Below are 57,313 nucleotides of genomic sequence, written 5' to 3'. Positions count from 1 at the left end.
GAGAAGAACTGGCAAAAAATTAGGGGTTGTAGTCAAAATCGATCAGCTTCCTTTTTTATGATTTATTTGGATAACGAAAATTTTAGATTGTAAAATTCAAAAACTAAACTTTTAAAACAGCAATCTGTGTCCTTCAGTATATCAGTTATTATAATTATTACCAATTTATATCATTTATACCATTAATAATATACTTATTCTTTTCTGTTATTTAAAGGTAAAATATACTTTTCAGATATAGGGTAGAGAGTCAAACTAACTATTAAATTTATAAATTTTTTAAAAAGTGCTAGAAGTCTAAAAAAATAAGTTGTATTCAATTTCCTAATTAAAGTATTTGAAATATAGAGTTGGGTGGAAATATAGTTTACATATTAAAATTTCATAGAAGTATTTGGTTCATATACACAATAAGAGAAAACTAAAATGAAATGAAACCCGCACTCAAATAAAAACTCTCGTTCATAAAAAAACGAATATATTGATGGGTTAAAATAATAAAGAAAAATGACGGCTGGCAAATTAGCCGGATAGGAACTGTACAGGCAAAAGTTGCCGCTTGTATATTTAACATTGCTTTTAGCTGATTTTTTCTAGTATTCTTCATTTGAACGCTGCTTACTTGCAGTTATGTTGCATTCAGCAAGTTGCTAAGTATAAAAAAGAAGGTGAATTTATATGGAAAAAAGAATTTTGTTCGCAGTTATTTTATTTTTTGTCCTAGGATCAGCTGCGGTTAGTGGCAGTGATTCAATTAGTCAAACGGCTAAATCAATATTCCATGGGATCGGCATGCTAACTCTAGGTATAATCGGAATTGTCAGTCTGTACAACATTGCCAAAAAAAGAGGGAAAAGAAAATATGTAGTTCATATTAGCTTTTGTTCAGAATCTGAATGTAATTTATTGGTCAATAAGTTACATTCAATGCTTTAATTTTCGAAGTTTATTTCAGACTTCAAAAGATAGAAATAGTCTATATATCCAAAATTATTAAGCAGATGAGATAGCAACTGGAGGCAGTTGTTATTTTTTGTTCACTTTTTTTTCATACAAACGTTATAGAGGTAAGGAGGACGGTGAATGAGCGATTCCATAATCGACCAAAAACTATATGAATGTTTACAAAAAGTAAAAATTTACTTAATGAAGATAGGAGCTTCTAATGAAGATGCAGAAGATATCGTTCAGGAAACTGCCTACAAATTTATTCTCTATATGGACTCGATTGGTCCGCATTATGCGGAAAGTTGGCTCTACCGGGTCGCAGTCAATGGCTATTACGATCTGTATCGGAAAGGCTGCAGACGACAAGAGATTCTGCTGAAGTTTAATTTTCACAAGCTAAGTGAAGAAGATACTCCGGAAGTAGTGTTAATGCAAAACGAAATGAAAAAAAATGTGGAGAATGTCTTGAAAAAGTTAAAACCGAAGCAACAGCAGCTATTATTGATGAAATATAGTATGGGGATGGCTATTCGAGAAATCGGGGCACTTATAGAGATGAAAGAGCAATCGGTGAAAACCAATTTGTACCGGGCGCGTAAAGATTTTATTCGAGAATACAGGAGGCAAGGTCATGAGTGAAAAAAATGAGCTTTTTAAACCGGATAACGAGTTTTCGAAGTTAGTGAAGAAAGCCAGAAGGAAATCGCTTTTACGAAGCATTGTCATCTCTATTAGCGTGACTGTTTTGTTCTTTGGGGTGCTGCTTTGGTTTGGCACCTACAGAATGGATCAGCAAGTTGCAGAAACAATTGCGAACGATGGCAGTTGGCAATTTATTAAAGGGGCAAATGTGGAGAGTAATGGTTCTATGATTACGAATACACCTTTCTCAAAAACCGTCACAACGGAACAAAATAAAGAAATCGCAGGGGTGGTAATTCCTTGGGGACAGAAGGTGAGAACCTTGTCGATCTTTGGCACTTCTCCTGCGGCACAGGCTTCAACTCTTTCAAGTTCAACAAATACGAGGGACGGCAGAAACACGCTTTATTTCCAAGGTGAGCGTGTTGTTGAATTTTTTTACCCAATCGGAACCTACTCATCACTACCTGATGATCGCTACATATTGGATGAGATTCCAGAGCATCAAGTTGTAGAAATGGCGTTTTCATTTGACCAGTCCTATTCCATAAATGAAGTGCGAAAAAAATTCTCGGACCAATTGGCCTGGTACTGGGTTGATGCGACTTCTACAAGCGAGAAGGTGGAGGCGAAAAAACCCATTAACGGAAATGATGCCTATGGTTTTATTTCCAAAATTGAAGAAATAAATGAAGATGCTGCGGAACGCTTCATTCAGCAGATTGAATGGCTGCAGAAAGAGGGAGGTCAACAACAGGAAGCTCAACGCCTTTACGATGTGCTGAGCGACTCTGGAAAAACAGAATTATCACCGGAAAATTTAAAAATAACGGGAGCGGTCGTCACGGGAACCGCAGAGGAACTGAAGAAGTTCAATGATGAATCGATGATTCGTGCAGCTGTATTAGGTGCTACAGCTAATCGGTATTAGGAAGAACGGAGAAGCCAGACTCTTATTACTTTATCCATTTTCTTTAGAAAGATAGTGAAAACAACCTTTTTGTAAAATTTCGATTCAGCTTAAATGTAACTTATTGTGAATTAAGTTACATTCGGCACTCAAATAAAACAAAAGAAAAATAGTTGCAAATCGCTTTTTTAAGTTTTTGTTTTGATTGTGAGTCTATTAAATTATTTTCCGGTTTTAATTACTAGGACTGTTCCATCAATCTGTCCTGGCAGTGACTCCATTACGGCGCCTCTCCAGTAAATCTTCACTTTATCACCAATCTGGAACTCGGTGCCGATCTGCCTATTTATTAGCGGGATTCGGTAAATCGTTCCTGGACTCCCATTATCCGTACTCCCTTCATCCAGAAAGCGAGAAATGTCAGCTTGCTCTTGCACTGCCTCAATGATTTCGACTTTTGTCTTTCCTTCGGTTTCATCTGGTTCGAGTTCTACTACCCAGATATTTTTTGTGTGTAAATTTCCATTCGGATTCAATTCCATTTCTTGATAGACATAACCTGTTGTTGATCGCAGACTTATAAACCAGATGATGAACACAAGAAAAATAAGCAGTAGAATAGCGGAAATTCCCTTTAATGGTTTCTTCATTGGTTGCCTCCCTTATATTTCTGTTAAATATTAGTATTATCTTCCTGTTTGAATGTAATCTAAATTATATTACTTTCAAATTCAAATAATAAAGAAAATATAAGGTTGAAATTTGTAAGTACCTTGTGAACTTTAATGGGAACAACTTCTTTATTTGTATTCAATTCCTTCATCTCTGAAAGACTGCTATTTATATTATGTTTCTTATAACAGTCATTCCTTAAAGTAGAAAAGTTACCAAGCTACGAGCCTGTATGTAAAGTTACTGATTTTTACCATCCTTTAAAATTGAAATCCCATTCTCTCCTGCTTATCACTGAATCCTAAATTCTACTTCCGGTAGTTTGTAATTCCCATGGATAGTTTGCAATGTTTTAAGCTTTATTTTTTATTTACGATCTCAACGTTCTACTTTTACAACAAGGATGACATAATATTGAGTTATTGGAAGGAAATGAATGTAACTTAAGTGCAGTTAAGTTACAATCAGCCAGTAATTACAAAAAGATCTTCTCTGTAAATACTTAGGATTAATCGAAGCAAAAGTCTTAAATAAATTATTCAATCACTTCAAAAGGAATCGCCATGCCACCATAGAGCGCTCGGTATTTGCCAGGTGTCAGTTCAGCATCCAGTTCGCTGACAGTGGTGTACATTAATGCTGTTTCTCCAGGAGAAATACCAAGAGCATCAGCTGTAAACGTATCATTCTTAAAAGGAACATTGTACCAGCTACCGGCAAAAAATCTGTCGATCGGGAATTTTCCGCCGCCGGCTCCCGTGTATTCTGTTTCTCTGTTATTATGTATCACAATGCCAATCTTTTCAGCAGAAGTTATGTATACTTCCTGTTCCATTGTGAGCTCCATACCATCCAAAGTACGAGGAAGCTCCTGGTTAGGCGCCCGATTCATCACGTGTAAAAACAAGACAAGTAAGAACAAGGAAACAAGCATATAAGAAATTACTCTAATTCTTTTCATTTGAATCCTCCTACCTTAGAATATCTGGAGATGTTTAATGGTACTCACAAAGAAAGTGAGTTCGATTTAAATCTGCTCTAAAACATAACTTGTTCAAACTTTACTGAAATAGATAAACAGTCTTTTGTATTAGTACGTTAAGGCTATTTAAATGTTTCAGAATCAATTAAGTACGTCTATTCCTATCGATTTCCTGTTTTTTAGCTCAAAAAAAGATGGGATTTAAATGTGATTTAATGGTAATTAAATTATATTCATTATTTGTCGTCTGGGACGGCTATATTTACGAAATAAGCGATGAGTACCCCGATAATGTAGATAACGAAATTGGTGAGGTAACTAGGTATTCCGGTGAAGAAGAAACGTACAGTGGAAACTTTTCAAATGAATACAAAAAAGGAACTAAGTATTTCTCAATTGAAGGAATTAATACGAGTGAAGCAATTGCGATCGAGGAGGACGATGGGAAATATAGAAAAGCTATAAGAGACGGGAAATATGGTGAGTTGACGGACTAACAAAGTGAATTAGTTTAGGAAGAAAAATTTTCTTTCTATACAATATCAGCAGTAAACAGTAGAAAACAACAGTCGAAGAAAAGGTCTTGGATTCGCATTAGAGATGTACATAAAGTGAGAAGAAATCTAAGTCTATGATCAGTTTGCATATGATTATTTATAAGAAGAAAAGCCGTGTTAGGATCTAGCTTCCCATCTTTTTTGCTTGTGCAATTGTAGTTTTACAGAGAGTAGTTTATGATGGTTAAAACAAATGAATTAGATTATTTTACAGTTAATTTTGATTTTTGATTCCAATTAAAATTGAGCGATTGATTATTTTAAAGGTGAATGAGGATGAATCAAAAAGATAATTACTATATTGAATGTTTTAATCTAATTGTAGATTCGATATCCAAAGTTTCTAATCTGAATCCACAATTAGAAACAGGAAACTTGTATTCTAAAAAAGAGTTAGCGATTTATAAAGAACAATTAACGATTGCTGCTGAAAGAGCTGAGGGTATCGTAAGAGAGCTAGAGGAACTTTCGGTATCAAAAATTATAACAACGGAACATAGTCAATTAATTGATGGCATAGATACTTTTATTAGAGGAGTAAACTTAACGAAAGAAAGTATGGATATTGAGAATCAGTCTATCGATGTACTATCTTATATCCATGGGAAAATTATTATTAAAAAAGGGATTAAAGAAACTAAAGTTGTCAGTAAAAGTATTGAAGAATAACTGAATAAATCAGCCAAATAATCATATAAAGGGAAGCCGGAGTAACTTCACAAAAATCTTGGTGGCATTTTCCTTGCAGCAAAGCAATCATAGCTGGTTGGACAAGATCTGATTGACAGGTGCTTTTTTCTACGAGAGCGATTTTGTCGGGGAAGTAAAATTTTAGGAAAGATACATGCACACATACCAAAAGGTTCTGGTTTAATTACTGGAACTTTTTTTATGCTTTTCTATTTCTATATGAAGAGGCAGGAAGGATCGAAAACTTTATTATACTTCGGACACATTGTGCTCATAAAGTTGTTTAAATATCAGATTGTTAAAGAGCCAGCGTTGATAATAAATCTTGGAAATAATATAATTTAGGTAAGAAAGCGGTTACATTTGGAGTGAAATGGTACGGGTTCCGCAAAATGCAGAAGACAACATTTCCTGGAAATGACCCGAGCCAAGATCATCCTTCTATTACAAACCTTGAAAATTAGTTTGCAATTTTTTAACCCCACAAACATCATAGCCATCATTGTTGCAATCCCTGGCATCTCCACCCTAACACCACATAGAATACAAAATTATGCTTATCGATCCATCAAAATTAACTTCATATAACAATCACTCACGACAGGAATAAAAGTGAAATTTTAAAGCCATTTAGGGAACCCCTTCCTTAAATGGTTTTTGGCAAGGGGGAAGGGCTCTTTGGAAATATAACTTTTGCAAAATGTTTCAAGGGAAGATTCTATTTTACTAAAAGGAGCAGAAAGAAAATGGAACTACCACGGGGGAAAAGTTACATCCGACTCGATCAGATCAGCCAAGAAGATATAGACAACTTGATTTTAAGGGTTAATAGCTGTACCTGGCGGCAAACGTTTCATATCCAACCGGTTTCTGGGCTTCTCAATGATCCGAACGGCTTCTGTTTTTACAACGGTGAATATCATTTGTACTATCAATGGCATCCACTGGGTCCTTTTCATGGCTTGAAGTATTGGTACCATACCAAATCTGCAGACCTCGTAAACTGGACAAATGTCGGGATTGCCATTAAGCCGGACGAATATTTTGACAGCCACGGTGCATATTCGGGAAGTGCCGTTGAGTATAACGGAAACTTATATTTGTTATACACAGGCAATACACGGGATGAAAATCTCGTGCGACATCCATATCTATGTATAGCCATGATGGATGAGGAAGGAAATATCATTAAATCGAAAAAATCAGTTCTCGACAAAGTTCCAGAGGGGTATACAGACCATTTTCGCGATCCGAAATTATGGAAAGAGGAAGACAAGTTTTATGCGGTAATCGGCGCCCAAAGAACCGATGAAACAGGGTGTGTCTGTTTGTTGAGTTCAGCTGATTTGTTGGAATGGAAATTTGAAGGAGAGTTGGCCACAAACTTGGATGACTTCGGATTTATGTGGGAATGCCCAGATTACTTTGAAATGGAAAATCAAGGTATCCTGATTTTTTCTCCACAAGGACTGGAACCAGTGGGGGATCTTTATCAAAATATTTACCAGGCGGGTTATGTGCTGGGCGAGAAGATCAATCTGCAGCAAAAGGAATTGATTCACGGAAGTTTTATCGAACTTGACCGTGGTTTTGATTTTTATGCCCCGCATACAATGAAGACCCCGAGTGGCAGGCGTCTTATGGTCGCCTGGATGGGTTTGCCTGAAATTGAATACCCCAGCGATATAAATGGATGGGCAAACTGCTTGACCATCCTGAGAGAATTATCGCTTCGCGATGGAAAACTTATTCAAAAACCTGTTCCGGAGCTCCAGGCACTCCGTAAGAACAAAGTCGAGGCAGAAGATACAATTTTGGATGAGAAGAAAATGGTTGAGGGATTCTCAGGAACCACTTATGAACTGATTTGTGAGTTTGAACGTGGGGACGCCTTAGAGTACGGTATAGAATTCCGAGCTGGTGAAGAAGAAAAAACGGTGATCAAATATGATGCAGTCCAGGGGAAAGTGATACTCGACCGCACTTTATCGGGCAAAGTGATTGGAAGCAAGTTTGGAACCGAAAGAAAATGCCAGATTGTTGGAGATGTTCGCAAATTTCATCTGTTCGTCGATTCTTCATCCGTAGAAATTTTTGTGAACGATGGAGAAGAAGTGTTTACGTCGCGGATTTTTCCGGATATAAGAAGCAAGGAAATCCGGTTTTATGCAACAGGTGGTTCAGTAGCGTTTAAAGCAGTCCAGTGGGATTATTAATAGCCGAATTTCCGAAGAAGGAGATGTGCTGAATGGGAAATTTATTTTCTATTGGCGAAATATTAATAGATTTTATCCCCCACCAAAAAGGAATCGCCTTAAAAGATGTCGTTTCTTTTACACGAGAGCCTGGTGGTGCTCCGGCAAATGTAGCGGCTGCTGTTGCAAAGCTTGGCGGAACTGCTTCACTGATTACCAAAGTAGGGGAAGATGCCTTTGGTGAATTTCTTTTGGAACAAATGGCACTGGCCGGTGTGAAAACCGATAAGATTGTAAGAACAAAAGAGGCGAATACCGGACTTGCCTTTGTATCATTGCGCGAAAACGGAGAACGCGACTTTTCATTTTACAGAAACCCTTCTGCAGATCTCTTGCTGAAAGACTCTGAAGTAATTGCTGACTGGTTTCATCAAAGGGATATTTTGCACTTTTGTTCTGTGGATTTGGTCGAGAGTCCGATGAAAGGAGCTCATCTCAAAGCGATTGGAGCTGCCAAGGCACGTGGTGGGATTATTAGTTTTGATCCCAATGTGCGTCTGCCTCTGTGGGACGATCCACAGGACTGCCGGAAGACCGTTCTGGATTTTATTCCGATGGCCCATATTGTCAAAATCTCTGATGATGAACTGGAGTTTATTACAGACATAGCAGATGAACAAAAAGCAATTGCGTCTTTTTTCACAGGAGATGTAAAGGTAGTGGTGTTAACAAAAGGTGCAAAAGGTGCGGACCTTTACTTGCAGAACTAAAAATATTCATCAGCTGGATATTCGGTAAAAGTGGAGGATACGACGGGGGCAGGAGAGGCGTTCGTTGGCGGTTTCCTGTATCAGCTGTTGAAGATGAATACAGGGCAAGACAATCTGGAGGCTTTAGTAAGTGAGCATCCACAGGAAATACTAGCTTTTGCAAATGCCGCTGGAGCGCTGACTACTACCCGAAAAGGGGCCATCTCATCTCTTCCTACGAAAGAACAAGTCTTGGCGTTAATCAAATAAAACAAATTGCTATTCAGGGTGAAGGTGGTACACCCCGAAAGTTAGATTTGAAATCTAACTTTCGGGGTGTTTTTTAGCGGAAAAATTTAGAGAAGAATTCGAACTGGCTGAGATGTTCAAACAAGCTAAATGAATATACATGCGAGAAAAGAATTTACTTATTAACACATAAGTATTGATGGTATCCGTATGCCTAAAATGTATAGTTGGATATTTATTATAGGTATTGGTCATTTGATTTCTATCGCTTTATGATAGTAATAAAAATAACTGCAAGTTTCAGTTAAGGTACAAATTATTAGTGATTATTTCTCTGAACTAAAAATATTTACAAGAGTAAGTAGAAGGGAGGTAATAAAAGTGAAAAAAATCTCTGTGCCATTGTGTATATTGGTAATTGTTTTCATCCTTACTGCTTGTTCTACTGGCAAAAGCGAAACAATCGAAAGAGAAAATCCGGATGGAGTAGAGCTAAGCAATGAGACAATCCAAAAAAGGGGTGAAGCCGATATGTCAACTCCATTAGCTATAGAGTTAAAAATAGACGATGAAGTATTCTCAGCAAAACTTTATGATAATCAAACCACCCAAGCATTGGTTGAATTACTTCCTTTGAACGTAGACATGGAGGACCTTCATAGAAACGAAAAGTTCTATTATCTTTCAGATCGACTTCCAACAAATTCTGAGAGCCCAGGCGAGATTCGTGCAGGAGATATCATGCTTTATGGAGATAATTGCCTGGTCATTTTTTACAAAAACCTCTCTACTTCCCATAACTATACTCGTCTCGGACATATTGAAGACATGGAAAGATTTGCTCAAGTTATTGGGGATGGAGATATAACTGTCACGCTTGATATAGCTAGAAACGATAAGTAACTATGAATAAAAGACGGTATACGTTTAGACATTGCATATATCCAAACACCACTTCTTCATAAAAAGAACGCATCAAGTCTTAGGCTCGATGCGTTCTTTTATATATAATCTAGCCAATCATAAAAATATGCACAGCTATTCCGTAATTTTCTTTAGGATCTTTGCCGGAACTCCTGCCACCACCGATTTTGCTGGAACATCTTTCACAACAACTGCGCCTGCCGCAATAACTGCGCTGTCCCCAATTGTTACACCAGGCAAAATGGTGGCGTTTGATCCAATCCATACATTTTCGCCTATGACTACGGGAGAGGGAGTAGTGATGCCTCTTTTTTCCAAGGGCAAGCCGTGATTCAAAGTAGCGATGACGACATTCATACCGACCAAAGCCCCATTTCCGATGCTAATGCCGCCCCGATCCTGAAATGAACAGCCGGTGTTAATGAAAACATCTTTGCCGATGCTTATATTTTTGCCAAAGTCGGTATAAAAAGGTGGCAAACATAAAAACGAAGCGTCGACTTGTGTGCCTGTCAGTTCAGTGAACAGCGCAACGATTTCTTCTTGTGTGTGAAAATTTGCATTCAGCTCCATCATTATCTTCTGCGCTTGAAAACTACTTTGCACGAGCAGTCTGTGCAATTCTTTATCTGTGCTTGAAATGGGATTGCCTGCTTTGCAAAAATCGATAAATTTCTGCATCTCCATTAGAAAAACCACCTATCATTTGCAAAATGTATTTATACTTCTTGAGCTATCGGGCGAATGATCAGCTCGCTGACCGAAACGCGATCCGGTGTATCAGTGACATACGCCACGGCTCGGGCATTATCTTCTGCAACTAGTTCCCATTCGGACTGGGCTTAAAGGGCCGCAGATGCTTTTTTATCATTGATTGTTTTATACAATTCAGTTTCCACTGGATGCTCCCATAATAACGATTACTTTTCCTTCGATTGCCATCTTTAATTCCTCCTTCAATGGGTTTATCTATTCCTTTTTATCATAAAGTGATAGTATTCAGATATCCAATACCTATATCAAATAATCTACTATGCTTTTAGTGTATAGATAAAAGGAGGCTATTATGGAAATTCGTGTTTTGCGCTATTTTATTGCGGTAGCAAATGAACAAAATATTTCAGCAGCCGCGAAACAGCTGCACCTGTCTCAACCGACTTTATCAAGGCAATTGAAAGACTTGGAATTGGAACTGGGAACCACTTTATTTGAACGGGGAAATCGAAAAATTACCTTAACAGAGGAAGGGTTGTTCCTTTTCAACAAAGCAAAGGAAATTGTGGAGCTAACCGAAAAAACCGAAGCCAATTTGAAGGGAGCAAAAGAAGAAATTGGTGGGGAAGTGTATATTGGCGGCGGAGAAACCGAAGCCATGCAATTCATTGCGAAAACTTTTAAAGAGATGCTCTTGAGCCACTCAGGCATGCGTTTTCACCTTTACAGCGGCAATTCGGATGATATTACCGACAAATTGGATAATGGACTATTGGATTTCGGCATTGTCATCGAACCGATGGACAAACAGAAATACGATTACTTAAAGCTGCCAGCGACAGATTCATGGGGCGTCTTGATGCGAAAAGACAGTCCACTCGCGCAAAAATCATTTATTCAGCCTGAGGATTTAATGGATAAACCTTTGTTGATCTCCCGGCAAACAGCAGTCAGCAACGAAATGACTGGCTGGTTTGGAAAAGATATTGAAGATCTTCATGTCATCGGAACCTATAACCTGATTTACAACGCGGCCTTGATGGTGGAAGAAAACATCGGTTATGCATTATGTCTGGATAAGTTAGTTAATACTACAGGGGATAGCAAGCTCTGTTTTCTCCCATTGCGGCCCAAATTAGAAGCGAGCTTAAACGTAATTTGGAAAAAGCATCAGGTCTTTTCTAGTGCAGCTAATCTGTTTTTAAACCAACTTCGAATTAATATACAAAAATCCGATCCATTTGATTGAAGCGTTTTTACATCAAAGATAAAGGGAGGACAAAAGGTAATTGCAAATCTCTTCACAGCAGGAAGAAAGCCCAACTGAGACAGTAAAAAAACCCAAGCTTTAACCAGGAGCTGTAACAAGTAAAACTATTGTTGCGTAGCAAGGTTCTGATGATTTATTTAAGTAAGTTAAAAGGAGATAGATCGCTCTGTATGGAATACTTCAAGAAATAGATAAAATAATGAGGAGGATTTCTATGAAAAAAATTTTTGTTTTAACTTTTTTATCGGCCCTGTTAATAGGATGCTCCTCGATGGCTGCTGAAAAAGAGCTGCCGATTGAAATGATTGCTTTTAATAGTCTTTCTGATACAGAGCAAGAACTTATTCCATTAAGTCCTAAAGACTCTCTTGTAACTAAACAAGCAATCACTACTGAAATTCAACCTAAAATTGACTCTAATTACGATGAAGAAGAGGTTTATTCGGTTGTATTCAATGACACAGCTACAACTACAACGGGAAACCTAATTGTATTTATAGATTTGGATAAAAAAAGAGTAGTAGGAAAGGGGTTTCAAGAACAGAAATGATAGCGGTTGAAAGTAACTTATTGATAATTATGTTCCTTTCAAATGAGCAGCTAGTTTTATAAATGGAGGTTAGATTATGCATGAGATTATTAAGTTATTGGAAACAAATAAAAAAGGCTTAGAGGAATCTGCGATAAGAGATACGGAACAAAGGTTGACTGTTCGTTTCCCGAATCAGTATGTTCAATTGTTTAAAATGGCCAATGGTCCTGAAGTTGGAGAATGGACTTTATTTCCTATCAAAGATCCTAGCAGTATGAAAAAAACGTGGGACGACGTGGTTAGACAAAATGAGGAAGTTGTGGATAGGAAGATTCCTAAAAATCTGATGGCGATTGCCGAAGATGGTACTGGAGATTACTTATGCTTGAAGATAGAAGATGGAAAAGCAGAAGATCCCATTTTTTTATGGCATCATGAATCAGGCGAGATGGATGAACTGGCTCCAACGTTAAAAGATTTTATCACCACTACAATTCAAGAGGAGTTTGAAGATTTTGATGAAGATTGAATGTAACTTGTTGTGAAAGAAGTTACATTCAAAGGCCAGGAAAAAGGGAGAATACCTAGTCTGGCCTTAATCATTATGAGGAGGCATGGAAACAATTGATGTAGGACTGACTTTCCTTGCAGGTACAGTGTATACCTTTGTGTTACTGCCGATTACTGTTCCCGTTCTTTGGCTTCTTGTCACCGGTTTTGGGCAGTTGCTAAACCAGTTTCATTTCAGTAATATTCAACACTTTAAAGATAATGAAGGATGATAAAAGGAGTTGAGACTTTTGATTGATAAAGAAACACAGATTAAAGTATTGCTTTATGGAAATCCATTAAAGTTTGCTTGTGAGACTTTGGATGTTAACAACATGATGCATCATGAGTACTCGGAGGTTTTTACGGTTAGCAAAGAAGAAGTCTACGAATATACCTCCATTCATGGCATTCCGGAAAGTGGGCCGATGAACAGAGATCCAGGCTTCTATTATTATGAAGAAGAAGGCAAATGGCATACCTTATTTAAAGAGCGAGGACAGGTCTTTGATGAAAAAAACTTTGAGGATGAGAAGCTTGCTAAAAAGTACATCGTCACTACCTTGTTGCAATTGCGGATGACTGGCTTGTATTAAAATTTTTTTCCTTTTACTTAAAATCAAATGATGCGTTCGCCCACCATTCTTAAAAGTCAATAGTGATCGGTTGGACAAGGCTGATTGCATCTGGAAAAATTTGCAGGCAAAATTCGAGCTGTTTTGGGAAGGGCGGAATTGAGAAGTGGTTTGCTTCTTCTAAAGCCACTTTGTTGGTGAAGTATATGAACTTTATTTACATGAAAAAAAGATTCCAGATAACTACTGGAATCTTTTTTTTCTGTAATATGAATGCTCTTATTTGTTAGATAGCAAAGGTTCATCTTTACGATAATTTTCATCAATAATTAAAATGGGTTTGATGGTTTTGCCGCTATTCGAATCTGCAGCTGCTTGATTGATTTCACTCAGTTTGTAAAATTTAACCAGTTTCTCAAATGGGAATTTGCCTTCTTTGTGGTATTGTATAAGTTGCGGAACCGCCAGTTGTGGAACAGCATCTCCCATTAAAACACCGATGAGCTTACGGTTCGCCATGACTAAATCTGTAAAAGTATTAAATTCGATTGAGTTCGGTGTTACAGCTACAGGTGCAGCGATACCCCCGATTCCCAGAACCTCAATGGATGCTTTCATGACGGCTGAAATGCCTGTTGTATCAACAGAATAGTCGACGCCTAGATCGCCTCTAATTTCGGCAATACGATCTGCCAGATTTTCCGTCTTGCTATTTATTGTATGGGTTGCCCCTAGCTCTCGTGCGATTTCCAAACGCGAATCATGAATGTCAATTGCGATGATGGTTGAGCATCCTTCGATTTTTGCAGACATAAGTGCACCAAGTCCCACCGCACCTGTACCAAACACGGCAATCGCTGAGGAGGTCTTTGGTTTTAATCCATTGACTACAGTACCAAAGCCGGTCAATAACCCACAGCCCAGTGGACCAAATAATCGCAAATCCTCGTCGGCACCAACTTTAATTAAGTTATTGGCGTTTGTAATGGTATACGTAGCGAAAGAGCTCTGAGTGAAGAAATTTGACACCGGAGTTCCATCTTCTTTAGTAAAAGTATGGCTGCCATCTTGACGGGTACCCGCAAAATTTAAGTTTATCCATTGATTGCAGGATGAGGGATGCCCTGTACGGCAACTCACGCACGTGCCACAATAATTGTAAGCCATGACAACTTGATCTCCAACTTCAAAGTTTTTGACAGCGTTTCCAACCTGTTCAATAATGCCGGCTCCTTCATGGCCTAACACGCCAGGCATTGGAAACGCGGCATCCCCAATACGTAATGCTTCATCTGAATGGCAAATACCGGTTGCCACTATTTTCACAACTACTTCATCGGGGTAAATTTCACCAAGCGTCAATTCTTCAATTTGATAATCTTCGTTCACTCCATTTACGACCGCAGCTGTTATTTTCATTCAAACTCCTCCAATTCATAATTGTTGGTAAAATGAATTCCATAGATTTTTCAGCATCATTTTGTCGTAGGCTTCGATTTGAAAGCAGTCGTTACATGGACATAATTCTTATTCCTCCTTTGGAATCAAATCGCCGTATGTTGAATGTATTTTTGATAGAGAGAAATATCCGAACGGCATTATCTATATATTGTCACAATTATCAGATAATATCAACAACTTAATATAGTGACGAATTGTTCCACCGGCTAAGGCTGGATATCGTGCCCCTTAAGTTTTAAACTATGTTTCATATGCTGTTACCGAAAATTGCTTCGCTTCAAAAATTAGCTCATATTTCGTCTGCCATTTATCTATTTAAATAAAGTGTTGGATGTGAGGTATGTCACAGTTTCAAATCAAAGACTGTTATAGGATAAAAATGAGAGAATAATCTATACTTATTGATTCACTCTAGTTCTAATGGTAGGGTGAGCCTCGAACGATAAAAACAAGTGATGTCAACTAAAGTTGTGTGTCTTTATTCGAAAAAGCTGTCTATTCCGGTCGATTTGTATTCATAGAGGGTTCACCGGAGAGGAAAAGGAGACGTTATAAAATGGCGAAAAAACAGTCGGTTTCTCAGAAATCAATTGCTTATTTCTTTCTTAAATCCAAAGATGTGCATATGGAAAACGAATTGGCTCTGGTGACTTTATTTGCTAGGTTGGCACGTGAAGCTACTATTTTCAAAGCTGGAAAGACACAAATTCAAGTTGAAACATTTTGGGCAAAAATTGATGAGGTACAGATAGAGCATGCAAGTCAAAAAGTTATAAATATGCCGAATTGCATGCAGAAGTATGAAGTGTCTGAAAAAGTTTTTCAGCATTTGCTGCTGTTGTCCCAAAAATGTCCGCACGAACTTTATAGTATTACACCGTATTATTTAAAGATGAGTTGTGAGAGCTATCTTTCTTGGCAAGAGTTGGAAAAATCCTGTCAAGAGGGAGATTTGGATGAGAATGGCGCATATAACTAAGTGGTTCCATGAGCTACCCTGTTGTTCACCCAGACTTGTTACAACAGGTTATCTCCAAAAATGAATCGACAGGTGGCAAAAATACATCCAGTTTAAACTTTAAAGTAAGCAGCTGTAATTACTTCTTCTATTTTAAAAATTTATTCGAGCGTTGTGGGCTCTCTACTAAAAATAGTAGGACAAACCAGTACCGGGGTTTGTCCTACTATTTTTTACTGAAGCGGTTTTTTGAGGGTTGAGCAGATCAGGCAGTCGGTTGCTGCTCTTACCAAACTAGTTTTTGGCAGAAAAACGCTTTTTGAGCTCGATAAATTCGCCTTTAAATTTGGTCCGGTATTCCTCAACTTTGCTTTTGCGGTGCTCAGAACGTTCCTTCCGCATTTCTTTTCTTGCCAGCTCCTGAAGTTTGATTTCCACATTCCGTCCATGTTCTATCTCTTCTAGAATAGCACTGGCGCCGTATCGCACAATCTCTGCGTCAAATTGGTCCAAAACAATGTCATAAGATTTTTCGGGTAACTCATTTACGACTGCAACAATTGCCACGTCTCCTTCTTTCATACGCGAAGTCATCGAAAAAATAAGGTTTACTTCGTTTGAAGCCTGGTCTGTATCTCTCGTCACTGAACCGCTTCCAAATCCAAGCAGCATGCCAAGTGGGCCACTTAAAATCCCGACAAGACCCCCAACAAGACCGCCTTATAATGTATAATCCAAGGAACGTTTTCCTGTATCAAATCCATCCTCAATAATAATACGACGTTTTGATTTTTTGAATAAAGCGACTTGTGAAAGGGTAAACTGGTCAACGAAAGTATTGGGTTTTTTTAAATTTGAAAAAACCTGATAAGCATCACTTTCCACTTTAAAATAACTAATAATGACACTTTCCATGCTACTCATCCACTCCAATCCACTTTTCTTTGCATCATTAAAAGTATTCCTATTTTTCAGATAATTAATCTTTTAAGTTTGGTTTCTGCAGTTTATTATTAAAGCAACTGTTCCGAAGGCTAGGTTATGTTCAATAGCAATCGCAGGAAAAGACTTTAAGTGTATTGGCAGAAAGCATGGAGTGATGACGATACTAATTAATTGGAGAGGAATGATAAAAATGAAGAAGAAAAGCTTGATTGTATACTACTCATGGATCGGCAGTACGGAAGTAGTTGCGAAAGAAATTCAACGACTTACACAATTTGATATTCAAAGAATTGTAGAAAAAAAGAATCGAAAGCTTGGTAATGTTGCAGGTGCAGCAATGGCAGCAGTCCTAGGTGTTAAAAGCAGTATAGAACCAATGGATTTTGCATTAAAAGAATATGAAAATGTATATCTTGGTGCTCAAGTCTGGGCAGGAAAGACAACACCCGCCGTTAATAAGTATTTAAAAAAAGCTTCTTTTAAAAATAACAAAGTATGGTTATTTATCACAAAGAGTGATGAGAAAGTTCCTCGACAGGTTATAGATTCAATAACCAAAAGAATCAAGAAAAAAGGAGGAATGGTAGTGGATAGTATTTCTATCACGACCAAATGGGATCCAAAAACGAATATTCCTATTGCACTTGAGCAAGTTCAGGAACCGATTCTGGAATGGCTTCGAAAAAGCGGTGTTTTGAAAGAATAGCGAAAATTACTGACTAATTTCAGAGGAAAGCAAATGTATTTAAAAGAAATAAAACTTATTCGGTAGTTTAAAAACTCGGCGTTGGGATTGGAGGAGCAGCAATGGTGGCCGGAATAAAAGAAGAACTGCTCAATAAAAAAATTGAAGAAATTGGCAAAAAAAGGTGTTTTTAGTGCAGTGCTTTGTGTCGAAAGCGGCGATGGAAGATTTTCATGGACTGGGACCGTTGGCGATATGCAAAGGGATAGCCGATATTTTATTGCCAGTGTGACAAAACTGTATGTGACGACGCTCGTCATATGCATGATAGAAAAAGAGGAAATTGAATTGGATGACAAAATATCAACATATTTGCCCCCAGAACTCATGGAAGGGCTGCATATTTTTAAAGGCATCGACTATTCCAATGAAATCACTATTAAGCATCTTATATCCAATACGTCAGGATTACCGGATTATTTTTTTTATAAACAAAGGGATGGAAAGACCTCTGTCTCTGAACTTCTGGAAGGAAAAGATGGATCCTGGCATTTGGAAAAAACAATAAAACTAGTAAAAGAGCTTACTCCTAATTTTGTGCCGGGGAAAAAAGGGAAAGCAAAATACTCCGATACCAACTATCAACTGCTGGGCAAAATTATTGAAATTGTTGCGGGCAAAGACATTGAGGAAGTGTTCCGTGAGTATATTTTTGATAAGCTCGATTTAACAAATACTTATGTGTTTAAAGACGAAACTGATATTCGGCCAGTTCCTTTCTATTACAAATCTGAAAAACTATGGCTTCCGAAGTACATGGCGTCAATCACACCTGAAGGCGGCATTGTTTCTACAGCTCAAGAGGCAATGATTTTTTTAAAAGCATTTTTTCATGGGCAGCTTTTCCGAAGGAGAATATAGAAAGCTTAAAAAAGTGGAATTTGATATTGCCGCCACCCAGTATTTTTTTCTACGGTGTAGGTTTGGAGAAACTATTTATTCCAAGAATAGTTTCTCCTTTCAAACCTATAACAGAGGTTTTAGGATTTTGGGGACAAACAGGTTCTTTTGCATGGTATAACCCGGATACCGACCTATACTTTACCGGAACTGCAAATCAAGTAAATGGTGCAGGGCATTCTGTTGTCCAAAAAATGATCTTGAAAATAATTAAATCTGGACTATCGAGTACGGGTTCTCAATTATAGAAAATCGCGTAAACTTGAATACGTTTAATGGTGGTCAAGTGTGTTTGCTATAACGGCAAGGCCAGAAAACTTTATTGGTTCTTGTCGGCAAACCTTGCTTAAACCATACATTCAAATACAAAGAAATAAGAGGACTTACAATCAAAAGTAAGTTCTTTTTTTTTCTAATTTTAATTCCGGCAATTTTGATGAATGAGAGAAAATATTGGAGTTTTCTTAAATTGTATTTCCTTATCTATTAGACAATGCAAAGTAAATTGATGAATATTTTCCGATACGACTATAACTTATTAAAAATTAATTTATGGTTACTTCTTGTATGAATAATGTCTAAGTATCTAATTTTCGATATATAAAATTGGATATTTTTGGTATGGTAATAATGTGGGAATAAATAGCTGCATTAAAATCTTTTCAAAAGAGGTGTTCATATTTTTTATCCATACAGCCTATACGTAGGAATACTAGTTGCTGTAGTTTATTGTTTCGTTTTGTGAAAGCTGTACCATTTAGGGAAGTACAGAATTTCTTTAGTTATCTATGGTGTCATTATGCACTCAGCTTTCTTGATTTCATTCGCTTGGATGATGAATTATTTTAGAACCACGGAAAGTCTTAATCGAGATTACTACGATGTATTGGCAACGGATCTAGTTACTTTTTATTTTTTGCTGATTGTTCCCTTTATTGTTGCTTTGTGCATTCATGTCTATATGGACATTTGGACACTAGAAGTTACGAGAAACGCTAAAATCGGTATGCTGGTTTTGTTTATCGTCCTTTGTTTGGTGGTTTTTGTCTTAGGATATTATGCGTATTTCATTTTCTATTATGGATTTGCACCCTGATTTATTTATATAAAACAGCAAGTCGATACTTCTATGAAACGGAAAGTACATAGAATAATTTTAAAATTTGTTTTGAGGAGATGATTTTTTGATGCATAAAATTATAGTTTTAATGGGCATAATTACGATTTTTTTAGTAGTGTTCAAACTGGTTTCCCCTAGTTTTGAGCCTTTTAATGGTTTTATATTTGCGTGGGTAGGAATGGTTTTTATACTTCTTGGCGGTGAGCAATTCCAACAGAAAAACAAAATTTCAGGCATCGTGTTCGGAGCTGGGGGCATATTTTTAGTTTTGTTGGTCTTGGTGCAATAGATGAATAGTATAAAATTACTTTACACGACTTTGCACTTCATCGAATTGAAATGAATAAAAGAAGACGCCTTTCTCGCAAAAACAGCTGAATCGAACTCTAGAGCTAAGGATGTAACCGATCAGGTAAAAAACCGTCTACTCAATTGTTAAGGCGGACTAGCATGAAGAAGTTTTGTTTGATCGAGCTTTTGCTTTTTTAAGCTGGCTGTGCGCAACAGGAAAAAATTCCTGTACCACTAGTAGAATCCATAGATTCAGAACTGTTTATGCTCAAAGTGATAATTCCCTCTGCCTTATTAGAAAAAGGAGACACGCTGAAAGTTTCCGGAACCCTTCCTTACTTGGAAGACGAATCTATAGAACTAGTAAACGCTATGCCTCCTATTCTCTTATCAGTAGCAAGGCAAGATGGCTGAACGAAAGACATTGCGATAACAATGCCAATGGTACAGGGAGATGTAATTACAATTGAAGCATCTTTAACGTTACCTGATCCAGAAACTTATTCGTTAAAAACTGAAACTACTACACTGAGAGTGAATGACGAATATATCAAAGGGCAGGATATGAAAATTTAAAAGCGCCTGAGCAAAGAGTAAAAAATAGTTTTAAAGCAAGTTAAGTCTAAAACCTATAGAGATAACAGTAAAGTAAGAAGCGCTGATTGTACTTCTTCTTTTCTTATAGAACTGTAATCAAGGTTGAGGTTATGTTCCTGAACATCTTCAATGTCATCACTTATTCTTTCCATGACATGTTATAAGTAAAGATTGTTCCTTCGAAAAAATACTTGTACATTATTGCAATACGGGAGGGAGCGAGTAGTAATGGAGATAGCTTCTTTTAAAAAGTTGCTGTTTATTTCTTTGTTGATTTTTGGTGTAAGTGGATGTGGTTCTGGATCTTCTGAAGTGGTAGGGCCGAAAAACAACGAACCAGTCAATCAAAAAGAAAACTTTCGTCTCGAAATTTTTAATACGGAAAATGATGCTGAAAATGTTAATGCTTCAATTACTTACACTGGAGAGAATAAAGAAATCGATGTTTATCATGGAGGAAATCATGTCATCTACTTCAAATATTACAAAGACGGTGAAATATTGAACACAGGGGCAAGATCCGACATGAGAAGCAAGACCACTCTTATACGAAACCAACCATTAGTATTAGATTTTGATGAAAGTAACTTAGTAGAACTTGAACCCGACAGATTTGAAATAGAAGCGATAGCGGAATTTGGAGTTGGTAAAGATATAGCAGAGGAAGTTGAATATGAACTTTCTGTCTCAAGTCCCTTGACGCTTTTTGATTGATGCAAATCCATTTTTTCAACATTCCGTCTATCGTATACAAGGAGGCAATAAGAATGAAAAAAGCTTTTGTATTGGCTTGCTTGACGCTTTTATTGGCTGCATGTGGAAGAGAAGAAGAACCGATTAATGCCAAAGAACCGCTCGAAGAGCCTGCCTCCGATGATCAGGAGAAGTCAGCACCAAGCAGAGAAGAGCAGGGAACGATGGTAAGCGGTCGTGAAATTCTTGTGGCACTTGAACAAACTTCAGAACCGGTAAAGCGGGAAGAAGCAGCTGCAGCAGTAAAGGAAACACCTGATTTCAAGGAAGGTTATTTAGGGGATCCGACGGAAGAACTGGCAGAGGACATGGCTGTTCAGCAGATTGAGGCGGAATCAGTCTATCGAGCTGTTGAGGAAATATACGGAGGGCATACTGAATTTGAGAAAATAGGTGAAATTTTTTATGAAAATCAGACCTCCGGTGCAAGTCACTCGGGTATCTGGGTTGGCATCAAAAATCCCGATGAGCGGATCGACAAGTTCGCAGAAACCTTGCAAAAGCAAGTTGACGCCGGCGAAATTTTGGCGGAACCAATTTATATTTACAAGATTGCCCATACCCGTGCCGATTTGGATAACTTAATGTATCAAGCATCAAAGAAAGTAAAGCCGTTGGCGGAAGCACACCCAAATCCAAATTCTGTTTCCTTTTCTATTTCAGCAGATACCATAACGGGAGCAATTGAAATTGGGCATAACTTTCTAACAGAAAGTCAAATTAAGGACCTAAAAAATGCGTTTTCAGATCGCGAAGTTATTATCGAACAGGAAGGTACAATGGTCCCCTTACCAGGCGAGCCGACAGTTAAATACCCTGAATCTATAGTCACGGCTGAGCCTTCCGATGAAGGTTACTATATTGTCAGCCTTGAGGATGACCGCTTCCTTGCAGTTGAAGCTGCGTCACAAGACTTCGGTGAAACTGGAGGGCAAGATGAATTCTATTCAGCCATCGATTTTGCTTTTGACGATGCTAAGCAGCTGTTGGGAATCGGGCTGCGAGTAAACGTAGATGCATCTGGGGAAATTTTGGAATCTTATCCCGGACAAGGGCGGGCCATACTTGTAGAAGTTCTGCCGACATATCAGCCCGATTCAGCTGATTTGACGGAAGCTGAAGTGGTGAAAGAGGCGCTGGAAAAAATTAATCAAGAGGAATTCGACGTTCCTGCTATTCGATCAGTCACTTACAATGCAAAACAAGATAATTGGACCGTCACATTTAAGTCATGGGATCATGAAATCGAAAAAATCATAAAAGACATAAAATAAATTAATGGAAAGAAACCAAATATTAGGAGGACAAGATGAATTATATTCAAGAAATGCGGTAATTAATCGGTTTAAATACATTGATGACCATTGGCTGTGGAATTATTCTCGAAAAAGATGGACAAATTTTACTTCAACATCGTAAAGATAATGATGTATGGGGGGATCCCGGGAGGCGTTATGGAGCCAGGCGAAACTTTCATGGAAGCAGCTTTACGTGAAACTTGGGAAGAGACTGGATTAAAGGCAGAAAACCTAAGTTTATTTGGGCTCTACTCCGGAAATGAAGGATACGCAGAATACCAAAACGGCGATAAGGTTTTTAGTGTTCAAGTCATTTTTCACACAACAAGTTTTGCGGGAAAACTAATTCAAGATGCACTGGAAAGTCTGGAACATCAATTCTTCTCGCGTGACAACTTGCCACATTTAAATTCTCATCAAGCCAGATTTATTTTAGACTGGGTAAATAACTCGAATCTCCCAGTCATAAAATAAAGAGCCTGAAAGTAACTCGTTGATCATTAAATTATATTTAACTTTCATATGTTTTTTACAATGTTTGAATTGCAGAATGTAATAAGAATGAGCAACTAAAGCTAAAGTGAATGGGGTGTCATAGGTTATAAGTTGAAGGGAATTGGGTATAGCCTTTATAATTTGGTGGTTTTTATAAACTATTCTGAAAAGGAGATTACGCATATGAAATTTCAGTGGCTCGTGTTGCTCGCATTTTTGTTTGCCGTGATGATCACCATTTTCGCAGTTGTCAATGTGGATGATGTACCAGTCAATTTTATTTTTGGTGAAGCAGAATGGCCCCTCGTCCTGGTGATTCTTGTGTCTGCTCTACTGGGGGTGCTGTTAAGCGGAGCAGTGGCCCTTGTCAAAATTTTTTCGTTGCAGAAGAACATACGGGCTCTTCAAAAAGGAAAGCCGATCAAAGAGAAAAAATAACCGTTCTCTCTTATTTTTCTTCAATGCTGAAACGTGACCAGTTTTTAAAAACTGCAAACTGGGTTAAAAACAATTGAGATCTTTACAAGCAATATTAAAAGAGAGAGAGGGCTGAAAAAGCTTTTTCTCTTTTTTCTCGTGGTTCTCCAAAAAAAGATTTCAAAAAAAGAACATTCCTAACGTTTAATATGTATAATAAGAACAAGTGTTCTTATAAAGAGGAGTGAAGGGAATGGAACAAAAAAGCAATACGGTCAGAAAGACTGGTAGAAAGCGAACGCGATGGGATGGTCTGTTTGTATCTGAGCATGCATGGGATTTCCATCATGATCCCCAACCAATGCTAACGGCCAATGAACAAGGTGCAGTGATTGATATGCTCATCGTAGCCTGCGAGCGCAAGTGCCCGGTATTTATCCAATCTTGGCAAGACCGGCATTTTCACTATCACCATTGCACGATTAGCAAACTGGACCATCGGCAGTGGACCATCACCTATAAAGATTCGTTTGGCGAACGGCAACTTGCAATCCGAATGATTACTTCAGTATATATGCTTGACTAAGCAAAAATCTCTTTAGATCAACCATACATAATACAAAAGCCCCGCTAGTTTTCATATGGAAACTAGCGGGACAAATAGAGTTAACTTATCCTTGCTGCGTATGATACATTTCTTCAAAAGGCTGCACAACGACAAAACCGTTGCCTGAAAACTTCATTTGCACCGATTCGCCGCTTCCTCTGCCAAACAAGCTTTTCAGTTGAATATCCGTCACGAAATCCGGTTCTAAATTGCCGGACCATGCTACCGTTGCATTTGGGTCCGTATATACAGGACGCTCAGGAGTGACGAGCAAGGTAAGCGGTTCGTAATGTGAGGTGAAGGCGACAAGGCCTTGTCCTTCCAAGCGGACATTGAACAAACCGCCAGCCATCATTCCAGCGACACGGCGCATAAGTTTAATGTCCCAATCGAGACCGTCCTGAAAAGCGAGCAAGTCATTGCCGTTAATAAAAATGCTCTCGCCTTCCAAATCGAGAATGGTAATTTTCTTGCCTTTATCTGCTACATACAGCTTTCCATTGCCATCGGCTTTCATCAATTGTGCGCCTTCGCCACTAAAGGCTTTTTTAACGAATTTACCTAAACCGTGCTCAAGCATGCCTTCTCGTTCAAACTTGATGCTTCCTTCATAAGAGATCATTGACCCGGCTTTTGCCCAAACAAGCCCATTCAAGTTCACTTCCAACAATCGATCCGTCTCGAGCTCAAAAAATTCACGTGCACTTTCATCTTGCTTTGTTGTTTGTACAAATTGATGGATCGAGTATTTTGACATTACCAATTCCTCCTTTAGGTGAATATTAGTGTATACGTATAGCAGGTTAGATGGTTCCACTAAAGTGGTTCCCTACTTATTTCTATAAAAGGTATTTTTCATCTTAACTAGAATTAATCTATAGTAGAACGAGCATTGGATGGAGGTATGTATGAATGGCTTACAACAAAGAAGGATTTATCCCTGTAAGAGGTGGAAACGTATGGTATCAAATCAGCGGTGACGGCCCCGGCATTCCGCTATTGATTTTGCACGGTGGACCAGGAGCAAAAAGCAGCGCCAATGACCCGCTTCGCCAATTGGGAACGGAACGTCCGGTGATCCACTATGACCAGCTTGGATGCGGCAAATCGGATCGGCCGACAAATGCGGAACTTTGGACAGTAGATCGCTATGTGGAAGAACTGGAACAAGTTATCCAGGCGCTGGGATTGGAAGAGGTTCACATTCTCGGGCATTCGTGGGGCACGATGCTGGCTGCTTCGTTCTTGTTTAAAAAACCTAAAGGTGTCCGCAGTATTGTTTTCTCAGGACCGGCTTTAGATGCGCAAAGATGGGAGCAGGACCAGCGGAATTATTTGAAGCAATTCCCCGAGGAAATCCAAAATACGATTGAAAGAAGCGAACGAGAAGAAACGACGGATTCTGCAGAATATCAACAAGCAATGATGGCTTATTATAAAAAGCATATGTGTCGTGTTGATCCATGGACTAAAGAAATGGAAGAAGACTTGGAAGGCATGAACTCGGAAATTTATAATTTTATGTGGGGTGCTTCCGAATTTACCGTTACCGGTACATTAAAAAACTTCGATGCGACGGGACGCTTGCATGAAATTGAAATTCCAGCTCTTTTTTCATGCGGACGCTTTGACGAAGCGACTCCCGAAGCTACAGAGTATTATGCAGGATTGGTTCCAGGCGCCGAATTTCATGTGTTTGAAAACAGTTCACACATGCCAGGGGCAGAAGAGCCCGAAGCTTACGTGGAGACGGTACGCGAATGGTTGAATCGCCAAGACATGCGACCAGGTGCATAAACATATTTCATTAACGCTTTTTGTGAATGGCTGAAGTCTCAACAGAACAAAGTTCAAAAAAGCTGTGGTATCATAATAAAAGCATAAGTTGCAGTGTACCAAAAACCGCTCTGATTCGAAAAGAGCGGTTTTTGTATAGAAAAAAGTTGGAAGCTGACCAAAAATTAAAGGGGAGATCGGCATGGATCAATACAATTGGCAAAGAGCAGCAGATGCGCTTGCGCAAGTTGCCGTAACAGCAAGCCCTAATAACGAACCGGTGGCCATACGCGGTACAGCAGAAGGGTTCCGTTGTATTGGGGTGGGCACGGATGCAGCCGTATTTCAGTCTGAAGCAGCACCGGAATATGCATTTAAAGTATATGCAGATGGCAAGCGGGACAAGTTGGAAGCAGAAGCTGAAGTATACGCCCAAATTGGGTCGTCGCCATATTTTTCAAGTTGCTTCGGCAAAGATGAGCGGATGCTCGTGTTGAAGTTTGAAGAAGGACCCACCTTGTTTGACTGTTTATTGCAGGGGATCGATGTGCCAGAGCAAGCGATAGCAGATGTCGAAACCGCACGGGATTACATTCGGGAAATTGGTTTGAACCCCAGAGACATTCATTTAAAGAACATCATTTTGCAAAATGGGCGTGCAAAGTTGTTGGATGTGTCAGAATACATCAAGCCCGGTAATGATTTTCGTTGGGAGCATTTAAAGAAAGCGTATGAGGAATACTATTCACTGATCGACGGCAAGCCATTGCCTTTTTGGCTGCTCGATACAATTCGCAAGTGGTACCATCATTGGAACCGTTATTCTTCTTCGTTTGATGAATTCATGCGTGTTGTTTCCAAACAAATGAATTACCGGAAATAAAACTAGTTTGAGTTGGTGGTGTGAAGACGAGTATTTAGGAGTTGTCGATTTTAACTCATACATGCTTTTCTTCTGCTCAAGCTGTTTATAGTAATTAGAAAAATTGGTAATATTTAATTGACAACGCTTTCACATATGAATATACTAGGCATAAGTTAATAACTTGTGGGGAGATTTAGAGACACATTAAGTACTTTGGACTTGCTCCAAAGGTATTTGGTGTGTCTTTTTTCGTTGCAAGGAATTGAACAGAGAGGAGAAATTAAATAATTGGAGATTGGATAATGAGCAATGCCAAGGCTTTTAACTTATAGAAAAAGGGGATTACTATGAAGAATATGAAGAAGATACTTGTGTTGTTGATTGTATCGTTGGTATTGGTGTTAGTTGGCAGTGCAGTTGCTGCTCATTTTAATAGTGCAGGCGGAGACGTCGATGTGACAAGAATTTACTTTGACACAGAGCGTGGAGAACTATCAGGGCTACTTTATAAACCAGAAGGTGCAGACTCTGATGCGAGACCAACGATCGTTGCAACACACGGCTATTTAAATTCTGCAGAAATGCAGGATGCGCAAGCAATTGAAATGTCCAAACGGGGCTATGTGGTGTTGGCGCTTGACCAATACGACCACGGGCATTCAACAGGAACGATGGAAAAGCCAGTTCCTTTCTTCTCGTTCTGGCCGCAAGCCATTTACGATGCGGTGCAATACATGTATGACCAGGATTACGTGTTGAAAGATGCGGAAGGCAACGGAATAATTGCGGTGTCGGGTCATTCGATGGGTGGATTCTCCTCCACGCATGCAGTAATGCTGGATGAAATCGATTTCCAAAGTGCAGGCATTCGCAAAATTCACAGTTCATTGACGATGGGGTCCGATTACCAATGGCTGAAAACATTGGGCTACGCCGATGAAGACATCAATGCGTCATACGGACCGCGCATGTCCGGAAAAATTGCAGGCGTCTATGACGAGTTTTTCTTTGATGCAGAAGCGTCAGCGATCGGCCAATCGGTCGTGAAAAAAGATTATGTCAGCACGCCAGAGGGCCTTGGGTTTCTTGGAGGATTGGAATCGGCACAAGCGGGTGAGTTTTACGAAGTGGAGGGTGCGCAGCGCATAATTTACCAGCCGAATGAAACTCATCCATGGAACCATTTCTCAGAACAATCAACTGAGTATGCGATCGATTTTTATGATGCTGCTTTTGCAGATTATGGAGATTTGGTTGCTATCGGAGAAGATGGCCAAACATGGGTATGGAAAGAATGGTTCTCATTCTTAGCATTGATCGGCTTTTTCTTGCTGTTCATTCCGGTTATCAACCTACTGACAAAATTGCCATTTTTCAACTGGGTATACACAGAACGGCCAGCAGCCTTGTCTGCACCAAAAACCCAGGGAGCCAAACTGGCAGGGTATATTTTACTGATTGTGGGCGCACTGTACCCAGCGCTATTCTTTACAGCACTTTACAGCGGTGATGCAACCGGCATGACATTGCTTCGCCAAATCAGCATGATCACAATTGGGTTGTCTGCATTGATCTTCATCTTCGGATTGGTGAAAAATTCCAGCAAATCCGTGAAAACGGGATCTGGGCTAATTCTCGGATTGAGCATTGTGCAATACATTTACCTTCGCGAACAAGAACGCGTTTTTGCTACCACCGAATGGTTTGGTGCAGCGACAGTTAACCCGATTGTCTTCTGGGCAATTAATGTGTCGATTGTCACATTGATGATTTTGATTGGCTACCACTTTGTTGCGAAAAAAGAAGAAGGCGCAAGGTTTGCGAATTACGGATTGAAAGCAAATGTGAAAACCATTGTTTCTGCTTTTGCTACAGCGGTAGTCGCAGTCGTCATTGGATACGGCTTGCTTTATGCAATTGATGCCGTATTTAAAGTCGATTTCCGCCTTTGGACGCTGGCAGTGAAAACGTTTGAAGATCAGCACGTCTGGGCTCTTCTGCGTTATGCACCATTGTTCTTTATCTACTATTTCATCGTTGGTCTTTCGGTGAATGTTAACACAGCAAGCAATGCATACGATGGATGGAAAGGGTATGGAATTTCAATTCTTCACTTTATTGGCGGACTTGTTCTGTATCTGACTTACCATTACGGATTGCTTTTCTTGACAGGAACAGGCGGCTATCCTGCGGAGTCCTTGTCATCGATTATTGTTATCGGACTGGTTCCAATTCTTTTGGTAGCAGCGATTTACAATCGCTATTTCTTCAGAAAAACGGGGAATGTCTACGTAGGAGCATTTTTGAACACGATTTTGATGACGCTGATTACGTTAGCAAATACTGTTCTTTACACAATTCTTTAATTGATGTGAGCCCAATGGAACAAAATTGATTTTATTTTTGCACCACCAGTCAGATCGAACTTAGCAGAAAAAATAACTCTTTGCCTGGACGTAGGCAAAGAGTTATTTTAGTTGCGGGAATCCAGTTCCACTTCTTTGGTCCGGCCGCGGTACCAATGGCGGAAAGTCCCGGCTAAGTCAGTCGACACATCTTTTAGGTAAGACATGTGGACCGGTCGTGCGCGCGAGACGGTTTGGAGAGAATTCAAGCCAAGCCTGCGTTGCAGCCGCGTTTGCGTGATTTCGACTTCGACAATTTTCTCGCGTTTTGTAACGAATAGCGTAGAGGTAAAACCACCATCTTTCAGCTGAATCAGTTCATCGTTCAGACAATAGCGAGTGTGCAAAAAATCCAGTACGCGAGATGCTAAAACGAATGCTAACAGGAAACTGGAGGCGATCCACCAAGTGCCCGCGATCCCTAAAAAATCGGGTCTGAAGTATGCCAGAATGGCAGTAAGAATCAACCATGCCCAGCTCGGCTTAAGTAGGCGGACCCACAGCGCCCGGCGTGGCAGCCGCTGCATATGTTCTTGAATGCGGTAACCCGGCAGCAGTTCAGAGACCAGTGCATAGGCTTTATTCTTTGGTAAAAAAGGATAAAGAGAGCTGATATTCAAGTCTTCCGAATTCATGGACAGGCTTCCGGCGCTGATCAGTTTCACTTCAGCCAACCCAAGAATCCGTTTGGTAAACGATTGTTTGATTTCAATCGCTTGAACACGTTCTTTAGCGATTGAAAAAGACGCTTCCGATAATACACCTTTCTTAATATAAATTCGCTGGCGATCAGAAGAGATTTCGTATTTCCCGTACTTGATAAACGAGTGGAGCAGACCAAAAATAAAAGAGGCAAGGAGCATCAGTCCAATTGCCGAGGCAATGATCCAAGGTGATCCCATTAAAGAAGCCGAGATGCCGCTTAGCCGCTCTTCAAGTCCAATAAACTCAGAGATATTGTAATAAAGTGAAGCAAGCAGTGGAATGAGCAGCAAGAAGCTAAAGGATGTTAAGGATGCTTTAACTAAATCTCGGCGTGTCGGTTGAAAATGGACAGTCCGCTCTTCGGAAATACTATATCTGGCTTGTGCCGGTTCGGCTGCTGCATCGACCACATCGGTATGGTTGTGTTCTTCTGCTGGCTCAGATCTTTTTTGTATCTGCACAGCCGTTTCCAGCCGCAGCGCTTCATTTTTTGATGCCACTTCGAATTTGACTGACGCATCTTCTCCGGCAATTCCGGTTTCAAAACGGATGGATGTCAAACCGAGTAGGCGATGTGGAAAGGAAGTATGCCGGTTGATGTTTTGTACTTTCGAAAATGGAATCGATTGGTCAGTTTTGCTGAAAATACCACGCCGCAGATAAAAACGCTCTTCATCCAGCGCATATGTGGTAGTCAACCAAGTCAAAACAGCAGATACGACAGACCATAGAATATACAGCATGAAAGCATAACGGCCGTAAACAAAAAGTGAAGAGGGATTGCCAGCTTGAAAAACGAACAACACCAGAAAAATAAAAATTGAATTTCGGATCAACCTGCCGATTTTAAAAAGGATGAGCGCTGGGTGATGACGTTGGGCAGCACTCATTGTTCCACTTCCTTGATTTTGGCAAATTGAGCGATGCGCTCCCGGAGTTCGGTCGCTTTTTCTTTTGGCAAAGCCGGGATTGCATGACTCGATCCCATGGTTTCCACTGACAGGGAAGCTAAGTTATACTTTCGCATCAATGGGCCTTGCGTTAATGAAACTGCCTGGATTTTTGTCATCGGAATCAATTGTTCTGTTCGGCTCCAGATGCCAAATTGCAGATGCAAAAACTCTTCATCCAAATCATAGCGCCAGTTTTTAAATGTGAGTGGGGGGCTAAGTACTGACCAAATTAAACCGATGAGAAAGAAAATTGTCAAACCGATCAGAATCCAGCCAATCCAACTGTACCAGTCGAAGCGCAAATCCAGATAAAACAACACTGCCAGCACAACAAACGCAATTAAATTGGAAATTAGTTCATCCATACGCCAATATTTCACGGCATTGGGTGAGAGAGAGTGCCTTGGAGCGGCATCATGAGCAGTCACTTGGTGAACACCACCATTTCTGTAAGGTAGTATTATATACGTACTTCCAGAACTAAAGTTTCAATGAGAAATTAGGGAGATGTCTAAACTAAGTAGGGCATCAGGTTAACTAGTGGTTGATAGCTGAAAATGGAGTGGACAAAAAAGGTCCGAAAGTCCTGATTAAAGGGCTTTCGGACCGCTTTTATTTACTCAATAAGTTGAACCGTAATGTCCCCATAATCTGACCTCAAATCAACCGAGTGACGGCCATTTCCAAAAACATTATTAGTGTTTTGAGAGCCAAATACCGAAATTGTTCCCCAATCAACTTCTGCTTGGATAGTCGTGTTTTTCGGTTTATTCTGTGCATCGAGCACAATAGATCCGCTGCCAGTTTCCAGTTTGATGTTTCGATCAAGAGTGTTTGTCAACAAGTGAATACGGCCGTTATCGGTTTTTGCACGGATATTCCCTTCGACTTTTCTCATGATAATGGCACCATTGTCTGATCGGACATCTAATTTTTGAGTTTGAACATTTTGTATTTTTACTTGTCCGTTATCTGTCTCGGCTCTTAATTCATTTGCCAAAATCGACTTTAGCGAAATTTCTCCGTTGCCTGACTGAAATTCTGCATCATCTGCATTTATCTGAGAAAAATCGATACGGCCATTATCGGTCATCACCTGAAGTTCAGCGCATTGGAGGGCACTGCCTGTAATACGGCCATGATCGGAAGAAATTAAAATCTTGTCGTAACGTTTTGTTGGTAGCTCGACATTGAGTGTTGGAGACTTCAAACTGCCCGTGAAGCTGAAGAGGCCCCATTTTCTTTCTTCTTTCAATAAGATGACCAGTGTCCGGTTCGTAATATCCACAACCCACTGCTGGCGATAACTTCTATTTATGACATCAGCATGCATTTTTCCATCTTTGGAAGGAGAGAGGTGCAAGATGCCATTTTCTATTTGGATATCGATCGTATCAAACTGTTCTTCTGTCAGTTCGAAGGAGGTGGGAGCAACATTTGTTTGTTGATAATTAAAAGACTCGTTCAGCTCTCTGGCAATCGCTTCTGGAGTACCAAGTTCAGCGGCGATTTCACTATCCGTTTTCCCGTCAATTTGACCATTTGCAAAATACTCCTGAATGTCCTGCAAAATATCCATTCGCTCTGCTTGTGGCAGTGACGACAAGGCAGACTCAAGTTCTAGCAAAAATTGCTTTTCAGTCATTTTGCACACCCTCTTCAATTAGTAGATTGACTCCTTCTACAAAACTGGTCCATTCTTCAAGTTGCAGCTCAAGGTAGATTCTGCCTTGAGCTGTAAGCGAGTAATACTTTCTAGGCGGCCCTTCCTTCGATTCTTGTAAATAAGTTGTGAAATAGCCATCCTTGGTTAACCGGCGGAGAAGCGGGTAGACTGCACCTTCTGATATTTTAATACGGCTGGAAATTTTCTGGACAAGTTCATACCCATAGCGATCTTGTTTATCCAATAGTACAAGAACGCATAAATTAAGTGCACCTTTTTTAAATTGGATATTCAAAAAGAACAACTCCTTTTATTGCTATTATTTTATAAACAGTAGTGGTTAATAAATAGTATACTCTTCAGTAATGTTTAATTCAATAAACTAGAGTTATTTTTTGTCTGATTATTCCGAAATTTATTCAAGTAATTATAAAGAGAAGTTATAAGTAAAAAAATTTATACTTTTCTTTATTTTAAAAAAATATTGCAGATTATATAACCTTATTATATGAAGTAGTTATTGTTGTAGTAACATCTCAAACTGTTTCAGACGGAGAAGGTGTTAAATAAATTAAGTATACAAGAAAAGCTTATTGTTTTCTGAATAAAAATAATATTTTAAAACTATTTACATATTAAGGTCGATATTATAGTCTTAAATTATTAAATCAGCGATTATTATTAATGGTATAAATACTTATTTGGGTAATTAGAATTAATTATTTTCAGAATTTCTTACACTAGTTAAATTTGATTTTTATTTCTGAAATATTAGATAATTTAAAATATCTATTTCCAAAACTGCGTTCCATGTTTTAGTTTTAAAACTCAAAGGAGTGGTTGGAGTGATTGCATTAGATTCGTTGGCGCATAAGGCAGTGGCCATAGGAAAGTTCTTTGATGCTGAAGTGGCTATTTTTCCAGATGCTTTGCGGCTTCAAAAAGAACGATTGGTCATCGTGCGAAGGAGGCCTGATATTCAAGTTAGCATGACCATGAACCTGAACCTGAACGTATCTTTTGAAATAATTGACGATGAGCGTGAAACAGTGAATAATGCAGTAGTTTATCTGCTTCCTGAGGAACTTTCAGTTTTTACTAACGCGCTTGTCCGACATCCCATACTTCTCCCTATAAGTTATTCTCAGCAGCTATCTATGGAACGTGGAATGTATTGCCTTCAATTGACTTCAAAAGAATCTCCGGAAAACTTTGCCGAACGTCTTTCAAAGGCGATTGGTGTGCTCGAATAAACAACAACAAGACTCATACGAATGATGGGTCTAAAAGGGGAGAGCTAACATCGAACAGATAGAGCAATTGCGTTCAGAATTGGTTAGCTACTTTTTTCTCAGATCCAAAAATGTTCACCATGAAAATGAATTTGTTTTCATCACATTTTTTGCGCGACTGACCAGAGAAATATCTTTCATGGAAAAAGGGAAACTTTACACCAAAGTGCAGACGGTATGGGTGGATATAGATGAAAAGATGCTTGAACATACATCTGATAAGGCGAGGGCATTGCCAAACTGCGTGGAACGGTATGAACTTACAGAGGATGTTTTCCATAGCCTATGCCAGGTGTCTGGTAGCTGCCCAAGCGAACTTTTTTATATCATCCCGTATCACCAAAAATCAACACATGAAACGATTAAATCACCAATTCCCTTGTACTCGAGCACCAAAGAATTTTAACTCCAGTAAACGCATGTTTTAGAAGGAACAATACTAAGGAGGATGATTTAGATGGCTGCAGTAATAAAGGAAGAAAAAAGAATCGCCCCTGTAAAAACATATTTGGAAAGGTACCAAGAATATCTGGGTGGTTACAAACAATACAAAGCCACTAAAGCAGTTCCACGCACCATGCAAAAAAACACAAGTACGAAGAAATAACAGCGATATGGTACTGAAAAGCGCCGCATCCCAAAACCACGATGGTTTAAGGATGCGGCGCTTTTCAGTTTGTATTAACGTAAAAACGCCCCGCAGGACGTTTCTGTTTATCTGCTGCGTATTTTAGACAACAGGCGAAGAATTTCGAGGTAAAGCCAGACCAATGTCACAAGCAGTCCAAAAGCGCCATACCATTCAAAGTATTTAGGGACTTGTTTCGCCGCTGCGTTCTCGATAAAGTCAAAATCCAAAACCAAATTCAATGCAGCTATAATGACGATTACAACGCTGATGCCGATACCCAAAGGTGTTGATTCATGCAGATGGGGGATTTCAAAGCCGAAAAATCCGCCGATAAATGATATCAGGTACACAAGGAAAATAGCGCCTGTCGCAGCAGCAATGCCGATTCTGAAATTCTGTGTTACTTTGATCAGTCCCGACTTATAAACCAGCAACAAACTCAGCAAAACGCCGATCGTAATCAGTACAGCCTGAAAAATAATGCCGCCATATTGAGCTTCGTACTGGGCGGATACAGCCCCGAGAAACAGTCCTTGAAGCAATGCATAAACAGGTGCTGTAAAAGGTGAAACTTTGGGTACAAAGACGGTAACAAGACCAATTACAAGACCGCCGATAGCTCCTACTAAAATTAGCGGCAATACGCTATTGGGGCTAGTCACAAACTGGTTCCAGGAATAGACAAAAGTCACCAACAGCAGCAACAGTAAAATGAATGTTTTGTTTACTGTCCCTTGAATGGTCATCTTTCGGCCAGCATCAGACTCTTTGAAATTTTGAAACGCTTCAGCTTTTAAACTTGGATTTCCACTTCTCATTTTCTCACCTCACAAAATAATTGGAGCAGCTCAATTATATCCCTATATCCTGCAGAAATACATATTTCACGAACAAAGCATTTAGTAAAATTGAAAATTCAATTGAAATTATAAATTAGTACCTAATACTAATAGTTGATGTTAGAATTAGGTGTAGACTTTAAAAGGAGGCGATTCGCATAATTACTTCAAAAGCCAGAATCACAGCTATCGGTTCCTATGTACCTGAAAAGAAGCTGACAAATCACCATTTGGAAGAATTAGTCGATACAAATGATGAATGGATTATTCAACGGACTGGAATAAAAGAACGGCGGATAGCTTCAGACACTGAATTTACAAGCGATATCAGCATAAAAGCTGTTAAAAATTTGAGAGACCGCTACGAGAAGTCATTAGATGACGTTGATATGATTATTGTTTGTACGATGACACCTGATTTTAAAACGCCAAGTGTCTCGGCTCTGGTTCAAGCAAAGTTGGGGATAACTAATACCGGTGCGATTGATTTAAACGCAGCGTGTTCTGGATTTGCGTATGGTCTGCACATGGCAAATGGCTTGATCACTTCCGGTTTAAACAAGAAAATACTGGTCATCGGCGCAGAAACATTTTCCAAAATTCTTGACTATAGCGACCGTTCAACTTGCATTCTGTTTGGTGATGGTGGAGGAGCAGTTTTGGTAGAATACGACGAAGAAAAGCCAAGCTTTATTGAATCGCACATGGGAACAAATGGAGAACTGGCGCACAATCTCTACTGTACCGATCTTTCCACTCAACTGTTTGGCAACGAATTGGCCGTTAACGGATTCGTTACTCAAAATGGGCGCGAGGTGTACAAATGGGCAGTCAATACCGTTCCCAAAGGAATGAAGGCTCTCATGAAAAAAGCGGGATTCGAAAAAGATGATGTGGATTGGTTTGTTCCACATAGTGCCAATCTGCGCATCATTGAATCAATTTGCAACAGAAACGAACTTCCGCTTGAACGGACGATCTACAGCTTAGAGTATTACGGAAATACATCTGCGGCCTCTATTCCTTTATCCTTGGACCAAGGAGTAAGAGAGGGCAAAATCAAACCGGATGACAAGCTGCTGTTATACGGTTTCGGCGGGGGCCTAACGCACGCAGGAATGCTCATCAACTGGTCGATTTAATTTTCATTGAGATTTTGAACTATTAAATTAGACCACATAACACCTCTACTGGCGGCTCTGTTAGCCGCATGAAGTAGAGGTGTTTTCAGTTCCATTTACAAACTGGACGGAAACAAGCAAACAGATTCATTTTCTCAATTTACCCGATTTTTAGATATCTCGAAGCTGAGGCAAATAGTTTGTATTTGGGGCCAGACAGCCGTAGAATTAGACTCATCAACAAGTTCTCGACGCTTAAGCTCAGCAATATGCCCTGATTAAAAGGGAGGATCTTGTTGTAAAAATTCACTTATATTTTGGGAGATGACGTTTGTCAACGGCTTTTTAGGGAAAAGTGAGTTATGAAGTTAAAAGCTGATTTTATTTCACATGAATGAACGATAAATAATACAAAGAAGGTGCATAGATATGGTTACAAATAAAGCGATTTTGAAAACAAGTGATTGGGTTAAAGGCAAATCCCGCCACGACGAACTGATCATCGGTTTCATTGATTCCATGAATGTCCTTAAGGAAGCTGTGAATGTGACTGTGGTGGAAAGCGATAACGAAGAAATGATCGGCATGACTATTCCGATGCTAGTGAACCAAGTAGAAAGCATTCCAGAATCACATACAAAAGATGCAGCTCAATTAGGCTTTTTGATTGATCTGGCGCTTGCGACAGATGACAAAGAATGGTTCCAAGAACTGTCTGCCCAATTAAATGAAAAAAAAGAAGCAGTCAACTAAGTTCAAGTCATGATTTGAGAAGATGATAGAGCATCTTTTTCCGCCAAAGTGTGGGGAGGGATGCTTTTTTTTTTTTTGCAATTAAACGAAAGGTATAACAAACAGTGCTTTGAGCTGATTGCAGAAAAAGGCAATTGCATTTCGGATTAAACAATACAATTTTAAAAAACTGAATATTCTTTCTTTTAATTAGAACAAATGTTTGGTATAATAGGTCATATGAAAAATCAGAAGCGCAGGAATGTGTCGGTGACTCGACAGACAAGTAAAATTAGTTGTTGATGCAAAATTGTTTTGTAACTTGCCGTCTGCGGCCATGCTTTTATCTTTTCGATCCTGGGTCAGGGTGAAAATGTCTTTGAGTTACTGCTGTCAGAACAGGTTTGTTTAAACGATGCGGGGAAAATCTGTTTTTACTTATCCATAAACCCATAGAAAAAGGTGAGGATATTGAGACAAGACAAACAGTTCTCTACAAGTGAAGGATTAGCTATTGAAGCGAAGGGATTGGTAAAGGCTTTCGGAAAAGAACATGCAGTGGATGGCGTCGATCTGGCCATTCCAAAAGGCACAGTCTATGGCTTTTTAGGTCCCAATGGAGCAGGGAAAACGACAACGATCCGAATTCTTGCGACGCTTCTTCCAGCGGATGCGGGCAGTGCCCAAATTTTTGGCCATGACTTGGCTTCCGACGGCGCTGCGATCAGGAAGCGCATCAGCCTTACGGGGCAATATGCGTCGATTGATGAAGATCTGACTGGTATCGAGAACTTGATGTTGATTGCGAAATTGATGGGTTATACACGTAAGCAGGCAAAGGCGAGAGCAGAAGAATTACTTGTGGCATTTGGGCTTGATCATGCAGCTAAACGGCAAGTCAAAAAATATTCAGGTGGTATGCGCCGTCGCATCGATATTGCTGCAAGCATCGTGGTCACGCCAGACCTGTTGTTTTTGGATGAGCCGACAAGCGGTCTTGATCCGCGCAGCCGCAACCAGGTTTGGGACATTATTCGTGCATTGGTTCGGACCGGGACGACAGTATTGCTGACTACCCAATACTTGGAAGAAGCAGATCAGCTGGCAGACCGTATAGGGGTTATCCAACGTGGAAAAATCATTGCAGAAGGCACTAGCAGTGAGTTGAAAGCGTCAGTTGGACGCGGCACCTTAAGTGTCCAGCTCGTGCATGCGGAAGACCAACAGCGAGCCATTGATATACTTGAAGATTACTTGGATGGAACAGTTCACCTCGGGTCTGATTCCACATCACTGACCGCGCAGGCAGACGATTCTGCGCGTGTGGCGGAAGCTTTGAGAGAATTTGCACGACGTGATATCAAAGTCAGTGATTTTGCCCTGGGACGCCCAAGCCTTGACGAAGTATTCCTGACCTTGACCGGACATGCAGCCGAACAGCAACAAGATTCCGAGGAGGAGATCTTATGACTGTACAACAGCGAACAAGAGAAACGACGATTGCAACGGCCAGCATAGATGAAAGTACCGAAGAACGCCTGCTGCAAGCCATTGCTTCAGGCAATCGGCCGGAGCCGCCAAGTGGCTGGTCTTCGACAATGGCATTTGCTTCACGTGCCCTATTAAGGATTAAACATGTCCCTGAACAGATGTTTGATGTTACCTTGTTTCCGATCATTTTCCTTTTGATGTTCACTTACTTATTTGGTGGAGCTATAGCGGGTTCAACCAGTGACTATCTTCAATTTCTGTTGCCGGGTATTCTGGTTATGACAGTTGCACAAATTACGATGTATACAGGCATTGATTTGAACAACGACATACGAAAAGGCATTTTTGACCGTTTTCGAACTTTGCCAATTTGGTTGCCATCAGCATTGATTGGAGCTTTGCTGGTTGATGTGGTTCGCTATACGATGGCTTCCGGAGTAATGGTGCTGCTCGGCTTGATGCTTGGTTTTCGGCCGGAAGGCGGTCTAGTCGGGGTAATGCTGGCCATAGCCTTAGTGTTGGTGTTTTCGTTTAGCTTATCATGGATTTGGACAACTCTTGGGTTAGTTGTGCGTTCTGAAAAGTCATTGATGATGATGAGTTTTTTGGTAATGATGCCACTGACTTTTATTAGCAATGTCTTTGTAGATCCAGCAACGCTGCCAACCTGGCTGCAAGGCTTTGTTAATGTTAATCCTATTTCTACACTGGCGACTGCGGTCCGAGGATTTATGCATGGCATGGGTACATGGCAGCAAGTGGCCAATGTGCTACTGGTATCTGCCATTATGACCGCAACTTTTGCCCCGTTGACAATGTATCTGTACCGCAATAAAAAATAAGCAAAGAGCAATGCGAAACGAAGGCATAGCATATTTTATATCATGTAAATAAAACCTGGCAGCCCTTAAAAGGCTCCAGGTTTTATTTGCGGTGTCCGTCAGTATTTGACCTTCACTGATTTTTAATTTATGATTTTTTGCTTGTCAGGCGTCCGAGTAGAAATGCTCCAGCAATGGCGCCGATTGCTGTGTTGGTTTTTTTAGTGAATACTTGTTTCACAACCAAGTTCAGGTTTTGCGGGCGTTCAGCCAGTCTGCGCATAAAGTACCCGTACCAATCGGTGCCGAATGGGATGTACGTACAGAAGTTATAGCCTTGTTCTGCAAGGTCTACTTGCATTTCTTTGCGGAAGCCGTACAGCATCTGAAATTCAAACTTTTCCTTTGGAATGTTGTGGTCAACGACAAATTGTTTTACATGTGCAATGACATTATGGTCATGTGTTGCGATAGATGTGAACTTGCCATTTACTAAATGATACTCAATCAATTCAATAAAGTTGGCATCGATTTTTTCTTTGCTTTGGTAGGCGACAGTTTCTGGCTCTTTGTAGGCACCTTTTACGATACGGAGGCGGTAATCGCTGTATTTTTTAATGTCATCTTCTGCTCGAATGAAATACGATTGAATAACGGTGCCAATATTATCATAGTCTTTTGACAGCTCATCCATCAAATCAAAGGAAGGCTGCAAACGTGCATAATTTTCCATATCAAAATTGATGAAAATATTATGCTCAGAAGCCTTAGCGACAATTTCCTTAATGTTTTCCAGGCAAAAATCGTAATCAATGTCCAAGCCCAGTTGTGAAGGCTTTAATGAAATATGAGCGTCCACTTGGTGGGTGTGGATAGCGTCCACTACCCCTAAAATTTGGTTTTTCGCTTCCAACGCTTCTGCTTTGTCATGGACAAATTCACCGAGGTTGTCGATGGTGCAGCTGATGCCTTGCGCATTCAATTCTTTGATGCTTCCGATGGCTTCTTCGATGTTGGTTCCTGCTACGACACTGTGCGCACCAAGTTTAAATCCGTAACTTTGAGCTGCTTTATTTAAAAGTTGGTTTTCTGAAAGATGCATGAAAAAATTTTTAACGATCATTTTTATTGCCCCAATCTTCTCTGAATTTTATACTGGACAAGTTGTAAAAAAATGGAACGAGCCAATTCTGCTATGAAATAAAATTATAGCGCAAAATATTTTTGCATTAATAATTATCCCTATCTATAATAATGCAAAAAAAATACGTATTTTGCAATCTTTATTTTCAGTATTTTGCTATTAATGAAATTTTCGATAAGGAATCGCTCTGAAAGTGACCATTAAGTGTACAGCTGTTTAAAATAACATTCTTTGGTAAACTAATCTCAAAGAGGAAATTTGACGCCTAGGGAAGGATGAAGAAGATGGGGACGACTTACTTGTTCGAATCGGAACGCCTTGGCTTCCGTCGCTGGGAGCAACGGGACCGCAGTCTGTTTGCAGCTATGTCAATAGATGTAGACGTGATGGAGTATTTTCCGAAGCTATTGAACGAAGATGAAGCAGGTCAGTTAATTGATCGCTTTGAAACGCATATGACCGATAAAGCTTATACGATGTGGGCGGTAGAAAAGAAAGATGATGCGACATTTATTGGCTTTATTGGGATGTTGGAAATTACTATGCCGATTCTTGGGAAAGGGCATGCAGAAATTGGTTGGCGCCTGGACAAGCAGTTTTGGAAAAAAGGCTACGCGGTCGAAGGTGCACGGGCTTGTCTTGCTTATGCATTCGGACCATTGAACATGACAGAAATTTATTCATTTACAGCGGCCATCAATAAACCTTCTCAAACCGTTATGAAAAGAATCGGTATGCACAAGGTGGAAGACTTTGATCACCCAAAACTGGATGTGGACAGTCCTTTGAAAAAACATGTACTTTATAAAATTGGCAGGGAGCATGGGGAAAACGAATAAGCTAGGAGGTGGAAGATGAAAAAACAAGTGTTGGAGACATTCAATAAACTGGCAGGCGTGTATGAACAGATGGAAAATAATAATAATCTCTATAATACTCAATACGAAAGGCCAGCTATGATGCAGCTAGTCCCGACTGAACTGGCTGGCTTGCAAGTGCTGGATGCTGGATGTGCGGCTGGTTGGTATACAAAGCAACTAGCTGACAAAGGAGCACAAGTGACAGCGGTAGATATGAGCCCGGAAATGGTAGGTGCCACCCAAAAGCGACTTGGCGAAAGAGTGGAAGTTTTGCGTTTGGACCTGGAACAGCCGCTGCCATTTAAAGATGAACAGTATGATTTGATTGTCAGTTCATTAACGCTGCATTATTTGAAGGACTGGCAGTCAGTTTTTGCAGAATTTAATCGGATTTTAAAACCCGGCGGCAGTTTCTTATTGTCGATTCATCATCCGTTGACAGATTTGAAGCTGTTGAATGGAGCCCAGTATTTTTCTACAGAGCTGATTATCGACAAGTGGGAAAAAGCAGGAAAGACTTACGAAGTTCCATTTTATCGCCGTTCCTTAAGCGAAGTCTTCACTTCCTTATTGGCTCACTTTACAATTGAAAGCGTCACTGAACCCCAACCGACTGCTTTATTCAAGGAGTTGGCGCCAGATCAATACGATCGATTAATGAAGAGTCCAAACTTCCTGATCTTAAAAGTGCAGAAAAATTAATCCGTTTAAAAATCTACCCGATTTTCCGCTGTACAAAGTTCCGGAAATTGCTGCTTTGCAGTTGAATGGGGTGCATGGTCTCAACAACAGACGGAAGAATCTGGCGGAGCTGATTGAAGAAAAGGAACATGCCTAGACATCCGAAAACCGGCAATCAAAAAACCGGCAACACCCATTTGGATCGGGTTGCCGGTTTTTTGCAGCTTTTTCGTTTATTGCTTGTTATGCCTGATGCTTTTCAAGGAATTGAAGCATCGAACTGTAAACGGCAATTTCGTTTTCTTTTTTCGAGAAACCATGGCCTTCATCGTCAAGCACCAGATATTCTACATCGCGTCCCAGTTCTTTCAATTTCGCGACAATCTGATCGGATTCTTCTTTGACAACCCGTGGATCTTTGGCGCCTTGAATGACGAGCATGGGTTTGGTCATGCCATCCAGATAGGTGACTGGGGTATCTCGCATAAAGCGTTCTTTGTCCCGTTCTGGGTTACCAAGCCAGCGTTCCATGATCGGTTTCCAATGTTCGGGCACCGAGTTGACGAACGTAAACAGGTTGGAGACGCCGAAAATATCGACCACTGCTTTGAAGTATTCCGAATGGCGACCATGCAGCAGCAATGCCATGTAGCCACCGTAACTGCCTCCCACCAGGAACAGTTTCTCCCGGTCCGTAATGCCTTGCTCAAAAAGCCACTCGATCCCAGCGATGCAATCAAGTCTCGGCCCTTCGCCCCAATCCTGCTCGACAAGTTTGACAAATGAAGAGCCATAGCCTGTGCTGCCTCGGAAATTCGGTGCGAAAATCGTATAGCCGCGGTTCAGGAAACACTGGAACATGGACCTGAAAAACTTTCGTTCCGATGCCTGTGGTCCACCGTGCGGCCAAAATATAGTGTGTCCGTTGTCGTTCTCGGGTTTCGCCTTAAACAGCAGCGCTTCGATTTCCATGCCATCGAATGATGTGTAGCTGACCACATCCGGTTCGACCATATTGTCTGAACTGAGTCCCAACACTCGGTTGTTGGTCAACTGTCTCCAACTGATTCCATTTTCGGAATGAAATAAATTATGCGGAACAGTGGTGCTTCTGCCCATCAAATATAAGTTGCCCGATTGTCCGACATGGAGTTTTTCCAACACATCAACTGGCGTTCTCAATTCAGCCAAGTCTCCATTTTGCAAATCGTAGCGGTACAATTTGTCCATTACTCCTTTTTCTGTGATCAAATAAAATTGGCCGTTTTCTTTATCCCATTTGACAGCTTCGATGCTTTCATTTTCAATTTCCAGCACTTTGCTGAATCGTTTGCTGGTTAAATCAAATTTTGCCAAATAGTTGTGTTCATTGTCGAAGTCAGTGGCAAAATAAATCGTTTTCTCATCTGTAAATACTGCTTCTGATACAACATGAACTTTATCCGGATCCGGTGTTAGGCAATGCGTTTCTTCGCCGATGCGAACAAAATTGGTTACAAATGTGTTGGCAAAGGATTGAGAAAACACAAATGCCTTTTCGTTGTCTGAAACAGCCTTCAAGTATGTCGGCGCAGTTTGACCTTCATTCAGCAAACGATCCGTTCCATCTTCTAAATTGCGCACTTTGGTGTTCAGAAAGGATGGATTGCCTTCAGAAGTCATATAGTAAAGGCGTTTGCCATCCTCACTCAAATGGGCGAAGAAATATTTTTCATCAGCCGCTCCTTGGATTAATGGCTGCGGGAGACCGCCTTCAAATGGCAAGGAATAAATGTGATGATTTTCATCTCCCTCACTGTCAAAACCGGCTAACACAAAGCGATTTTCCGGATCAAATTTAATGAAGCTGCTCGAATCTTCTTGGTGTGCAAATAGATAAGGGTAGGTGTCCGGCAAATCCATTGCCCATAAGTTCATTTTGCCGTTCAAATTGGAACTGAAAACCAGCTTCTGCTCATCTTTGCTGACGGTGAAATTCGTAATGGAGTATGTACGGAAAAACTGTTCGACTGTTGGTTTTGGAAATTTAATCATGATTAGCCTCCAGGTGTGTAGTCAGTATTTTCAAATGCGTTTGAATAATCAAACACCTAATTGTTAAGTATACCCTAGTTTGGGTTTACGTGAATACCGATAAATGGTGAGGCAGATCAGAAAAATTGCCCTCATTTATCGAAGGCATAGACACTTCGTTTTTTGGCTATAACCCCACACTGGATGAGTGCAGGCAAACTGGGGAACACTAAAGGGAAAAAAGAGTCAGAAGACAGGATTTCCTGTTTTCTGACTCTTTTTTAGTCTCTGCTGATTCTGAGGGCAGGTTTTCAATGGCCACGATTTTCGAGTGGATTCTCTTTATTCTTCTTTATTGCACATGCAGCGCTCACATTCGTAAATGATGGACTGCTGACGTTCTTTGATTTCGCATCCGCACTCGCGGCATTCTTTCTTGGTGCGTGTCTCGTAGTTTTTAGTCGTTTTCATAAGGATCTCCTCCAAGAGTTTATTTTTGAATGCCGTGGCGATGGAATAGATACTAGTCAAAAGTTGGCAAGGGCTTACTTGGTTGTTGTGAATTGAGCGGTTTCCGTCGAGCCTTTCATAGCGGTAGTGGAGCTGGTTCCGCCTGAAACAATTTGTGAAATTTCATCAAAGTAACCGGTACCGACTTCACGTTGGTGGCGTGTAGCTGTATAGCCTTTTGATTCGTTGGCGAATTCAGCCTGCTGCAGCTTCGAGTATGCCGCCATGCCGTTGTCTTTGTAATCGTGAGCAAGTTCGAACATGCTGTGGTTCAATGAGTGGAAACCAGCCAATGTAACGAACTGGAATTTGTAGCCCATTTTACCAAGTTCAACCTGGTATTTTGCGATTGTTTCTTCATCTAGCTTTGCTTTCCAGTTAAATGAAGGCGAGCAGTTGTAAGCGAGTAGCTTGCCTGGGAACTCCGCATGGATGGCATCCGCAAATTGCTGAGCTTCTTCTAAGTTCGGGTGAGATGTTTCACACCAGACAAGATCCGCATAAGGTGCGTATGCCAAGCCGCGTGCAATGGCTTGGTCAATGCCTGCGTTGGTACGGTAGAAGCCTTCTGGTGTGCGTTCGCCTGTGATAAAAGCGTGATCACGCGGATCAATGTCGCTTGTGATCAAATCAGCGGCATCTGCATCTGTACGGGCGATAATGATGGTTGGAACGCCAAGCACATCTGCTGCCAATCGGGCAGAAACTAGATTGCGCACTGCGTTTTGAGTAGGAAGCAGTACTTTGCCGCCTAAGTGTCCACATTTTTTCTCCGAAGCGAGCTGGTCTTCAAAGTGCACGCCAGAAGCTCCAGCTTCGATCATTGCTTTCATCAGTTCAAAAACATTCAGTGGTCCGCCAAAGCCGGCTTCGGCATCGGCTACAATTGGGGCGAACCAGTCAAAACCTTCCGTACCTTCAACGCCGTCAATCTGATCGGCCCGTTGCAATGCTTGGTTAATTTTCTTCACAACATCAGGGACCGAGTTGACTGGGTACAAACTTTGATCCGGGTACATCTGGCCTGCAGAGTTGGCATCTGCAGCTACTTGCCAACCGCTTAAGTAAATCGCCTTTAAGCCTGCTTTCACTTGTTGAACGGCCTGGTTGCCAGTTAATGCACCTAAAGCGTTTACAAAATCCTCTTCATGAATCGACCGGAATAAACGTTCAGCACCTTTTCTCGCCAGTGTATGTTCGATTTGTACTGAGCCGCGAAGTTTTACCACTTCTTCAGCTGAATACATGCGTTCAATGCCATTCCAGCGTTCGTCCTGCTCCCAGCTCTTTTTCAGTTCCTCGATTTGTTGAAGTTTGTTTGTGGCCATGCTATCCATCCCTTTCTGATATAAAGAATTTCTTGAACAAACTGTATTAATACAGTTTGTTTTCTTGTTTATTAATATATAACAGAAATGGAGGCATGTCTTAAAAAACCGATAAAACCGATTATTTCTGGATAAGAGCAGATAACCGGCGATAAAAGCAGCGTTCAATTCCGGACTGCCGTTTTGATGGTGAATTGTTAAGTGAAAAAGAGGAGAGTGTTGTGGAAAGGATGAAATTCAAAACCTTAAACCTCTCAAGCCAACAACGGGGCGGCAAGCTTTTCCTATCATCCATTCTGTAACAGTACAAGCTACTCTAAAATCTAACTAACTTATTAGTAGAGGGGCTTGATAATGAAAGAAATAAATAAACCTGTAGGGAGTATATTTTAAAACTGTTTTGGAATTGCTGCAGACTAAAATGAAACCAAGTTAAATGCAGTTCCTTCTATATAATAAGTACTTTTTACAAGTCCCATTCTGTAACTGGACGAAAACCACAGAGAGAATGACTTGAGGAGAGCCGCCAACTAAATAAATCACGCAAAAAAACAGCCACGGCTATCAATAAGCCGTGACTGTTTAAAATGCAACTATTGTTTAACGATCCAGTCCTTTGCCCATCCCTTTTAGGAAATTAAGTCCGAACTTGATGGAGCGGTTGATGTCAGGGTCTCTGATTGCTTTGAGCATCTGGAAGATTCCAATTTTCTTGCCGTTTTGGTTTTGTGCTTCGGCTTCTTTCAATCCATTCACGACACTCGATGCCAGCTTGCCCGTTGATTCCGGGTTAATTGCTGTTAATGCACCTGCTGCACTCAACATGTTATTGATAAGATTGGTTACCGGCTCACGGGTTGCTTGCCCCATGACCACTTCAGCGATTCCTTCTTTGGCTTTGACCATTGCTAGAACGGCGTCCAAAACTCCCGCATCGTCCAGATCACCAGTGATGGCCAATAGTTTATTTAATGCCTCATTTTGTTCGGCAATTAGGGTTTCCAACTCATAGAGCTTTTGCTGGCGTATTTCTTCTGCCGTCCATTCTTTTTTCTTGATTTGCGTTATAGGACTTGCCATAGGACATCACATCACCTTTCTATCGTTGATCGGTCAAATGCACATAGCCTTCACGTGCCCATTTGCGTTCTACTTGAATACCGGATACCGGATTGCGTTTCTTATCGCGCGGATTTGATTTTGGCAGCGGGCTCTTGACATGGTCTTTCAAGACTTCCATCCGAACCTTCGTCTGTTTGTAGGCAGGTGTATTGGTGCGCTGGTCTCCAGCTGGGCCGGTCAGGAAATTGATGGCCGTTTCTTTTTTCGTCGAGTTCATCGGCAAAAACAATTCATTGCCTTTAACTCGGTTTGTTACAATTACCGGTAATTTCAATGCGCCATAAGGAGAGACAAGGCGGACGGTCGAGCCGTCTTCCAGTCCGCGTTCCTGTGCCAGCTGTGGAGATACTTCGACAAAGGTCTCTGGCAGTTTAGAGATGATGCCTTTAGATTTATCGGTCATATTGCCTTCGTGGAAATGCTCCAACAGGCGGCCGTTGTTAATGTGAAGGTCGTATTCAGCAGGGAATACTACCGGCTCAACCCAGTCAGATAGGGCAAAACGGGCTTTTTTGTCTGGGAAATTAAAGCCGTCTACATAAAGCAATGGTGTGCTTTCGCCGTCCAAGCTGCCCCATAAGAAGCTGTTCCAGCCTTCCATAGAAGCGTAGTCTGCTTGAGCAAACAATGGAGACAAACTCGCCATTTCAGCGAATATTTCGCTTGGGTGGCTGTAGTTCCAGCCTGCGCCAAGGCGGTTGGCGATTTCCTGAACGATCCACCAGTCTGCTTTTGACTGGCCAAGCTCTGGAAGGGCTTTGTACAAACGCTGAACGCGGCGTTCCGTATTGGTGAACGTTCCGTCTTTTTCAAGCGACGGGGCTGCCGGTAAAATTACATCCGCGTATTGTGCAGTGCGTGAGAAGAAAATGTCCTGGACTACGAAAAACTCGAGTTTTGATAGTACGTCATCTACGTGATTGGCATTTGAATCAACCAATGCCATATCTTCGCCGACAACATACATGGCTTTCATGATGCCTTCATCAACAGCCTGCAGCATATGGATATTGTCCATGCCCGGCTTGTCATCAATTTTCACACCGTAAGCCCGTTCGAATTTTTGGCGTGCAGCGTCATCAGTTACGTGCTGGTAGCCCGGAAGCCAACCTGGCAATGAGCCCATATCGCATGCGCCTTGAACGTTGTTGTGGCCGCGAAGCGGATAAGCGCCAGCGCCTGGACGGCGGTAGTTGCCTGTTGCCAATAGCAGGTTGGAAATCGCAGCAGAGGTATCTGAACCGCCAGTGTTTTGTGTAACGCCCATGCCCCAAAGGATGCACGTACCATCCGCGTCGCGGATCATTTCAGCCGTCTGGATGATGGTTTCTTTAGACACGCCGCTTTGCTGTTCTGCGTATTCCAATGTGTACTGATCCAACACTTCTTTAAAGTCGTTAAAATAGTTTACATTGTCATCGATAAACTGTTGATCGTGCCAGCCTTGATCGATCATGTATTTGGTAACCGCCATGAGCCATACTTGGTCAGTTCCTTGCTTCGGCGTAATAAAGATATCTGAGCGCTCGGCCATTTCGTTTTTGCGCATGTCTGCAACAATCAATTTCTGGCCGTGCAGCTTATGCGCACGTTTGACACGTGTCGCCAAAACCGGATGGCCTTCTGCAGGATTGGCGCCAACGATAATAACAAGTCCAGCACTGGCAATGTCTTTAATCGTTCCGGCATCTCCACCCATGCCGACTGTACGGAAAAGGCCGTCAGTTGCAGGGGATTGACAGTAGCGTGAGCAGTTGTCAACGTTGTTCGTTTCAAATACTTGGCGGCTCAGTTTCTGGATGACGTAATTGTCTTCATTGGTGATTTTTGAAGAAGAAATAACACCGATGGAATCTTTGCCGTTTTCTTCTTTGATTGCTTTGAATTTCGAAGCCACAAGATCAAGTGCTTCTTCCCAGCTGGCTTCGACAAACTCGCCATTTTTACGAATAAGGGGAGTGGTGATGCGTTCTTCGCTGTTGACGAAATCCCAGCCGAATTTACCCTTAACGCATGTAGAAATCGCGTTGGCAGGAGCTTCTGAGACTGGCTGAATTTTAAGGATTTCACGATCTTTTGTCCAAATTTCAAACGAGCAGCCGACGCCGCAGAATGTGCAGACCGTTTTGGTTTTTTCTGTGCGTGTTTCACGCATTTTCGCTTCTGCATCCGATACAGCCATGATGCCGCTGTAACCCGGTTCCACGTCTTTTACCAAATCGATCATTGGCGAAAGAATTTTTTCTGGAATCGCGGTCATAAAGCCAGCTTCGCCGAGCATCGACGTTTCCATCAAGGCGTTGCATGGGCAAGCGGTGACGCACTGGCCGCAGCTGACACAGGAAGAATCGTTAATTTTAGCGCCGCCGTCCCAAAGGACAATCGGACGGTCGCGTGCCCAGTCCATGGTTAAGGTTTCATTGACTTGCAAGTTCTGGCAAACTTCTACGCATTGGCCGCAAGCAATGCATTGGTTTGGATCATAACGGTAAAAAGGATTGGTTAAATCGACTTCGTCAACCGAGCATTTCGGCTCGAATGGATATTTTTGGTGTTCCACTTCCATCAAATCGACGGTGTTGTGGATTTTGCAGTTGCCGTTGTTGTTGTCGCAAACAGTACAGTAAAGCAAGTGGTTTTCGAGGATCCGGTCCATTGCTTCCGTTTGTGCTTCTTTTGCACGGGGCGATGCAAGCTGGACATCCATGCCGGCAGCTGCAGGAGTTGAACAGGCACGGACCAATTTGCCATCGACTTCAACGATGCACGTGTCACAGGTTTCGATGGGATCTACTTCGGGCATATAACAGATTTGCGGATGCAAAATCTTTTCCTGGTTGATGACTTGTAATATGGTTTTTCCCTGTTCAAATTCAATGGGTGAACCGTTAATTTTAATGGACATGCCAAAACCTCCTTTTAGGGTGAGAAAAACTTCGCTTAATGAAACTTTTGCCAATAGGGAAATAAGAATTTGTAGTATCCGTTAAAATGGGATAAAAAAATCCACTATGAAAAACACACCTTGACAAGTGCATCTGTTTCATAGTGGAATAGTGTCTTAACAGGACTTGTTAAAGGACCAATCCATTTATTATGGGAAGAGTGAAAGCGTTGCCGCCACAACGTACGGCAAGACCAACATATGCTATTATTATAAACAGTAAAAATGTGATATACAACAGAAATTTAAAAAATAAGTCAAATCAAGGGAATTCCATTTTGAATACCAAACTGTAGGATGAACCTGTCTCGTTGGAAGCAAAAAATAAACAGTCCGAAAGAGGCGAAGAGTCACATGTCCAGACAAATTCATGAGTTTAATGACATCATCCGCAAATTGCGGAAGAATCTTTTCGGTAAGGGCCCGGAACGAATCCAGACGGTCTTTGTCAATGACATGGCCATTGCGACTTTGTATGGGAACCTGAGTCCGTCTGAGCAGTTTATAGCCAGAACACCAGAAGGCAGAGAGATGGTCCACGCTGCCCGTACGCGGATGATTCAAAGTGTTTATGCAACAGCAGCTCCGGAAGGTATGGAAGAGCTGGTAGGCGCGAAGTTTGTTCATCTTTTTTCAGACATCAAAGTCGAAGACGATATTGCCGTATCTGTGTTTCTTTTCGATCGGCCAATTGATCAACATTTCCAAGGAGGGAACAAGCCGGATGGAACAAGATAAAGTACGCAAAATCATGCGTTATGAAAAAGGCGGGTTTATTGAAAAAAAGGATCGCGTTGTAGTTGAACAGCCAGCTACGATCAAAATTAACGGCAAGGAATTTATCACGATTGTCTGTTCACCGGAGCAGATGGAAGAAATGGCCATTGGGTTTTTGGTTTCTGAACGCATCATTCCTAATTACAAAGACATACAGGATATACGAGTGGATGAAAAAACCGGTACCGTACACATCACCGCCGAAAAAGTCTATCCGTTTTTTGAGCAGCTGCAGAACAAGCGCTTTATCAGTTCCTGCTGCGGCATGAGTCGCCAGGGATTTGTTTTTGCGCACGATGCCATGATTGCCAAGAAAATGACAGAGGTTCGTGTAACATTAACTCCGGAAAATTGTTTTCAGTTGATGCAGGACATGGGCGAGTCGGCAGAAATGTTCAAACAGACTGGCGGTGTCCATAATGCGGCGCTATGCGACGCAAACGGCATCATCGTTTCGCGCATGGATATTGGCAGGCACAATGCGCTGGATAAAATTTACGGCTATTGCCTGGTAAACAATATTGACGTACGCGATAAAGTGATCGCTTTCAGCGGCCGAATTTCTTCTGAAATTTTGTTGAAAGTAGCGAAGATCGGCTGCGAAATCGTTTTGTCGAAATCTGCTCCGACTGAACTGGCCTTGTCGCTGGCTGATGACTTGGGAATCACGGCAGTCGGCTTTATCCGCGGCAGCTCGTTTAATCTTTACACGCACCCGGAACGGATTGTAGACAAACAGCCCGCCAAATAAACAAAAATTTGTGGTGACAAAAAAAGAGAAGGGTGCTATGATTCTAATCGTCTTATTATTTAGTCAATTATTGCCATAAATTTTCAGTGGCCAACACCCCTTTAAGACTGCCGCCCATCAAAACAAAGGAAGTGGCTATAGTTGTCCTTGGCCACTTCCTTTCTTCAAGGCAATCAACCTTTCAGCTTGAAAAATTAATGATTTGGCTTTTTAAAAATCATTTTATATATTATTTTATCAATTTCAACAGGAGGTTAAGAAAAATGAAAAAAAAGCCGAAAAACAGATGGTTGATTGCGTTATCTGCAGTGGGGATACATATTTCGATCGGCTCTGTCTATGCATGGAGCAATTTTACTAATCCGTTGATTGAACAGTTTGGGTGGACGACGAGTCAAGTGCAATTGACGTTCAGTATTGCCATTTTATTTTTAGGATTGTCCGCCGCCTTTTTTGGCAGTTTTGTTGAAAAATACGGACCGCGAAAAGCGGGTCTTGTGGCCGCTTTCTTCTTCGGTACCGGCATTATCGGATCAGGGTTTGCTGTAAGCGCTTCCTCATTGCCGCTGTTGTATGTGTTTTACGGAGCGCTCGGGGGAATTGGGCTCGGAATTGGTTATATTGCCCCGGTCTCAACATTGGTCAAATGGTTTCCTGACCGCCGCGGACTGGCTACCGGCTTGGCGATTATGGGCTTCGGATTTGCAGCAGCCATCAGCAGCCCTATCATGGAGGCGCTCATCACGTCTGTTGGGATAGAGCAGACCTTTTACATTCTAGGTGCTTCTTATTTTATCATCATGCTATTGTCTTCTCTATACCTTGAAAAACCGCAAGAAGGCTGGTCACCAGCTGGCTTTGAAGAAAAAGTCAACAGTGGCAAAGTTGAACGGAAAATCGACTTAGCTCAATTGACGGCCAATGAAGCCATTAAAACAAAACGTTTTTATTACTTATGGTTTATGCTGTTTATCAACGTAACATGCGGAATCGCCATCCTGTCGGCCGCAAAACCGATGGCGATCGACAGCATCGGCATGACGACTGTCCAAGCAGCAGCACTGGTAGGAGTTCTTGGAATTTTCAACGGCCTTGGCCGTCTCGGTTGGGCATCGATTTCCGATTACATCGGACGTCCGAATACGTATACTGCCTTTTTTGTTATTCAAATTGCCTTATTTGCGTTATTGCCGTTCACTACGAACGCTATTTTCTTTCAAATCATGTTGGCCATTATCTACACCTGCTACGGCGGTGGTTTTGCGTCAATTCCAGCCTATATCGCGGATATTTTTGGTACGAAGCAGCTCGGTGCCATCCACGGGTATATTTTAACAGCCTGGGCAGCTGCTGGACTTGCGGGACCCTTGTTTGCGGCATTTATGAAAGATCAAACAGGCAGCTATGAAAGCAGTTTGTTGTTCTTCGCCGGTCTGTTTGTGGTGGCTTTGGTCATCTCGATGGTCATTCGCCTCGATATCCGGAGAATTCGTACACAAAATGAGAAAGTTGCCGTGTCTGCCAATAGAGAGACCGTCAGCGATTGACTAGAACACATATTAAAACAACCTTGAAATCAACAAGTTTCAAGGTTGTTTTTTCTTATCTTCTAGAAAGTCTGTTTGACAGCCATCGAGGCATTGTATAAGTTTAGTACGAGAAGTCATCACATAAAGATACGCACACATACATTTAACAACATGAAAATACATATAAAATAAAGCAAACTAACTAATTGGAGATGAAAAAATGGTTGAAAAACGCACACCGATTGCTGTTTCAGCAGCGGTTGAACGAGTATTAGCATATGCTGTTTCGATCGGAAACGAAAAAGTAGACTTGGAAGAAAGCTATGGCCGGATTCTGGCTAAACCGATTATTACGACAACAGATGTGCCGCCATTTAACCGGTCACCTTACGACGGTTACGCCATTCGTTCCATGGATTCTATAGGCGCATCGGGCGAAAATCGAATTGCATTTGACGTAATCGACCATATTGGGGCAGGAGAAGTTTCCACTAAATCGCTTCAGGCACACAAAGCAATTCGCATTATGACTGGAGCACAACTTCCAGAAGGTGCGGATGCTGTAGTGATGTTTGAACAAACGGTGGAAACACCAGGTGCCATCACCATTCGCAAACCGTTTGAACCAATGGAAAACGTTTCTTTGCAAGGAGAAGATGTACGGAAGGACGAAGTGGTGATCGACAGCGGGAGTTATATCAATCCAGGAACGATTGCGTTGTTGGCAACGTTTGGCTATTCGCAAGTATCGGTGGCAAAGCAGCCGGTTGTTGGGATCCTTTCAACTGGAACGGAATTATTGGGAGTCGGGGACGAACTTGTTCCGGGAAAAATCCGCAACAGCAATGGACCGATGATTGTTGCACAATTAAAGCGGATGGGTTTCCGGTGTAAAATGTATGGCATGTCCATCGATCAATTGGACGAAAGCTTTAACGTGGTCAAAAAAGCGGCGGAAGAAACCGATTGCCTGATTACGACAGGCGGCGTGTCTGTGGGCGACTTTGATTTTTTGCCAGCCATTTACGAGAAGCTCGGTGCAGAGGTTCTATTTAACAAAGTAGCGATGCGCCCAGGGAGTGTAACAACGGTGGCAGTGGCTAACGGCAAATATTTGTTTGGTTTATCCGGCAATCCATCTGCTTGCTTTACTGGATTTGAATTGTTTGTCCGGCCAGCATTACTTAAAATGATGGGAGCCAATAAGCTGTATTTGCCTCATACTGAAGCAGAATTAGGTGAAGATTTTACAAAAGCCAATCCGTTTACGCGATTTATCCGCGCTTCCTACGATGGAAATAAAGTGGCGCCGGCTGGATTCAATAAGTCGAATGCTGTATCATCTATCGCACGAGGCAATGCATTGATTGTATTGCCAGGGGGGACTCGTGGTTTCCAATCAGGAGATACAGTCGACGTGTTGCTTCTTGGCATGGAAGAAGGGACCGATATATGGCAGTTGTAAAAGTACTGCAACTAGTTGGTTTTAAAAACAGCGGGAAAACGACTTTGATGTTGGACTTGTTAAAGCAGGCAATCCAAAAGGGCATGACTGTTTCTACAGTGAAGCATCATGGCCATGGCGGTGCTTTGGAAATGCCGTCAAATGAAACTGACAGCATGCGTTTTTTTCAGGAAGGCGCATCCTGCTCGATTGTATTTGGCGACGGTGTCGTCCAAGTACATCAGCGAAAAAAACAAGCCAAACTGGCCGAACTGGTTGCCCTCGCTTCTGCAGAAAGTCCAGATATCGTTTTGGTCGAGGGATTTAAAGAAGCTGCCTACGAAAAAATTGTTTTGCTGCGCTCAGCTGAGGACTGGCTGGAACTTCAAAATCTGGAGCAGGTAAAATTGGTAATTGCACCAGATGGGCTGAAACTGGACAATGTCCAGGTAATTCCGCAGACTGACAGCAAGCAACTCTATTTTTGGTTTACTAATTGGATGGATGGTGACAAAAGTGAAAGCATTTGAGATCGTGACAGAAGCAATCAATCCTCAGGTCTATGCAGATTTTGTGCTGCGACCAGAAGCGGGAGCAGTGACTGTGTTTACGGGACATGTCCGTGAGTGGACAAAGGGAGTGCGAACGCTGTATTTGGCATATGAGGCGTATGTGCCGATGGCCGAAAAAAAACTGGCGCAAATCGGTGAAGAAATCGAACAGCGCTGGGAAGGAACAACAGTGGCAATCGCCCACCGGATTGGGGAATTGCAGATCAGCGACATCGCTGTAGTTATCGCTGTCTCTTCACCGCACCGCAAAACAGCTTATGAAGCAAATGAATATGCCATAGAACGAATCAAAGAAATTGTGCCCATCTGGAAAAAAGAAATTTGGGAAGACGGCGAAGAATGGATTGGCGACCAAAAGAAAAAACCGGAAGGAGACTTCAAATGATCTCTTTGCATTATTTTGCAGGCCTTAAAGAACAGACCGGTGTTTCGGTAGAACAAGTCGAGCTGGCAGGCCGAACGGTAGAGGAATTGTGGCAATGGGCAGCGGATAAATATCCGAATTTCCAATCAGGAGCAGCCCGTGTGGCAATCAATGAAGAATACGCGTTGCCGACAGATGTGCTGGAAGCGGGAGATGTAGTCGCATTTATTCCGCCGGTTAGCGGCGGATGACCGAGCTGGTTGGAATTCTCTTGGCAGGCGGCATGTCGCGGCGATTTGGTTCACCCAAAGCCTTTGCCGAAATTGGAGAAGAATTGTTTTACGAACGCGCTTACAGAGCCTTGGATCATGTTTGCGATCATGTGGTTATCGTTTCCAGACCGGATTTGGTAACTCATTTTCCAGCAGGATACGACGTCGTTACGGATTTGGACTGGACTGCAGGGCAAGGCCCGTTAGCCGGTATTCTTACAGGCATGTCGGCCAGAACTGCCAAAAAGTATGTAGTGCTGCCGTGTGACATGCCGTTTATCGGGGAGTCTGAAACTGCAAAGCTGCTTGCTCTGGCGGATCCTTTGTCTGACATAACAGCTGTCCATAATGCAGCTGAAAAAATACCGCTGTTTAGCATTTGGAACTACCGCGTGAAAGAATTGCTGCATAACGATCTAGTTGCTGGCCAATTGCGCGTTATGAAATTAATGGAAAAAGTAACGACCCAGTGGATCGATTCATCTCTAATTCATAAGGATCCGCTCGTGTTTCGAAACATAAATCAGCCAGATAATTAAAAGGGGGTGGCGTAATGGCCATACAACCAGTAAAGGACCAATTTCAGCGTCCGATACGGGATTTGCGGATTTCTGTCACCGACCGCTGCAATTTCCGTTGTTCTTATTGCATGCCGAAAGAAGTGTTCGGAGATGATTATGCGTTCTTGCCGAAGCAGGAATTGTTGTCATTTGAAGAAATCCATCGCTTGACGAAAATATTTGCTGCGATGGGCGTTAAAAAAATACGCCTGACAGGCGGCGAGCCGCTTATGCGAAGAGGGTTGCCGGAATTGGTCGAGAAAATTCTTTCTGTTGAAGGAATAGAAGACATCGGCTTGACCACAAACGGCCTGCTCCTTGGCAATCAGGCACAGGCGCTTTACGACGCTGGCCTTCGCCGGCTAAACATCAGTTTGGACGCACTCGACGCTGAGTTGTTTGGCAAGTTGAACGGACGCGGCGTCGATCCTTCGCACATTCTGAAACAAATCGATTTTGCCCGCCAAATCGGCTTTGAAATCAAAGTCAACATGGTCGTCCAAAAGGATGTTAACGAACAGGAGATTTTGCCGATGACTGCATATTTTAAAGAACGCGGCATGACCTTGCGTTTTATTGAATTTATGGACGTCGGCAATGACAACGGCTGGAGCTTTAAGAAAGTGGTTACCAAGAAGCAAATTCTCGAGAAACTGCAGTCGGTTTATAACCTGGAGCCGGTAGACAAAGATTACTATGGTGAAGTCGCAAAACGCTACCGATTTGAAGAAGGCGATGCGCAAGTCGGATTTATCACATCTGTTTCCGAATCTTTCTGCTCTTCTTGTACCCGTGCACGCTTATCATCTGATGGAAAATTTTACACATGCCTGTTCGCAACCGGACATTTTGATATTCGTGAACTCATTCGCAGTGGGCTGAATGATGAAGAATTGTTCCGGAAAATCTCAGCTGTTTGGGAGCGGCGTGATGACCGCTATTCAGATGAACGTACAGAATTTACCGCAAAAAATCGCAACAAGATTGGCATGTCCTATATCGGCGGCTGACGAGCTGCTGGACAATAAAAAGGCGTTTCCTGGACTTTGCAGGAAACGCCTTTTTATTTTTTTATCTTGAAGCACTTATGCTTATAGTTGCTCGGTTTTCCAATTACCTTTCTTCAACCGGCACGTATGTCTGCATGCCCGGTCCGATGTAATCAGCACGAGGGCGGATCAAGCGGTTGTCCGAGTATTGCTCCAAGATGTGCGCCAGCCAGCCCGATGTGCGGGATACCGCAAAAATCGGCGTGAACAAGTCGTGTTCGATGTTCAGGCTGTGGTAGACCGATGCCGAGTAGAAATCCACGTTCGGCGGCAAGTTTTTCTGGCCCGTGACGATTTCGTCAATCTTCACCGACATGTCGTACCATTTTTCTTCGCCGCGGATCTTCGTGA

General features: G+C 41.4%; 60 protein-coding genes and 1 pseudogene. 42 read left to right on the top strand and 19 right to left on the bottom strand.

Translation table 11 applies throughout. The features are described from left to right. Window positions 1-678: 678 nt before the first annotated feature. The 3 genes from AC4EG4_RS00305 (at window position 679) to AC4EG4_RS00295 (ending at window position 2,521) form a co-directional block, all read left to right on the top strand. On the top strand, window positions 679-936 hold the full coding sequence (locus AC4EG4_RS00305; protein ID WP_490986612.1) for a hypothetical protein: 258 nt from the start codon (window positions 679-681) through the stop codon (window positions 934-936). 147 nt (window positions 937-1,083) lie between these two features. Then, on the top strand, window positions 1,084-1,587 hold the full coding sequence (locus AC4EG4_RS00300; RefSeq protein WP_490978278.1) for an RNA polymerase sigma factor: 504 nt from the start codon (window positions 1,084-1,086) through the stop codon (window positions 1,585-1,587). Then, window positions 1,580-2,521 (top strand): anti sigma factor C-terminal domain-containing protein, encoded by a 942-nt coding sequence (locus AC4EG4_RS00295; protein WP_490986611.1) that lies wholly within the window; start codon window positions 1,580-1,582, stop codon window positions 2,519-2,521. The genes AC4EG4_RS00300 and AC4EG4_RS00295 overlap by 8 nt, the downstream gene beginning before the upstream one ends. A 200-nt stretch (window positions 2,522-2,721) precedes the next feature. Here the strand turns inward: AC4EG4_RS00295 and AC4EG4_RS00290 are convergent, their stop codons facing one another. Next, the gene (locus tag AC4EG4_RS00290) at window positions 2,722-3,150 is read right to left on the bottom strand and encodes a hypothetical protein (protein WP_490986610.1); all 429 of its coding nucleotides are present in this window, start codon (window positions 3,148-3,150) and stop codon (window positions 2,722-2,724) included. A 557-nt stretch (window positions 3,151-3,707) separates the two neighbouring features. Next, a complete protein-coding gene (locus AC4EG4_RS00285) occupies window positions 3,708-4,133 on the bottom strand; it encodes an immunoglobulin-like domain-containing protein (RefSeq protein WP_490978281.1) in 426 nt (141 codons plus the stop codon). A gap of 236 nt (window positions 4,134-4,369) precedes the next feature. On the opposite strand from AC4EG4_RS00285, the gene AC4EG4_RS00280 reads away from it, so the two are divergent. From AC4EG4_RS00280 to AC4EG4_RS00260, 5 genes and pseudogenes are all read left to right on the top strand, one after another. Next, window positions 4,370-4,651: a hypothetical protein gene (locus AC4EG4_RS00280; protein WP_490978282.1), complete on the top strand. Its 282-nt coding sequence runs from the start codon at window positions 4,370-4,372 to the stop codon at window positions 4,649-4,651. A 336-nt stretch (window positions 4,652-4,987) separates the two neighbouring features. Further along, window positions 4,988-5,380 carry a hypothetical protein gene (locus AC4EG4_RS00275; protein WP_490978283.1) on the top strand — a complete coding sequence of 131 codons (393 nt, stop codon included), beginning with the start codon at window positions 4,988-4,990 and terminating at the stop codon, window positions 5,378-5,380. A gap of 767 nt (window positions 5,381-6,147) precedes the next feature. Then, window positions 6,148-7,617, top strand: coding sequence for a sucrose-6-phosphate hydrolase (locus tag AC4EG4_RS00270; RefSeq protein WP_490986609.1), 1,470 nt, complete (start codon window positions 6,148-6,150; stop codon window positions 7,615-7,617). Between the two features lie 32 nt (window positions 7,618-7,649). Beyond that, window positions 7,650-8,615: pseudogene (locus AC4EG4_RS00265) on the top strand (carbohydrate kinase family protein). 360 nt (window positions 8,616-8,975) lie between these two features. After that, on the top strand, window positions 8,976-9,497 hold the full coding sequence (locus tag AC4EG4_RS00260) for a cyclophilin-like fold protein (protein WP_490986608.1): 522 nt from the start codon (window positions 8,976-8,978) through the stop codon (window positions 9,495-9,497). A 135-nt stretch (window positions 9,498-9,632) separates the two neighbouring features. On the opposite strand, the gene AC4EG4_RS00255 is transcribed toward AC4EG4_RS00260, so the two are convergent. Continuing rightward, window positions 9,633-10,205 (bottom strand): DapH/DapD/GlmU-related protein, encoded by a 573-nt coding sequence (locus AC4EG4_RS00255; protein WP_490986607.1) that lies wholly within the window; start codon window positions 10,203-10,205, stop codon window positions 9,633-9,635. 379 nt (window positions 10,206-10,584) lie between these two features. Here AC4EG4_RS00255 and AC4EG4_RS00250 point away from each other — a divergent pair, with 379 nt between their 5' ends. The 5 genes from AC4EG4_RS00250 (at window position 10,585) to AC4EG4_RS00230 (ending at window position 13,179) form a co-directional block, all read left to right on the top strand. Beyond that, window positions 10,585-11,481: a LysR family transcriptional regulator gene (locus AC4EG4_RS00250; protein WP_490978288.1), complete on the top strand. Its 897-nt coding sequence runs from the start codon at window positions 10,585-10,587 to the stop codon at window positions 11,479-11,481. Between the two features lie 235 nt (window positions 11,482-11,716). Continuing rightward, window positions 11,717-12,052 (top strand): hypothetical protein, encoded by a 336-nt coding sequence (locus tag AC4EG4_RS00245; RefSeq protein ID WP_490986606.1) that lies wholly within the window; start codon window positions 11,717-11,719, stop codon window positions 12,050-12,052. Window positions 12,053-12,128: 76 nt separating this feature from the next. Further along, window positions 12,129-12,563, top strand: coding sequence for an SMI1/KNR4 family protein (locus tag AC4EG4_RS00240; protein WP_490986605.1), 435 nt, complete (start codon window positions 12,129-12,131; stop codon window positions 12,561-12,563). 85 nt (window positions 12,564-12,648) lie between these two features. After that, a complete protein-coding gene (locus tag AC4EG4_RS00235; protein WP_490986604.1) occupies window positions 12,649-12,816 on the top strand; it encodes a hypothetical protein in 168 nt (55 codons plus the stop codon). Between the two features lie 18 nt (window positions 12,817-12,834). Further along, a complete protein-coding gene (locus AC4EG4_RS00230) occupies window positions 12,835-13,179 on the top strand; it encodes a hypothetical protein (RefSeq protein WP_490986603.1) in 345 nt (114 codons plus the stop codon). A 258-nt stretch (window positions 13,180-13,437) separates the two neighbouring features. Here AC4EG4_RS00230 and AC4EG4_RS00225 read toward each other — a convergent pair whose 3' ends face one another. Further along, the gene (locus AC4EG4_RS00225; protein ID WP_490986602.1) at window positions 13,438-14,577 is read right to left on the bottom strand and encodes an NAD(P)-dependent alcohol dehydrogenase; all 1,140 of its coding nucleotides are present in this window, start codon (window positions 14,575-14,577) and stop codon (window positions 13,438-13,440) included. Window positions 14,578-15,175: 598 nt separating this feature from the next. Between AC4EG4_RS00225 and AC4EG4_RS00220 the strand changes: the two genes are divergently transcribed. Continuing rightward, window positions 15,176-15,598, top strand: coding sequence for a hypothetical protein (locus AC4EG4_RS00220; RefSeq protein ID WP_490978294.1), 423 nt, complete (start codon window positions 15,176-15,178; stop codon window positions 15,596-15,598). A gap of 273 nt (window positions 15,599-15,871) precedes the next feature. Here AC4EG4_RS00220 and AC4EG4_RS00215 read toward each other — a convergent pair whose 3' ends face one another. Continuing rightward, window positions 15,872-16,222, bottom strand: a complete 351-nt coding sequence (locus tag AC4EG4_RS00215) for a hypothetical protein (protein WP_490986601.1) — start codon at window positions 16,220-16,222, stop codon at window positions 15,872-15,874. A gap of 75 nt (window positions 16,223-16,297) precedes the next feature. Further along, window positions 16,298-16,492, bottom strand: a complete 195-nt coding sequence (locus tag AC4EG4_RS00210) for a hypothetical protein (protein ID WP_490986600.1) — start codon at window positions 16,490-16,492, stop codon at window positions 16,298-16,300. Between the two features lie 220 nt (window positions 16,493-16,712). Here AC4EG4_RS00210 and AC4EG4_RS00205 point away from each other — a divergent pair, with 220 nt between their 5' ends. The 8 genes from AC4EG4_RS00205 to AC4EG4_RS00170 all read left to right on the top strand — a co-directional run bounded on the left by AC4EG4_RS00205 (window position 16,713) and on the right by AC4EG4_RS00170 (window position 23,724). Then, the gene (locus tag AC4EG4_RS00205) at window positions 16,713-17,228 is read left to right on the top strand and encodes a flavodoxin family protein (protein ID WP_490986599.1); all 516 of its coding nucleotides are present in this window, start codon (window positions 16,713-16,715) and stop codon (window positions 17,226-17,228) included. A gap of 150 nt (window positions 17,229-17,378) precedes the next feature. Continuing rightward, window positions 17,379-18,128 carry a serine hydrolase domain-containing protein gene (locus AC4EG4_RS00200; RefSeq protein ID WP_490986598.1) on the top strand — a complete coding sequence of 250 codons (750 nt, stop codon included), beginning with the start codon at window positions 17,379-17,381 and terminating at the stop codon, window positions 18,126-18,128. Between the two features lie 1,223 nt (window positions 18,129-19,351). After that, window positions 19,352-19,576 carry a hypothetical protein gene (locus AC4EG4_RS00195; RefSeq protein ID WP_490978299.1) on the top strand — a complete coding sequence of 75 codons (225 nt, stop codon included), beginning with the start codon at window positions 19,352-19,354 and terminating at the stop codon, window positions 19,574-19,576. An 827-nt stretch (window positions 19,577-20,403) separates the two neighbouring features. Further along, a complete protein-coding gene (locus tag AC4EG4_RS00190) occupies window positions 20,404-20,889 on the top strand; it encodes a hypothetical protein (protein WP_490986597.1) in 486 nt (161 codons plus the stop codon). A 53-nt stretch (window positions 20,890-20,942) separates the two neighbouring features. Continuing rightward, window positions 20,943-22,202: a DUF3221 domain-containing protein gene (locus tag AC4EG4_RS00185; protein ID WP_490986596.1), complete on the top strand. Its 1,260-nt coding sequence runs from the start codon at window positions 20,943-20,945 to the stop codon at window positions 22,200-22,202. Window positions 22,203-22,382: 180 nt separating this feature from the next. Next, window positions 22,383-22,700 (top strand): NUDIX domain-containing protein, encoded by a 318-nt coding sequence (locus tag AC4EG4_RS00180; protein WP_490986595.1) that lies wholly within the window; start codon window positions 22,383-22,385, stop codon window positions 22,698-22,700. 204 nt (window positions 22,701-22,904) lie between these two features. Next, window positions 22,905-23,159: a lipopolysaccharide assembly protein LapA domain-containing protein gene (locus AC4EG4_RS00175; RefSeq protein WP_490986594.1), complete on the top strand. Its 255-nt coding sequence runs from the start codon at window positions 22,905-22,907 to the stop codon at window positions 23,157-23,159. Between the two features lie 232 nt (window positions 23,160-23,391). After that, window positions 23,392-23,724, top strand: a complete 333-nt coding sequence (locus AC4EG4_RS00170; protein ID WP_490986593.1) for a hypothetical protein — start codon at window positions 23,392-23,394, stop codon at window positions 23,722-23,724. Window positions 23,725-23,809: 85 nt separating this feature from the next. On the opposite strand, the gene AC4EG4_RS00165 is transcribed toward AC4EG4_RS00170, so the two are convergent. Beyond that, window positions 23,810-24,502 (bottom strand): AIM24 family protein, encoded by a 693-nt coding sequence (locus AC4EG4_RS00165; RefSeq protein WP_490986592.1) that lies wholly within the window; start codon window positions 24,500-24,502, stop codon window positions 23,810-23,812. A 155-nt stretch (window positions 24,503-24,657) separates the two neighbouring features. Here AC4EG4_RS00165 and AC4EG4_RS00160 point away from each other — a divergent pair, with 155 nt between their 5' ends. From AC4EG4_RS00160 to AC4EG4_RS00150, 3 genes are all read left to right on the top strand, one after another. Beyond that, window positions 24,658-25,542 (top strand): proline iminopeptidase-family hydrolase, encoded by an 885-nt coding sequence (locus AC4EG4_RS00160; RefSeq protein ID WP_490986591.1) that lies wholly within the window; start codon window positions 24,658-24,660, stop codon window positions 25,540-25,542. Between the two features lie 181 nt (window positions 25,543-25,723). Next, window positions 25,724-26,404, top strand: coding sequence for a protein kinase family protein (locus AC4EG4_RS00155; RefSeq protein WP_490986590.1), 681 nt, complete (start codon window positions 25,724-25,726; stop codon window positions 26,402-26,404). 329 nt (window positions 26,405-26,733) lie between these two features. Next, window positions 26,734-28,752: an alpha/beta fold hydrolase gene (locus tag AC4EG4_RS00150; protein ID WP_490986589.1), complete on the top strand. Its 2,019-nt coding sequence runs from the start codon at window positions 26,734-26,736 to the stop codon at window positions 28,750-28,752. 107 nt (window positions 28,753-28,859) lie between these two features. Here AC4EG4_RS00150 and AC4EG4_RS00145 read toward each other — a convergent pair whose 3' ends face one another. The 4 genes from AC4EG4_RS00145 to AC4EG4_RS00130 form a co-directional block, all read right to left on the bottom strand. After that, the gene (locus AC4EG4_RS00145) at window positions 28,860-30,386 is read right to left on the bottom strand and encodes a PH domain-containing protein (RefSeq protein ID WP_490986588.1); all 1,527 of its coding nucleotides are present in this window, start codon (window positions 30,384-30,386) and stop codon (window positions 28,860-28,862) included. Continuing rightward, window positions 30,383-30,814: a PH domain-containing protein gene (locus tag AC4EG4_RS00140; RefSeq protein WP_490978944.1), complete on the bottom strand. Its 432-nt coding sequence runs from the start codon at window positions 30,812-30,814 to the stop codon at window positions 30,383-30,385. Before AC4EG4_RS00140 ends, AC4EG4_RS00145 begins: the two co-directional genes overlap by 4 nt. A 251-nt stretch (window positions 30,815-31,065) precedes the next feature. Then, on the bottom strand, window positions 31,066-32,094 hold the full coding sequence (locus tag AC4EG4_RS00135) for a DUF4097 family beta strand repeat-containing protein (protein WP_490986587.1): 1,029 nt from the start codon (window positions 32,092-32,094) through the stop codon (window positions 31,066-31,068). Beyond that, on the bottom strand, window positions 32,087-32,410 hold the full coding sequence (locus AC4EG4_RS00130) for a PadR family transcriptional regulator (RefSeq protein WP_490978311.1): 324 nt from the start codon (window positions 32,408-32,410) through the stop codon (window positions 32,087-32,089). Before AC4EG4_RS00130 ends, AC4EG4_RS00135 begins: the two co-directional genes overlap by 8 nt. 550 nt (window positions 32,411-32,960) lie before the next feature. On the opposite strand from AC4EG4_RS00130, the gene AC4EG4_RS00125 reads away from it, so the two are divergent. Both AC4EG4_RS00125 and AC4EG4_RS00120 read left to right on the top strand, forming a co-directional pair. Then, entirely contained in the window at window positions 32,961-33,368 is a 408-nt protein-coding gene (locus AC4EG4_RS00125) for a hypothetical protein (RefSeq protein WP_490986586.1), read from the top strand. Window positions 33,369-33,864: 496 nt separating this feature from the next. Continuing rightward, window positions 33,865-34,014 carry a hypothetical protein gene (locus AC4EG4_RS00120; RefSeq protein ID WP_490978313.1) on the top strand — a complete coding sequence of 50 codons (150 nt, stop codon included), beginning with the start codon at window positions 33,865-33,867 and terminating at the stop codon, window positions 34,012-34,014. A gap of 107 nt (window positions 34,015-34,121) precedes the next feature. On the opposite strand, the gene AC4EG4_RS00115 is transcribed toward AC4EG4_RS00120, so the two are convergent. Beyond that, the gene (locus AC4EG4_RS00115) at window positions 34,122-34,856 is read right to left on the bottom strand and encodes a Bax inhibitor-1/YccA family protein (RefSeq protein WP_490986585.1); all 735 of its coding nucleotides are present in this window, start codon (window positions 34,854-34,856) and stop codon (window positions 34,122-34,124) included. 179 nt (window positions 34,857-35,035) lie between these two features. On the opposite strand from AC4EG4_RS00115, the gene AC4EG4_RS00110 reads away from it, so the two are divergent. The 4 genes from AC4EG4_RS00110 (at window position 35,036) to AC4EG4_RS00095 (ending at window position 39,063) form a co-directional block, all read left to right on the top strand. Next, window positions 35,036-36,019, top strand: coding sequence for a ketoacyl-ACP synthase III (locus AC4EG4_RS00110; protein WP_490987166.1), 984 nt, complete (start codon window positions 35,036-35,038; stop codon window positions 36,017-36,019). 408 nt (window positions 36,020-36,427) lie between these two features. After that, a complete protein-coding gene (locus tag AC4EG4_RS00105) occupies window positions 36,428-36,751 on the top strand; it encodes an IDEAL domain-containing protein (protein WP_490978315.1) in 324 nt (107 codons plus the stop codon). Between the two features lie 450 nt (window positions 36,752-37,201). Continuing rightward, window positions 37,202-38,200, top strand: coding sequence for an ATP-binding cassette domain-containing protein (locus AC4EG4_RS00100; protein WP_490986584.1), 999 nt, complete (start codon window positions 37,202-37,204; stop codon window positions 38,198-38,200). Continuing rightward, window positions 38,197-39,063, top strand: a complete 867-nt coding sequence (locus AC4EG4_RS00095; RefSeq protein ID WP_490986583.1) for an ABC transporter permease — start codon at window positions 38,197-38,199, stop codon at window positions 39,061-39,063. The genes AC4EG4_RS00100 and AC4EG4_RS00095 overlap by 4 nt, the downstream gene beginning before the upstream one ends. A gap of 127 nt (window positions 39,064-39,190) precedes the next feature. On the opposite strand, the gene AC4EG4_RS00090 is transcribed toward AC4EG4_RS00095, so the two are convergent. Beyond that, window positions 39,191-40,165, bottom strand: coding sequence for a proline dehydrogenase family protein (locus AC4EG4_RS00090; RefSeq protein ID WP_490978318.1), 975 nt, complete (start codon window positions 40,163-40,165; stop codon window positions 39,191-39,193). 305 nt (window positions 40,166-40,470) lie between these two features. Here AC4EG4_RS00090 and AC4EG4_RS00085 point away from each other — a divergent pair, with 305 nt between their 5' ends. Continuing rightward, window positions 40,471-41,025: a GNAT family N-acetyltransferase gene (locus tag AC4EG4_RS00085; protein WP_490978319.1), complete on the top strand. Its 555-nt coding sequence runs from the start codon at window positions 40,471-40,473 to the stop codon at window positions 41,023-41,025. A 15-nt stretch (window positions 41,026-41,040) separates the two neighbouring features. Further along, entirely contained in the window at window positions 41,041-41,748 is a 708-nt protein-coding gene (locus AC4EG4_RS00080) for a class I SAM-dependent methyltransferase (protein WP_490986582.1), read from the top strand. 222 nt (window positions 41,749-41,970) lie between these two features. Here the strand turns inward: AC4EG4_RS00080 and AC4EG4_RS00075 are convergent, their stop codons facing one another. The 5 genes from AC4EG4_RS00075 to fdhF form a co-directional block, all read right to left on the bottom strand. Continuing rightward, window positions 41,971-43,761 (bottom strand): S9 family peptidase, encoded by a 1,791-nt coding sequence (locus AC4EG4_RS00075; protein WP_490986581.1) that lies wholly within the window; start codon window positions 43,759-43,761, stop codon window positions 41,971-41,973. A 321-nt stretch (window positions 43,762-44,082) separates the two neighbouring features. Then, a complete protein-coding gene (locus AC4EG4_RS00070; RefSeq protein WP_490978322.1) occupies window positions 44,083-44,211 on the bottom strand; it encodes a protein YhfH in 129 nt (42 codons plus the stop codon). A 74-nt stretch (window positions 44,212-44,285) separates the two neighbouring features. Then, window positions 44,286-45,578, bottom strand: a complete 1,293-nt coding sequence (gene aceA / locus AC4EG4_RS00065) for an isocitrate lyase (RefSeq protein WP_490986580.1) — start codon at window positions 45,576-45,578, stop codon at window positions 44,286-44,288. A gap of 600 nt (window positions 45,579-46,178) precedes the next feature. Next, window positions 46,179-46,658: a helical membrane plugin domain-containing protein gene (locus AC4EG4_RS00060; protein ID WP_490978324.1), complete on the bottom strand. Its 480-nt coding sequence runs from the start codon at window positions 46,656-46,658 to the stop codon at window positions 46,179-46,181. 19 nt (window positions 46,659-46,677) lie between these two features. Continuing rightward, complete coding sequence (gene fdhF / locus AC4EG4_RS00055) at window positions 46,678-49,605, bottom strand: formate dehydrogenase subunit alpha (RefSeq protein WP_490978325.1); 2,928 nt, start codon at window positions 49,603-49,605, stop codon at window positions 46,678-46,680. A 393-nt stretch (window positions 49,606-49,998) separates the two neighbouring features. Between fdhF and AC4EG4_RS00050 the strand changes: the two genes are divergently transcribed. From AC4EG4_RS00050 to moaA, 9 genes are all read left to right on the top strand, one after another. Next, window positions 49,999-50,382, top strand: coding sequence for a Na-translocating system protein MpsC family protein (locus tag AC4EG4_RS00050; protein WP_490986579.1), 384 nt, complete (start codon window positions 49,999-50,001; stop codon window positions 50,380-50,382). Next, window positions 50,369-51,172, top strand: a complete 804-nt coding sequence (fdhD, locus tag AC4EG4_RS00045) for a formate dehydrogenase accessory sulfurtransferase FdhD (RefSeq protein ID WP_490986578.1) — start codon at window positions 50,369-50,371, stop codon at window positions 51,170-51,172. The genes AC4EG4_RS00050 and fdhD overlap by 14 nt, the downstream gene beginning before the upstream one ends. Window positions 51,173-51,435: 263 nt before the next feature. Continuing rightward, window positions 51,436-52,719: an L-lactate MFS transporter gene (locus AC4EG4_RS00040; protein ID WP_490986577.1), complete on the top strand. Its 1,284-nt coding sequence runs from the start codon at window positions 51,436-51,438 to the stop codon at window positions 52,717-52,719. Window positions 52,720-52,921: 202 nt separating this feature from the next. Continuing rightward, complete coding sequence (locus AC4EG4_RS00035) at window positions 52,922-54,166, top strand: molybdopterin molybdotransferase MoeA (protein WP_490986576.1); 1,245 nt, start codon at window positions 52,922-52,924, stop codon at window positions 54,164-54,166. Then, window positions 54,154-54,675, top strand: a complete 522-nt coding sequence (gene mobB, locus AC4EG4_RS00030) for a molybdopterin-guanine dinucleotide biosynthesis protein B (RefSeq protein ID WP_490978330.1) — start codon at window positions 54,154-54,156, stop codon at window positions 54,673-54,675. The genes AC4EG4_RS00035 and mobB overlap by 13 nt, the downstream gene beginning before the upstream one ends. Then, the gene (locus AC4EG4_RS00025) at window positions 54,662-55,102 is read left to right on the top strand and encodes a molybdenum cofactor biosynthesis protein MoaE (RefSeq protein ID WP_490978331.1); all 441 of its coding nucleotides are present in this window, start codon (window positions 54,662-54,664) and stop codon (window positions 55,100-55,102) included. Before mobB ends, AC4EG4_RS00025 begins: the two co-directional genes overlap by 14 nt. Further along, window positions 55,099-55,332, top strand: coding sequence for a molybdopterin converting factor subunit 1 (gene moaD / locus AC4EG4_RS00020; protein ID WP_490978332.1), 234 nt, complete (start codon window positions 55,099-55,101; stop codon window positions 55,330-55,332). Before AC4EG4_RS00025 ends, moaD begins: the two co-directional genes overlap by 4 nt. Next, on the top strand, window positions 55,329-55,892 hold the full coding sequence (gene mobA / locus AC4EG4_RS00015) for a molybdenum cofactor guanylyltransferase (RefSeq protein ID WP_490978333.1): 564 nt from the start codon (window positions 55,329-55,331) through the stop codon (window positions 55,890-55,892). The genes moaD and mobA overlap by 4 nt, the downstream gene beginning before the upstream one ends. A 14-nt stretch (window positions 55,893-55,906) precedes the next feature. Beyond that, window positions 55,907-56,923, top strand: a complete 1,017-nt coding sequence (gene moaA / locus AC4EG4_RS00010) for a GTP 3',8-cyclase MoaA (RefSeq protein WP_490986575.1) — start codon at window positions 55,907-55,909, stop codon at window positions 56,921-56,923. A gap of 103 nt (window positions 56,924-57,026) precedes the next feature. Here moaA and AC4EG4_RS00005 read toward each other — a convergent pair. After that, window positions 57,027-57,313, bottom strand: a 287-nt coding sequence (locus AC4EG4_RS00005; protein ID WP_490986574.1) for a citrate/2-methylcitrate synthase, incomplete at its 5' end; no start/stop codon positions are given.

Source organism: Planococcus sp. TJ-201 (assembly GCF_058268495.1).
The sequence above is the reverse complement of the archived record's forward strand: the minus strand, read 5'-3'. Positions and strand labels throughout refer to the sequence as shown.

Coding starts and splice junctions, on each gene's coding strand:
- mobB (WP_490978330.1), top strand. CDS start 54,154: ATGGCAGTTGTAAAAGTACTGCAACTAGTTGGTTTTAAAAACAGCGGG.
- AC4EG4_RS00255 (WP_490986607.1), bottom strand. CDS start 10,205: ATGGAGATGCAGAAATTTATCGATTTTTGCAAAGCAGGCAATCCCATT.
- AC4EG4_RS00170 (WP_490986593.1), top strand. CDS start 23,392: ATGGAACAAAAAAGCAATACGGTCAGAAAGACTGGTAGAAAGCGAACG.
- AC4EG4_RS00035 (WP_490986576.1), top strand. CDS start 52,922: ATGGTTGAAAAACGCACACCGATTGCTGTTTCAGCAGCGGTTGAACGA.
- AC4EG4_RS00150 (WP_490986589.1), top strand. CDS start 26,734: ATGAAGAATATGAAGAAGATACTTGTGTTGTTGATTGTATCGTTGGTA.
- AC4EG4_RS00295 (WP_490986611.1), top strand. CDS start 1,580: ATGAGTGAAAAAAATGAGCTTTTTAAACCGGATAACGAGTTTTCGAAG.
- AC4EG4_RS00085 (WP_490978319.1), top strand. CDS start 40,471: ATGGGGACGACTTACTTGTTCGAATCGGAACGCCTTGGCTTCCGTCGC.
- AC4EG4_RS00105 (WP_490978315.1), top strand. CDS start 36,428: ATGGTTACAAATAAAGCGATTTTGAAAACAAGTGATTGGGTTAAAGGC.
- moaA (WP_490986575.1), top strand. CDS start 55,907: ATGGCCATACAACCAGTAAAGGACCAATTTCAGCGTCCGATACGGGAT.
- AC4EG4_RS00220 (WP_490978294.1), top strand. CDS start 15,176: ATGGCGAAAAAACAGTCGGTTTCTCAGAAATCAATTGCTTATTTCTTT.
- AC4EG4_RS00145 (WP_490986588.1), bottom strand. CDS start 30,386: ATGAGTGCTGCCCAACGTCATCACCCAGCGCTCATCCTTTTTAAAATC.
- AC4EG4_RS00075 (WP_490986581.1), bottom strand. CDS start 43,761: ATGATTAAATTTCCAAAACCAACAGTCGAACAGTTTTTCCGTACATAC.
- AC4EG4_RS00270 (WP_490986609.1), top strand. CDS start 6,148: ATGGAACTACCACGGGGGAAAAGTTACATCCGACTCGATCAGATCAGC.
- AC4EG4_RS00280 (WP_490978282.1), top strand. CDS start 4,370: ATGGTAATTAAATTATATTCATTATTTGTCGTCTGGGACGGCTATATT.
- aceA (WP_490986580.1), bottom strand. CDS start 45,578: ATGGCCACAAACAAACTTCAACAAATCGAGGAACTGAAAAAGAGCTGG.
- moaD (WP_490978332.1), top strand. CDS start 55,099: ATGATCTCTTTGCATTATTTTGCAGGCCTTAAAGAACAGACCGGTGTT.
- AC4EG4_RS00095 (WP_490986583.1), top strand. CDS start 38,197: ATGACTGTACAACAGCGAACAAGAGAAACGACGATTGCAACGGCCAGC.
- AC4EG4_RS00250 (WP_490978288.1), top strand. CDS start 10,585: ATGGAAATTCGTGTTTTGCGCTATTTTATTGCGGTAGCAAATGAACAA.
- AC4EG4_RS00135 (WP_490986587.1), bottom strand. CDS start 32,094: ATGACTGAAAAGCAATTTTTGCTAGAACTTGAGTCTGCCTTGTCGTCA.
- AC4EG4_RS00235 (WP_490986604.1), top strand. CDS start 12,649: ATGGAAACAATTGATGTAGGACTGACTTTCCTTGCAGGTACAGTGTAT.
- AC4EG4_RS00080 (WP_490986582.1), top strand. CDS start 41,041: ATGAAAAAACAAGTGTTGGAGACATTCAATAAACTGGCAGGCGTGTAT.
- AC4EG4_RS00090 (WP_490978318.1), bottom strand. CDS start 40,165: ATGATCGTTAAAAATTTTTTCATGCATCTTTCAGAAAACCAACTTTTA.
- AC4EG4_RS00140 (WP_490978944.1), bottom strand. CDS start 30,814: ATGGATGAACTAATTTCCAATTTAATTGCGTTTGTTGTGCTGGCAGTG.
- AC4EG4_RS00185 (WP_490986596.1), top strand. CDS start 20,943: ATGAAAAAAGCTTTTGTATTGGCTTGCTTGACGCTTTTATTGGCTGCA.
- AC4EG4_RS00155 (WP_490986590.1), top strand. CDS start 25,724: ATGGATCAATACAATTGGCAAAGAGCAGCAGATGCGCTTGCGCAAGTT.
- AC4EG4_RS00285 (WP_490978281.1), bottom strand. CDS start 4,133: ATGAAAAGAATTAGAGTAATTTCTTATATGCTTGTTTCCTTGTTCTTA.
- AC4EG4_RS00190 (WP_490986597.1), top strand. CDS start 20,404: ATGGAGATAGCTTCTTTTAAAAAGTTGCTGTTTATTTCTTTGTTGATT.
- AC4EG4_RS00300 (WP_490978278.1), top strand. CDS start 1,084: ATGAGCGATTCCATAATCGACCAAAAACTATATGAATGTTTACAAAAA.
- AC4EG4_RS00040 (WP_490986577.1), top strand. CDS start 51,436: ATGAAAAAAAAGCCGAAAAACAGATGGTTGATTGCGTTATCTGCAGTG.
- AC4EG4_RS00165 (WP_490986592.1), bottom strand. CDS start 24,502: ATGTCAAAATACTCGATCCATCAATTTGTACAAACAACAAAGCAAGAT.
- AC4EG4_RS00050 (WP_490986579.1), top strand. CDS start 49,999: ATGTCCAGACAAATTCATGAGTTTAATGACATCATCCGCAAATTGCGG.
- AC4EG4_RS00205 (WP_490986599.1), top strand. CDS start 16,713: ATGAAGAAGAAAAGCTTGATTGTATACTACTCATGGATCGGCAGTACG.
- AC4EG4_RS00115 (WP_490986585.1), bottom strand. CDS start 34,856: ATGAGAAGTGGAAATCCAAGTTTAAAAGCTGAAGCGTTTCAAAATTTC.
- AC4EG4_RS00210 (WP_490986600.1), bottom strand. CDS start 16,492: ATGGAAAGTGTCATTATTAGTTATTTTAAAGTGGAAAGTGATGCTTAT.
- AC4EG4_RS00175 (WP_490986594.1), top strand. CDS start 22,905: ATGAAATTTCAGTGGCTCGTGTTGCTCGCATTTTTGTTTGCCGTGATG.
- AC4EG4_RS00060 (WP_490978324.1), bottom strand. CDS start 46,658: ATGGCAAGTCCTATAACGCAAATCAAGAAAAAAGAATGGACGGCAGAA.
- AC4EG4_RS00070 (WP_490978322.1), bottom strand. CDS start 44,211: ATGAAAACGACTAAAAACTACGAGACACGCACCAAGAAAGAATGCCGC.
- mobA (WP_490978333.1), top strand. CDS start 55,329: ATGACCGAGCTGGTTGGAATTCTCTTGGCAGGCGGCATGTCGCGGCGA.
- AC4EG4_RS00290 (WP_490986610.1), bottom strand. CDS start 3,150: ATGAAGAAACCATTAAAGGGAATTTCCGCTATTCTACTGCTTATTTTT.
- AC4EG4_RS00305 (WP_490986612.1), top strand. CDS start 679: ATGGAAAAAAGAATTTTGTTCGCAGTTATTTTATTTTTTGTCCTAGGA.
- AC4EG4_RS00245 (WP_490986606.1), top strand. CDS start 11,717: ATGAAAAAAATTTTTGTTTTAACTTTTTTATCGGCCCTGTTAATAGGA.
- AC4EG4_RS00275 (WP_490978283.1), top strand. CDS start 4,988: ATGAATCAAAAAGATAATTACTATATTGAATGTTTTAATCTAATTGTA.
- fdhF (WP_490978325.1), bottom strand. CDS start 49,605: ATGTCCATTAAAATTAACGGTTCACCCATTGAATTTGAACAGGGAAAA.
- AC4EG4_RS00160 (WP_490986591.1), top strand. CDS start 24,658: ATGGCTTACAACAAAGAAGGATTTATCCCTGTAAGAGGTGGAAACGTA.
- AC4EG4_RS00180 (WP_490986595.1), top strand. CDS start 22,383: ATGGAGCCAGGCGAAACTTTCATGGAAGCAGCTTTACGTGAAACTTGG.
- fdhD (WP_490986578.1), top strand. CDS start 50,369: ATGGAACAAGATAAAGTACGCAAAATCATGCGTTATGAAAAAGGCGGG.
- AC4EG4_RS00240 (WP_490986605.1), top strand. CDS start 12,129: ATGCATGAGATTATTAAGTTATTGGAAACAAATAAAAAAGGCTTAGAG.
- AC4EG4_RS00225 (WP_490986602.1), bottom strand. CDS start 14,577: ATGAAAATAACAGCTGCGGTCGTAAATGGAGTGAACGAAGATTATCAA.
- AC4EG4_RS00120 (WP_490978313.1), top strand. CDS start 33,865: ATGGCTGCAGTAATAAAGGAAGAAAAAAGAATCGCCCCTGTAAAAACA.